The following is a 56,447-nucleotide window of genomic DNA, read 5'->3' as shown; positions in this document are numbered from 1 at the left end:
TCAGCTGCGCCCACGCCGCACTCGTCAGCGCCAGCGACGCCAGCACCGCGCCCACATAGACACCCGCGCTCGCTGCACCAGCCATAGCACCGGCCGCAGCACGCGCACCGCTGGCCGTCTTGCCCTGCCCCAACGCATGCTCACCCACCGCCACCAGCGCTCCCACGCGCTTGGAATACACCGTCTTGTAGCAACCTGCGTTCATAGAACTCCCCGTGCGCCAAACTGCCTGCGACTCAGCGATACGAGAAATTCTGGCACCGTGGTTTCCAAATGAAGATGTGCGAATGCCACACCAAAACCGTCAATTTGTGAAGAAAATCCTCATAATTTAATAAAAATGATAAAATGAACCAAGTGCATCGCGGTGAAATGCAGCAACACGTGATCGGCCAGGACCCGCAATGTCTTGCTCGCATGCCGAGGCCTGGCCCCTGCCCGTCGATCCTCAAAGCCAACAGACGAAAAAAAACCCGCCACAGGAGTGGCGGGTTTGGGTGGGCAGAGGTGCTGACTCGGCAGCTCGGCGGATTTGGGCTCAGCCGGCCAGTTCCTCAAACGCCCCTGCAGAGATGAAGACCCGCACGCTGTCGCCACCGGCGGCCTTGGCTTCGGTGCAGGCCAGGGCGGCGGCGCCCAGGACGGCGTCCACGGATTCGAGCGAGGCTTGCAGCTGCACCACGCCCAGGCAGGCCTTGACGCGGGTGCGGTGCAGGCCCCAGCGCAGGCGGTAGGCGGCGATGCCGGCGCGCATCTTCTCGGCCACGATCTCGGCATAGTGCTGGTCGCAATTGGGCAGCAGCACGGCGAAATGGTCGTCTTCCAGGCGGGCCACCAGGTCGGAGGCTCGCACCTTGGTGATCAGGAGCTGGCCCAGGCCGTAGAGGAAATGGTCGCCCACCTCGGCGCCCATGCCGGCCACGACCTCGCCGAACTTGTCGATGTCGATCCACAGCACCGAGACCGGCTCATGGCGGCGGCTGCCCACATGCTCGGTCAGGCGGCGCTCAAACTCGCGGCGATTGGCCAGCTCGGTCAGCACATCGTGCTTGGCCGTCCAGGTCGGCTGCATGCGCTGCTGACGCGCGACAGTGACGTCGTCGACGATCCAGAGCGACTCGCCGCCCGGCTGGTCCCAGTGCACCGGCGTCGCCTGCAGACGGCCCCAGAAACGGCTGCCGTCGCGGCGCACGAACTCGATCTCATCGTCCAGGGGCTTGCCACTGACGAAGGCGGCATGCGTGCGTTCCTGGAGCGACTGGTGGGAGGCATCGGACACCTGCACGCTGCGCGTGCCCTGACCGGCGAGATCGGTTTCGTCGCCATGTCCGAAGAGGTGGTTGAACTGCTCGCTGACCACCTCGAACTGACCGTTCTTGACGAAGCCCGCGGCCACGGGGGCGCGCACCATCAGGGCGCGCATGCGGGCCGCGATCACATCGCTGGCGCCCTCGGCTGCGGCTTGCGGCTGTGTTGCCATCTGCATCTCCTTTGTGTCGGCTGTCCCACCGATGTTTCAACTATCGCAGGTGTAAGGCTTTTCAGCCATCCGCAATGCGCCGAACAGGGCAGAGAAGCCGCATCATTTGATGCAGGGCCAAACCGGCGCAGGAAAAACGCCCCCGGCGCAGGCAGCGGCCGATGTGGCGCAGCGCCGACAGCGCGCGCGCTCCGCCTCCAGACGGGCGGCGAGCTCAGTGCTTGCCGGTCGAGCCGAAACCGCCCTCGCCCCGGCTGCTGGTGTCGCCAAACTCCTCGACGCGGCGGAAGGCCGCCTGCACCACGGGCACCAAGACCAGCTGGGCGATGCGCTCGAAAGGCTGGATGACAAACTCACTCTGACCCCGGTTCCAGCAGCTGACCATGAGCTGGCCCTGGTAGTCGGAATCGATCAGGCCAACCAGATTGCCGAGCACGATGCCATGTTTGTGGCCCAGACCCGAGCGCGGCAGGATGATGGCGGCGAGACCCGGGTCGCCGATGTGGATGGCCAGGCCGGTGGGGATCAGGGTGGTCTGGCCCGGCGCCAGCATGATGGGCGCATCGAGGCAGGCGCGCAAGTCCAGGCCGGCACTGCCGGGCGTGGCATAGCTGGGCACCTGCTCGGCCATGCGGGGGTCCAGGACTTTGAGATCGACGGTGGTGGTGGTCATGAGAATCGGAAAAGAAAACGAAGAAGGCGGTCAGACGCGACGGGCGATCTCGGCCACCAGCTGACGGGCCAGGCTGAGCTTGTCGGCACGGGGCAGCTCGCGCTCGCCCTCGGCATCGATCAAGAGCAAGGCGTTGTCATCACGGCCGAAGGTGGCCGGGCCGATATTGCCCACGACGAGCTCCACCTTTTTGCGCAGCAGCTTGTCGCGGCCGTGGCGGGCCAGGTCCTGGCTCTCAGCCGCAAAGCCCACACACAGGCGCGGGCGCTGCTCGGCCGGCAGGGCCGCGACCGACGCCAGGATGTCGGGGTTCTCGGTCATCTCGAAGGCCGGCGGGCGATTGCCCTGGCTCGGGTCTTTCTTGATCTTGTGCGCGCTGGCCGACAGCGGCCGCCAATCGGCCACGGCCGCGGTGGCGACGAAGAGCTCATGCTGCGCCGCCAGCGGCAGCACAGCATCGAACATCTGCTGCGCGCTTTGCACATCGATGCGGCGCACATGGCGCGGCGTGGGCAGGTGCACCGGGCCGGCCACCAGGGTGACCTCAGCGCCCGCCTCGGCGGCCGCGCGCGCGATCGCAAAACCCATCTTGCCGCTAGAGAGATTGGTGATGCCGCGCACCGGGTCCAGGGCTTCGAAGGTCGGGCCGGCGGTGATCAGGAGCTTGCGGCCCGCCAGGAGCTTGGGCTGGAAGAACGCGATCAGCTCGTCCAGCAACTCGGCCGCTTCCAGCATGCGGCCATCGCCGGTCTCGCCGCAGGCCTGCTCGCCGTTGCCCGGGCCGAGCACGATGCCGCCGTCGGCGCGCAGCTGGGCGATATTGCGCTGCGTGGCCGGGTGGGCCCACATCTCGCGGTTCATGGCCGGCGCCACCAGCAGCGGGCAGCGATCGCTGGGCCGCGCCAGGGCGGTGAGGCTCAGCAAATCATCGGCCCGGCCCTGCACCAGCTTGGCGATGCAGTCGGCGCTGGCCGGGGCGATCAGCATCAGATCGGCCTCGCGGCTCAGATTGATGTGGGCCATATTGTTGGGCTCGCGCGCGTCCCATTGGCTGGTGGCCACCGTGCGGCCCGACAGGGCCTGCATGGTGACGGCGGTGATGAAGTGCTCGGCCGCTTCGCTCATCAGCACCTGCACCGTGGCACCGGCCTTGGTCAGGAGCCGGGTCAGCTCGGCGCTCTTGTAACAGGCGATGCCGCCGGACAGGGCCAGCAAGATGTGGCGGCCGGCCAGAGATGTGGATTCAGACATGGGCGGCACTCTAGCAGCTGTGCCGCAGGCTTCGGCGTGCCAGCCCTTATGCTCGGGGCCTATGCCCGTGGACTACCTCGCTCAGCTGACCGCGCCGGAACGCAGCGCGCGCAGCAATCTGCACCTGGGCGCCGGCCTGGCCTTTGTGGCCGGTGCGCTCAATGCCGGCGGTTTTCTGGCCGTCGGCCAGTACACCTCGCACATGACCGGCCTGGTCTCGGCCAGCACCGACCACATCGCCCTGGGCCAGTTCGGCCTGGCCTTCAGTGCCCTGTTGGCGGTGGCGGCGTTTGTGGCGGGCGCGGCCAGTACGGCGCTGCTGGTCAACTACGGCCTGCGCCACCGGCCGCGCTGGGCTTACGTGCCCACGCTCTTGCTGGAGGCGGCATTGCTGCTCGTCTTCGGCCTGATCGGCAGCCAGCTGCTGCCGCACCAGATCCTGCGGGTCTCGCTGACCGCCGTGCTGCTGTGCTTTGTGATGGGCTTGCAGAACGCCCTGATCACCAAGATCTCGCATGCCGAGATCCGCACCACCCATGTCACCGGCCTGCTGACCGATCTGGGCCTGGAGCTGGGGCGTTTGCTCTACTGGAACCGGGGGCCGGCCGGGCTCATTCAAGCACGCGTGATGGCCAACCGGCAGCGCCTGCGCATCCACCTGAGCCTGGTGCTGGCCTTTTTTGTCGGTGGCTTGATCGGCGCCTTGGGCTTCAAGCATGCCGGCTTCATCGCCACCCTGCCCTTGGCCCTGGGCCTGGTGCTGCTGGCCGGGGCCAGCCTGCTCAGGCCAGCGGGCGGCGGCGGAACACCAGATCCCACACCCCGTGGCCCAGCTTGAGGCCGCGGTTCTCGAACTTGGTCAGCGGGCGATAACTGGGCTTTTCCGCGTAGCCGGCGGCCGTGTTTTCCAGGAGCGGCTCGGCGCCCAGCACCTCCAGCATCTGCTGGGCATAGGGCTCCCAGTCGGTGGCGCAGTGCAGATATCCGCCAGGGCGGATGTGCTGGACCAGCTTGGCCACGAACTCAGGCTGGATCAGGCGGCGCTTGTTGTGGCGCTTCTTGTGCCAGGGGTCGGGGAAATAGATGTGCACGCCGGCCAGCGAAGCCGGGGCGATCATCTGCTCCAGCACCTCGACGGCGTCGTGCTGGAAGATGCGGATATTGCCGAGCTGCTTTTCCTCGATGTGCTTGAGCAGCGCACCGACGCCAGGCTCATGCACCTCGCAGCCGATGAAATCATGGTCGGCCAGGGTCTGGGCGATCTTGGCGGTGGCATCACCCATGCCGAAACCGATCTCGAACACCACCGGTGCTTCTCGGCCGAACACGGCCGCGGTGTCCAGGCGCTGGCCGGCCTGGAAGGGCAGCACGAACTTGGGGCCCAGCTCGGCCAGGGCCTTGACCTGGCCCGAACCCATGCGGCCGGCGCGCACCACAAAGCTCTTGATGCCGCGGCGGGGCGAGGCGCCATCCGGGCTGTCGGGCGTGGCGGGAGCGGGCGTGGCGTCGTCGATATCAGGCATGGCAGAGGTACAGCAGTGGTCAGGTGGATGCAGGCGGATCCACGGGGCGTGAAGTCTAGCCGACACGGGCCTGAATCAGGTCTGCGGGGCCCCAAGGCGTCTCAGGCTCGCTGAAACAGCAGGCCGCCAGCACGGCAGCCGCGGCGCGCTCGGCTGCAAGATCGTCAGCTGCATGGACCATTGCGAACGGCTGGCCGGCCTCGAGCACGGCACCCACGGGCAAGACATTCGAGAGGCCCACGCGCGCATCGATGCGGTCGCCCGCCTGGCGTCGACCTCCCCCCAACTCGACCACGGCCAGGCCGATCTCGCGCGTCTGCATCGCGCTCAAGCGGCCCGCACGCGGTGCGCAGACCGGGCGCTGCACCGGCGCAGCAGCCAGGTATCGCTCGGGCCGCTCCAGCAGGTCGGCCGGCCCACCCTGGGCCGCCACCATCTGTGCAAACTTCTCGGCCGCGGCGCCGCTGTCCAGGGCCGCTTGCAGCTTGGCTTGCGCTTCATCCGCATGGGTCGCCAGGCCACCCAGCTGCAGCATCTCGCCGGCCAGGGCCAGGGTCAGGGCATGCAGGCGCGGTTCGCGCGCCTCGCCACGCAGGTACTTCATGGCCTCCAGCAACTCGAGGCTGTTGCCCACGGTCTGGCCCAGCACCTCGTTCATGTCGGTGATCAGTGCCCGCGTCGGCAGACCGGCACCGGCGGCCACGCCAACGATGCTGTGGGCCAGCTCCTGGGCCATCCAGGGCGAATCGGCAAAGGCGCCGTTGCCGCACTTCACATCCATCACCAGGCCTTGCAGGCCGGCGGCCAGCTTCTTGGACAGGATGCTGGCGGTGATCAGGGGCACGCTCTCCACCGTGGCGCTGATGTCGCGCACGGCATAGAAGCGACCATCGGCCGGGGCCAGGTCGGCCGTCTGGCCGATGATGGCGCAGCCGACCTCGCGCACGATGCGCTCGAAGCGCGCGGCCTCGGGCGTGGCGCAAAAACCAGGGATGGCCTCCAGCTTGTCCAGCGTGCCGCCCGTGTGGCCGAGGCCGCGGCCCGAGATCATGGGCACGAAGCCGCCACAGGCCGCCACCAGAGGCGCCAGCATCAGGCTGATCTTGTCACCCACGCCGCCGCTGGAATGCTTGTCCAGCACCGGGCCGGGCAGATCGCGCCAGTGCATCCGGCGGCCCGAGTCCCGCATGGCCCGAGTCAAGGCCACGCACTCAGCCCGGCTCATGCCGCGCCAGAGGATGGCCATGGCCAGGGCTGCGATCTGGCCCTCGCTCCAGCTGCCATCGACCAGGCCACGCACCATGCTCTGGATCTGCGTCTCGGACAGCGCCGCACCATCGCGCTTGGCGCGAATGATCTCCTGGGCCCGCACGGCCGCTGCGCTCAGTAGCTGGCGGTGCTGGCGGTACTGGCGGGCGAGGCCGTGCCGGACAGCACGGCTTCGATGTCGCCCAGCAGACCGCTGGCGCCGAAGCGCAGGCGGCGCGGATTCAGCGCCGCGGCGCCGAGCTTGTCGGCTGCCAGCTCCAGATAGACCTGAGCATCGGCCACAGTCCGGATGCCACCCGAGGCTTTGAAGCCGGCCGAGACCAGGCCGCTGCCGGCGATCTCGCTGAGGATGTGGCGGGCGGCCAGCGGCGTGGCCGAGACCGCGGTCTTGCCGGTGCTGGTCTTGACGAAATCGGCGCCGGCCATCAAGGCCAAGCGGGCAGCGTCCGCGATCAGCTCGGGGGTCTTCAACTCACCGCTCTCGATGATGACCTTGAGCGTCAGCGGCCGGCTGGCATGGCGCACCTCGGCCAGGAACTCGGCGCACTCGCTGCGCTGGCCGGCCATCAGGGCGCGGTACGGCAGGACCACATCGACTTCATCACCGCCGGCCGTGGCAATCGCCTGCACATCAGCCAGGGCACGGGCCAGATCGAGGGCGCCGTCCGGGAAGTTGGCCACGGCCGCCACCTTGATCTCGGCCGGCAAGGCCGCGCGCGCTTGCGCCACAAAACGCGGCCACACGCAGACGGCCGCCACCGGGCCGAAAGGCGTCTGGGCCCGCCGGCACAGGGCCGCGATGTCCTCGGCCGTGTCGGCGTCATTGAGGCTGGTCAGGTCCAGGCATTGCAGCGCGAGGCGCGCAGCATCTTTCAATTCCAAAGAGGCCATGGAAGAACGCTCAGTCTTTCAGCGAGGCCAGATCGGCCATGCCGGCCACCACGGCGCCCAGGAACTGAGCCGCGCGCTCGCCGGACTGCTGGGCCTGCTGCAGGGTCAGGGCATGGGTCAGCGCCTCAGCCGACAGGCCGGCGGCCATATTGGTCATCAGGGCCAGGCCCATGACGCGCAGGCCGGCGTGGCGGGCGAGGATGGTTTCCGGCACGGTGCTCATGCCCACGGCGTCGGCGCCCCAAGCCGCAAACATGCGGATCTCGGCCGGGGTTTCGAACTGCGGGCCCAGGGCCCAGCAATAGACGCCCTCGCCCAGTGCCAGGTTCTGGGCCACGGCCACGCCCTTGGCATGCTGACGCAGCTCCAGGTCGTAGGCGGTGCTCATGTCGACAAAGCGCTCGCTGCCGGGCTCGCCGACCAAGGGCGAGCGCTGCGGTGCGTTGATGTGGTCGCTGATCAGCATCAGGCTGCCGGCCGGCATGTGGCTGCGGATGGAACCCGAGGCATTGGTCTGCAGCAGCACCTTGACACCCCAGGCCTTGAGGCTGCGCAGCGCGCCGGCCATGCCGGTGCAATCGCCGCTCTCGTAGGTGTGGGCGCGGCCACGCAGCATCACCACGGCCTGCTCGCCGATAGTGCCGACCACGATCTCGTTGACATGCCCTTCCACCTTGGGCTGCGGGAAAGCCGGCAGCTCGGTGTAGGCCAGGTGCTTGGCGTTCTGCACCAGGCTGACCGCGCCGGCCCAGCCCGAACCCAGCACCACGGCCACGGCCGGGGCCGCGCCGAACAGGGTCTTGAGCTTTTCGGCGGTCTGGGGGATGGCGGGATTGAGGGTCTTGTGGTCGATCATGATGAGGTTCCTCCTGGGAATTGTTGCGATGGCTCAGAGCTTCAGATGCTCGGGGCCGAAACTGAAAGGCAGCAGCTGTTCCAGCGTCCACTGCTGGCGGATGCCGCCCGGGTCGGCGGCGATGATGATCAGCTGCGGGTCGGCGAACTCGCGCAGCTTCTGGCGGCAGCCGCCGCAGGGCGTGATGATGTCCGGGCCGGGGCCGGAGACCAGCACCGCGCTGACGCGGCGGCCGCCGGCCATGATCATGGCGGTCAGGGCCGAGGCCTCGGCGCACCAGCCCTGCGGGTAGGCGGCGTTTTCGATATTGCAGCCGGCATGGATGCGGCCCTGCTCATCGAGCACGGCAGCGCCCACGGCATAGCCGGAGTACGGCGAATGCGAATGCTGGCGCGCGCCCAGCGAGGCGGCCAGCAGGCGCTGCACCAGATCCGGTGTGAGAGCGTTCTTCAGAGCGTTCACGCGTGTGCTCAGCGTTCTTTGAGGTAGGGCCGGCCCAGCGCCTTGGGTGCCAGGGCCTGACCGATGAAGCCGGCCAGCAGGATGACGGTCAGCAAATAGGGCAAGGCCTGGATCAGCTGCACCGGCACTTCGCCGACACCCGGGATCACCGCGCCCTGCATGCGGATGGCCAGGGCGTCGAGGAAGCCGAAGAGCAGGCAGGCGGCCAGCGTGGGCAGCGGCTTCCACTTGCCGAAGATCATGGCGGCCAGGGCGATATAACCGCGGCCGGCCGTCATGTTCGGCGAGAAGGAGGCGTTCTGCGCCAGGGTCAGGTAGGCACCGGCCAGGCCGCAGAGCAGGCCGTTGAGCATCAGCGCGGCATAACGCAGCCGCGGCACGGACACGCCGGCTGCGTCCACCATGGCCGGGTTCTCGCCGACCGCGCGCAGGCGCAGACCCGGCTTGGTGCGCTCAAGAAAGAACCAGACCCCAGCCACCAGGAAGAAGGCCAGGTAGACCAGCAGGTTGTGGCTGAGCAGGCCGTGGCCGACGATGGCGCCGAGCCAGGGGCCCAAGGCTGCCACAGCCGCTTCGGGCTCGCTCCAGCCGGGGATCAGGCCGGTCAGGCGCACATCGGCCGTGATCGGTGGGGTCTGGCCGCCCTGGGCGAACCAGGCGATGCCCAGCACCACGGTCAGGCCCGCCGCCACCATATTGAGCGCCACACCCGACACCACCTGGTCACCGCGGTGGGTGACGCAGGCAAAGCCGTGGATCAGCGACATGGCGCAAGCCACGGCAATCGCCGCGGCCAGGCCCATGCCGGTCGAATGGCTGGCACTGGCGGCCGCCGCAGCGGCAAACGCTGCGAACAGCATCTTGCCTTCCAGGCCGATGTCGATCACGCCAGAGCGCTCGCTGATCAAGCCCGCCAGGGCGCAGAGCAGCAGCGGCGTGGTGACCCGCAGGGTCGAGGCCAGCATCGAGCCGATCAGGATCTCATCCATGAGCCAGCTCCTTCGCATCGCCCTTGTTTTTTCCAGACAGCCAGCCGTGCAGCTTGACGAACAGCGGCAGGCTCACGGTCGCCATGGCGCCGGCGAACAGCACGATCAGGCCCTGGGCCGTGACCACCATCTCGCGGCTGAAGCCCGGCAGCTCGAAAGACACTTCCACGCCGCCCTGATACAGCACGCCAAACAGCAGCGAGGCCAGGACGATGCCGACCGGATGGTTGCGGCCCATCAGCGACACGGCGATGCCGGTGAAGCCAGCACCGGCGACGAAGTCCAGGGTCAGCTTGCCCTGCACGCCGGAGATCTCATTGACGGCCACCAGGCCGGCCAGCGCGCCGGCCAGGCCCATGGCCACCAGCACCTGGTACTTGGGGCGGATGCCGGCGTAATGCGCGGCGCGCGGCGCGCTGCCGACGGCGCGCAAGGCATAGCCGGCCGCGCTCTTCCACAGAAACCACCAGACGAAGACGCAGGCCAGCAAGGCCAGCAGCAGGCTCAGGTTCAGCGGCGAAGAAGGCATCTCGACACCGAACAGCGCCGCCAGCTGATGCAGGGCCGGCATGCGTGCCGACTCGGCAAAGTCCGCGCTCTCCACCGCCATGCTGCCGGCCGGGCGCAGCCAGTTGACCAGCAGATACACGTTCAGGCTGGCGGCCAGAAAATTGAACATGATGGTGGTGATGACGATGTGGCTGCCGCGCCAGGCCTGCAACCAACCCGGGATCAAGGCCCAGACCATGCCGAACACCGCAGCCGCAATCACCAGCAGCGGCAGCAGCACCGCGGCCGGCAGATGTGCGCCCAGGGCCAGGGCCAACAGGCCCACGCCCAGGCCGCCAAACGTGGCCTGCCCTTCCCCACCGATATTGAACAGGCCGCCGTGGATGGCCACGGCCACAGCCAGGCCGGTGAAGATGAAGGTGGTCGTGTAGTAGAGGGTGTAGCCCAGGCCGCGCAGGCTGCCGAGCGAGCCCTGGAGCAGCACGCTCAGCGCATGCATCGGGCTCTGGCCAATCGCCAGCACCACCAGGCCGGCCACGCCCAGGGCCACGGCCAGGTTCCACAAGGGCAAGAGGCCCAGGTCGATCCAGCGCGGCAAGGCGCTGCTCGATGAAGATGAAGATGCACTCATGCTTGTTGCAACGCCGCAGCGTTTGTTTCTTCTTTCGCGGTGGCGGCCATCAGCAGGCCCAGGCGGGTTTCGGTGCACTCGGCGATGTCCAGCTCGCCGGTGATGCGGCCGCCGTTCATGACGATGACGCGGTCGGACAGGGCCAGGATCTCGTCCAGCTCGCTGCTCACGACCAGCACCGCACAGCCGGCATCGCGCAAGGCGCGCAGCTGCTGGTGGATGAACTCGATGGCGCCGATGTCGACGCCGCGCGTCGGCTGGCCGACCAGCAGCACCGTGGGCGCCTGGCCGATCTCGCGCGCCAGCACCAGCTTCTGCTGGTTGCCACCCGAGAACTTGCTGGAGCCGATGTTCATGTCGCGCGGGCGCACATCAAAGCGCTCGGCCATGGCCGCAGCCTCGGACTTCATGCGCTCGTGGTTCATGGCGGCACCCAGCGGGCCGCTGCGGTACAGGGGCAGGTCTTGATAGCCCAGCACCGCGGTTTCCCAGGCCGGGAAGCTCATCACCATGCCGCAGGCATGGCGGTCTTCCGGCACATGGGCCAGGCGGCATTCGCGCGCACTGCGCGGTTCCAGCCACTGACCCGACGCGGCGTCGAAGCGACGCCCGCCCAGCTCCATCTGGCCGATCTCTGGCGCGCGCATGCCGCTGAGCACTTCCAGCAACTCGGTCTGGCCATTGCCCGACACGCCGGCCACGCCGACGATCTCGCCGGCGCGCAGCTGCAGGCCGATGTCCTGCAGCAAGGGCACGGCCTGGCCTGCAGTCAGGCTCAGGCCCTGCACCCGCAGGCGCAGCGGTGCCGCGGCGTCGTGGGCGGCGGCCTGCTCGGGCCGACCCAGATGCACCTTGCGGCCTACCATGGCCTGGGCCAGGTCTTCCGGGCTGGTTTCTGAAATGGCCTTGGTCTGCACGACCTGACCCGCACGCATCACGGTGACGGCATCGCACAGCGCCATCACTTCCTTGAGTTTGTGGGTGATCAAGAGGATGGTGGTGCCACGCTCGCGCAGGCGGCGCAGGGTCTCGAAGAGCTGCAGGGTTTCCTGCGGGGTCAGCACCGCGGTGGGCTCATCCAGGATCAGGATCTTGGCGCCGCGGTACAAGGCCTTGAGGATCTCCAAGCGCTGCAGCTCGCCCACCGGCAGCTCGCCGACCAGAGCGTCCAGATGCACATGCAGGCCGGTCTCGCTCATCAAGGCCTGCAACTGGCTGCGCACCTTGCGCTTGGCGGCATTGAGGAAGAAGGCCGGCTCGGCGCCCAGCATCACGTTGTCCAGGCAGCTCAGGGTGTCGACCAGCATGAAGTGCTGGTGGACCATGCCGATGCCCAGCTCAATCGCCTGCTGCGAGTCCTTGATCTGCACCGGGCGGCCGGCGATGGCGATGCTGCCGCTGTCGGCCTGGTAATAGCCGTAGAGGATGGCCATCAGCGTGCTCTTGCCGGCGCCGTTCTCGCCGACCAGGCCGTGCACGGTGCCGGCGCGCACGCTCAGGCTGACCTCACGGTTGGCCTGCACGGCGCCGAAGCGCTTGGAGATGTCTCGCAGCTCGACGGCCGGCGGGGCACCGTCCGCGGGCACGGTGCCCTTGCTCTGGGTCGTCATGGATGGATGTCGCGGAGTGGCGCTGAATATCGCTGGGAATGGCGCAGCTCGGGCGCTCAGTACTTGCAGGCGTTGTCGGCCATGTAGTCGGCCACCTTGATCTTGCCGGACACGATGTCGGCCTTGATGGCCTCCACCTTGGTCTTGAGCGCCGGGCTGATCAGCTTGCTGTTGTGCTCGTCGAGTGCGTACTCGACGCCGCCTTCTTTCAGGCCCAACACCGAGACGCCGGCCTTCCAGCCCTTGAGCACGTTGTACACGGCCACGTCCACGTTCTTGACCATGGAGGTCAGCATGGTGCCGGGCTGCAGATGGTTCTGGTTGCTGTCCACACCGATGGCCAGTTTGCCGGCGTCCTTGGCCGCCTGGTAGACGCCCGAGCCGGTACCGCCGGCCGCGGCGAAGACGATGTCCGAGCCCTTGGCAAATTGCGACTTGGCCAGCTCACCGCCGCGCGTCGGGTCGTTCCAGGCGCTGGAGGTGGTGCCGGTCATATTGGAGAAGACCTCGGCCTTGGGGTTGGTCGCTTTCACGCCTTGCTCGAAGCCGCACTGGAACTTGCGGATCAGGGGGATGTCCATGCCGCCGACAAAGCTGACCTTGCCGGTCTTGCTGGTCAGCGCGGCCATGGCGCCGACCAAGTAGCTGCCCTCGTGTTCCTTGAACACCACCGACTGCACATTGGGCGCGTTGACCACCGAGTCGATGATGGCGAACTGGGTCTTGGGGAAGTCCTTGGCCACCTGCTGCAGGGCCGATGCCTGGGCAAAGCCGATGCTGATGATGGGGCTGGCGCCACGCTCGGCCATGCGGCGGATGGCCTGCACGCGCTGGGTGTCGTTGCTGATCTCGAACTCGAGATAAGGCTTGCCGGTTTCCTTCTTCCAGCGCTCGACACCGCGGTAGGCCGATTCATTGAAGCTCTTGTCGAACTTGCCACCCATATCAAAGATGACGGCGGGTTGCCCGGCCTGGGCCAGCGCCGACAGGGACAGAGCAGACAGCGCAAGAGTCACGGCGGCACGAACAAACAAAGGTGTGGCGATCATGGCAGCAGGAATGGGCAGGCACATCGGTGAAAGAACGCCGCCGGGGCCATCTGGGCCGGCCGGCAGCGCGGGGTGGGGCTTCGGGCAGTTTGCCCCCGTCTTTTTACGAACGCCAGACGGTAGTCGACATCGGGCGCTGATTGTAAGAAAACTCAGTGTATCGGCTGATAAAGGAAAACGCTAAACGTTTGCGCGCCCCATTTTATGCATTTGCGCAACTGCGGCGCTAGGCAGGGACACCCACTCGGGTGGGCGCTTTTCCAGCCCGGAAATGGCCGCAGGCTCGCTGGCAACTGGCGCACCCCTGTGCAAGTCCGCGGCATCTCACGGCCCACGGCGGGCTCGAGCGTCGAAACACCCCGCGCCCCCCAGCCGGCTGTGGCCCTAGCTGCAAGCCCAGCTCACCCCAGACGGAGGCAGCGCAAACCCACGCGGCATCTGACCCGACCATCGAAGCCTACAATGAGAATAATTCTCGATTGCAAACGCCAGCATGGTCTGAAGGGCACCGGGCCCGCCAGAACAGCAAGCGACGAAGCAGCCAAGCTCCGCCACCCGTGACCGACAACGCAACACGCCTCGCATGACCGATCTCAGTGCCTCCAGCGCCCTGCCCGCCGCGGCGAGTGCGCCCCTGACTCACCACGCCGCTGCCGAGGACGCCAAGCCCAGGGGCGGAAACACCTCCACCTTGGCGCAGCTCGACCTGGGTCAGGCCATGCAGGTGCTCGCCGTGCGAGCGCCTGCCCACGCGCCGGAATGGGCCGACTGGTTGGCCGAAATCGGTTTCTTGCCCGGCGAAGCGGTCAAGATCCTCAGCCGCGGCCTGCCCGGCGGCGATCCGCTGGTGGTGCGCATCGGCCAGTCCACCTTTGCCCTGCGCCGCGCCGAGGCGGCCTGCATCCAGGTGCAAGCCCCGCAAGGCCTGGAGGCGACGCATGACTGAAGCCATCATCCATGTGCACCGGGGCGGGCCGCTGCTGGCCCTGGTGGGCAACCCGAACTGCGGCAAGACCGCCCTCTTCAACCGCCTGACCGGCAGCCAGCAAAAAGTGGCCAACTACGCCGGCGTCACCGTCGAGCGCAAAGAGGGCCGCCTGCTCAGCGCCGCCGGCCGCGCCCTGCGCCTGCTCGACCTGCCCGGCACCTACAGCCTGAACCCGCGCTCGCCCGATGAGCGCGTCACCTGCGATGTGCTGGCCGGCCGTGCGCGCGGCGAGAAGCGCCCCGACCTGGTGGTCTGCGTGCTCGACGCCACCAATCTGCGCCGCACCCTGCGCCTGGTGCTGGCAGTGCAACGCCTGGGCCTGCCCTGCGTGGTGGCGCTGAATATGGCCGACCTGGCCGCCCGGCGCGGCCTGACCATCGACGCCGAGGCGCTGTCGCGCGAACTGGGCGTGCCGGTGCTGCGCACCGTGGCCACGGTGGGCGAAGGCGTGGCCGAGCTGAAAGCCCTGCTGGACGACAAAGCAGTCTGGGTGCCAGCTGCTCTGCCCGACAGCGCGGCGGACGGCGCAGCAGACGGCGACCACGAACGCATCAAACAGATCCTGCAGCGACTGCAACTGGATCAAGAGCTGCCCGAGCTGCCCAGCGATCGCCTCGACCGCGTGTTACTGCATCCGGTGGCCGGCCCGCTGATCCTGGCGGCCGTGCTCTTCCTGCTCTTCCAGGCCGTGTTTGCCTGGGCCACCGGGCCCATGGATCTGATCAAGGACGGCATGGCCGCGCTGGGCGAGTGGGTCGGCGGCGCCCTGCCCGAAGGCTGGCTGCGCAGCCTGCTGGTGGACGGGCTGATCGCCGGTGTCGGCGGCGTGCTGGTCTTTCTGCCGCAGATCCTGATCCTGTTCTTCTTCATCCTGATCCTGGAAGAAAGCGGCTACCTGCCGCGCGCGGCCTTCTTGCTGGATCGCCTGATGGGCAGCGTCGGCCTCTCCGGGCGCAGCTTCATCCCCTTGCTGTCCAGCTTTGCCTGCGCCATCCCCGGCATCATGGCCACGCGCAGCATCGCCAACCCGCGCGACCGCTGGGTCACCATCCTGATCGCGCCGCTGATGACCTGCTCGGCCCGGCTGCCGGTCTACGCCCTCTTGATCGGCGCCTTCATCCCCGCGCGGCAGCTGACCTGGGGCTTGCAGCTGCAGGGCCTGGTGTTGTTCGGGCTCTACCTGGCCGGCATCGTCGGCGCCCTGTGCGTGGCCTGGCTGCTCAAGCGCTTCACCCAAAGCGGCGGGCAGGTGCGGCCGCTGATGATGGAGCTGCCGGCTTACCACTGGCCGCATCCGCGCAATATCGCCCTGGGTCTATGGCAGCGCGCGGTGATCTTTGTGCGCCGGGTCGGCGGCATCATCATGGTGCTGACGCTGCTGCTCTGGCTGCTGGCCAGCTTTCCCGGCGCGCCCGAAGGGGCCAGCGAGCCCGCCATCGTCTACAGCCTGGCCGGCATGCTGGGCCGCGGCCTCGCGCCGCTGTTCGAGCCTCTGGGCTTCAACTGGCAGATCTGCCTGGCCCTGGTGCCGGGCATGGCCGCGCGCGAGGTGGTGATCAGCGCCCTGGGCACGGTCTACGCCCTGTCCAGCGGCGGCACCGATGCGGCCGAGGCCTTGAGTCCGCTGATCGCACAGAGCTGGAGCCTGCCCACGGCGCTGGCCCTGCTGGCCTGGTTTGTCTTTGCGCCGCAGTGCATCGCCACCCTGGCCGCCGCCCGGCGTGAGACCGGTGGCTACAAGACACCTGCGCTGATGCTGGCCTACCTCTTCGGCCTGGCTTACCTGGCGGCCTGGCTGACCTTCAAGATCAGCAGCGCCTTGCTTGCCTGAGGCCGAAGGCGATGTTCACCAATCTCTGGCCATGATCCCGTGTAAACCCTGAGGCTCAAAGCCCAATGCAGCCCCCACACTGCCGGGCCTGCGCACGCATGGCGTGAGGTCGCCACTGCGCGCTGCCAAAGCAACAACAAGCATGTCTCGAAGGAAACCCATGAAACTGAACCAGCTGATCGCCGCCCTGATCCTGCCTTGCGCCGCTGCCGCCGCATTTGCCGCCCCGGCCAAGTACGTGATCGACGACCAATCGACCGCCAATCTGATGGATCAAGCCTCGGCCGAAGCCATCTGGTTGAAGAGCATCACCCCGGCCACGGTCAAGCTGTTCCCGGCCAAGGCCTGGGGCTTCCTGAGCCAGGTGGAGGGCGGCATCGATGTGGCGCAAAAAACCTGCGTGATCACCGCCCGTGCCGTCGTCGTGCCGCGCAAGGGCAAGGAGTTGCTGTTCAAGCCGGCCAAGAGCGCCACCACCTTCGGCGCCGCTCCCAATGCCACACCTGAACAGTGCAAGGCCCTGGGCAAGGCCAAGCTGGAAGAGGCTGTGCAAGCCCTGGCCGGCGCCATGGGCACCAGCAACTGATCCTTCCCCGGACATTCCCCGGCGCAGCGCCTTGAACGCTGCCAAACTCAGCCCGCCGTCTCCCGACGCGCGGGCTTTTTCTTTGGCTTTTCTACCCACACGGTCGGCGGGTCGGCCGCTAGACTCGGCCGATGGAGTTCCTGCCCGAACACATCCACAGCGAGGCCAGCCTGGCCAAGGTGGTGGCCATGTTGCGGGCCAGCCCGGTGTTCGGTGCGCTCTCGCACGCCATCATCGACGAGCTGGCCGAGGCCATGCAGGAATGCCTGGTGCGCGGCGGCGAGACCCTGCTGCGCGAAGGCGAGGACTCCGACTCCATCATCTTCGTCATCAGCGGCGGCCTGCGCGTGACCCGGCGCGGCCCGAACGGGCAGCTGCTGCTCTACAACCAGATTCAGCCCGGCCAGAGCATTGGCGAGCTGGGCCTGATCCTGCAGCAGCCGCGCGCCCAGGACGTGACCGCCGTGCGCGACTCGCGCCTGGCCGTGCTCAGCCGCAGCGCCTACGAGGCTTTGTTGCTGCGCCACCCCGGCGAGCTGTGTCAGGTCTTTGTGCAGGCCGTCTACGAACGCCTGCGCCCGCAGCATGACGCCCCCAGCCACCAGCGCATGGCCCAGACCTTTGCCCTGCTGCCCCTGCAGCCGGCGCTGGAATCGGACGGCTGCGCCACCGCCCTGGCCGAAGACCTGTGCCGCTGCCTGAGCCTGCAAGGCCGCGCCGCCCATGTGCGCCAGCAGGCGGCACACCCCGGCGAGCCCGCCCAGCTGCTGCTCAACGGCCAGCCGATGGCGCGCGAGGCCCTGGCGCATCTCGAGGACGAGCACGATTTCATCGTCTACCAGGCGGCCTGCGTCCCGGGCGAGCTCACACCGGATGCCGGCGCCGCCAGCGCCCTGCCCTGGACCCGCTTTGCCCTGCGCCAGGCCGATCAGCTGATCCTGCTCAGTGGCGCCCATGCCCCAGCCGCCCCCAGCGCTGCCGAACGACAACTGTTGGCCGAGGACGGCAGCGCCGCCTTGAAACGCCAGCATCTGGTGCTGCTGCACGACGCCCACGAGGCCCAGCCCGTGCTGCCAGCACCCTGGCTGCAAGGCCGCGAGCTGGAGCGCATCTACCCCCTGCGCCGCGCCCGACTGGGCGACACCCAGCGCCTGGCCCGCTTTCTCACCGGCAGTGCCCTGGGGCTGGTGCTGGGCGGCGGCGGCGCGCGCGGCTTTGCCCATCTGGGTGTGCTGCGCGCCCTGCAGGAGCATGCCCTGCCGGTGGACCTGATCGCCGGCAACAGCATGGGCGCCCTGATCGGCGCGCAGTACGCTTGCGGTCACAGCCTGGATCAGATCCTGGCGCAGACGCGGCGCTTCGCCGCCGGCGGCGAGCGCCTGACCCTGCCCCTGGTGTCCCTGGTGGCCGGCCGAAGGGTCGAGCGCGACCTGCGCCGCCTGTTCGGCGAGCGCCTGATCGAACAGCTCTGGCTGCCCTTCTTCGCTGCCGCCTGCAACCTCAGCGAGGGCAACACCAGCACCCTGGACCAAGGCCCGATCTGGCGCGCCGTGCTGGCCAGCAATTCGCCGGCCGGCCTGTTCCCACCGGTGCTGCAGGGCGGCGCCCTGCTGGTGGACGGCGCCATCCTCGACAACGTGCCGGTGCAGGCCATGCGCATGCGCCTGGGCACGCCGCTCGAGCGGCGCCGCGGCAACGGCAGCATCATTGCCGTCGATGTCGATGTGCGCGAGAACCTGCGCGCCGACCAGGGCCTGCAGCGACTGGACAACTGGCAGGTGCTGAAGCGCTGGCTGCGCCCCGGGGCTCCAGCCGCTCCCGGAATTGCCGACATCCTCTACAGCGCCGGCCACATTGGCAGCCTGGGCCAGCGTCAGCGCGCCCGGGCTCAGGCCGACCATTACCTCGAGCCACCGGTGGCGAAGTACCCGCTCATGGCCTACAGCCAGGGCGCCGAGATCGCCGAGCTGGGCTACCGCCACGCGATGGAACACATCGAACAATGGGATCGCACACAGCTGCTCAATTTGAAGCCCAGGGACTGAGCGCCGGCGACCAGGCCCTCCCTGCGGCGCCCGATGCGGCACCGCGCGCCAGCGGCCGCCTGCCGCCCCCCGCAGACCTGAGCCAATCACCGCGCCTGAGCCGCCTGCTGCCACTCTCGCTGAGCCAGCGCGAAGTCTGGCTCGATCAGCGGGCCTGGCCGGGCAGCAGCCATCTCAATATCGGCGGCGGCGCCGTGCTGCGCGGCCCTCTGAACATCGCCCGCCTGCAGGCCTCGCTGCAGCTGCTGGTGGACCGGCACGAAGCCTTGCGCCTGGTGCCTCGCAGCGACGGCCAACAGCTGCTGCTGGCCACGCACCCGGCCCGGCTGGAGGTGATCGAGCTCCAGGAATCCAGTGACGCCGAAGCCGAAGCCGCCATGGCCCGGCACTGGCATGCCCGCATGGCCGAGCCGTTTGAGCTCAGTGAACAGCCGCCCTGGCGCTTCATCCTGATGCGCGCCCATGCCACCCTGCACGGCCTGAGCATCCAATTCCACCACCTGGTGATGGATGGCTGGGGCACCACCCAGCTCATGCAGGCCTGGAGCACGATCTACCAAGACCTGGGCTCGAGGGATGACGAGAGCACCGCCTGCACGGGCAGCAATGACGATTGCAGCGTCGGCGCCAGCTACATCGCCTTCATCGAGGACTCGCAGCGCTATCGGCAATCGGCCTTGTTCGAGCGCGATGCTGGCTATTGGCAACGCGAACTGGCACCGCTGGCTGCGCCCGGCCGCAAGCCCCTGGTCGAACGCCGGCGCATCGCTCACGCGCCGCCAGGACCTGCCCAGTTGCCGGCGGCTCATCTGATCCAGCTGAGCCTGGAGCAGGCGCCCTATGCCGCGCTGGAGCAGCGCGCTCGCGCCGAGGGCTTGAGCAGCTTCAATGTCTTGCTGGCGGCCCTGGCGCTGTACTTCGGCCGGCTCAGCGGCCAAAGCCAGGTGCTGGTCGGTGTACCCACCTTGAACCGCAGCGGCCAGCGCTTCCGCCACACGCCCGGCATGTTCACCGGCCTGCAATGCCTGCGCCTGGACCTCGAACGCGCCGGCACTGCCGGCGGCCTGATGCAGCAAGCGAGCGCCCAGATGCAAGCCGCATTGCGCCATGCGCGCTACCCGCTGAGCGAACTCGCCCATGCCTTGCCAGGATTGCACCTGCCGGGCCAGGGCGAGATGCTGGAGTTGCTGCTGTCTTTCGAACGTCAAGACTACCGACTGCCCTTTGGCGAAGCGCGGCTGGAGAACTCCCGCCAACTCTTCAGTGGCCGCGCGCGCTTCCCCCTGGCGCTGACCCTGTGCGAGTTCGATGGAGGCGCCGCACCCGCCCTGGTGTTGGAGGCCAGCGGCGACTGCTTCGAGGCTGCAGAGGCCGCTCTGATGGCGCGCCGAATCTGGCATGTGGCGCGGCACCTGAGCGAACATCCCGAGTGCCCGCTGGACGCTGTGAGCCTGCTGCCCGAAGAAGAGCACTGGGCCCTGATTCACGGCCTCCACAAAGACCTGGCGTCACAGGAGGCCCCGCAGCCCTGGGTGCACCAGTTCTGCCATCAGGCAGGCTTGCAGCCCCAGGCCTGCGCCTTGGTCTGGGATGGCGCGGCTGGCACGGAGACCATGAGTTATGGCGAGCTGCTGCTGCGCGGCGAAGCGCTGGCGCGACAGCTCCGCGCCCTGAGCGTCGCGCGTGAGCAGGTGGTGGCATTGGCCATGGAGCGTTCACCCGAGCTGGTGGTGGCATTGCTGGGCATCGGCCTGGCCGGCGCCGCCTTTCTACCCCTGGACCCGCAAGCCCCGGTCGCCCGCCTGAGCGGCGTGCTGATGGACAGCGGCGCACAGGCCCTGCTGCTGGACTCCGTCAGCCCATCAGGCGTCGAAGCCCTGGCCGAACTGCCGGGGCTGGGCTCGCGCTGCCTTCGTCTGCCCCTGCCTTTGCCCGAGGCGAGGGACAACGAAGCCGACGAGCTCGCTGGCGACGCCCCGAGCCACGATGTGGCCCGCCCCGAGGACCTGGCCTATGTGCTCTTCACCTCGGGCTCCACCGGGCGGCCCAAGGGCGTGATGGTTGAACACGCGGCCTTGAGCCGGCGCCTGGCCTGGCTGGCTCGTCGCTGGCAGATCACGCCGCAGGATCGTTCGATCCAGGGCACGCACCACGGCTTTGACCCGGCCCTGATCGAGCTGCTGCTGCCGCTGAGCCTGGGGGCCAGCATCGCCCTCCCCCCACCTGGGCGCTTGCATCCACGCCGACTGGCCGAGCAAATGGCCCGACATGGCGCCACCTTCGGCGCTTTTGTGCCCAGCACGCTCGCGGGCCTGGTCGAGGCCTGGGCACAGGCCCAGCGTCAAGGCCTGCCCGCACCCAGCCTGCGTGTAGCCTGCTGCGGCGGTGAGTTGCTTTCCCCCGAATTGCTGCGGCGATTCCAGTCGCTCTGCAGTGCCCAGCTCTACAACCTCTACGGCCCCACCGAGGCCTGCATCTTCAGCACTGCCTGGCCCTGCGAACCCTCGGACCCGCCGCCCGATGGGGATGAAGCATCCTCAGGTACTCAAGCGACTGACGTGCCCCTGGGTCGCCCAGTCGATGACACGCGCATCCATGTGCTGGACACCCTACTCCAGCCCATGCCCTTCGGCGTCAGCGGTGAAATCTACATCGGCGGGTCCGCGCTGGCTCGCGGTTATCTGGGGCGCCCCGAGCTGGACGCCCAACACTTCGTGCCCGACCCCTTCCTACCCGAACAGACCGGCGCCCGCCTGTATCGAAGCGGCGACCGAGGCTGGCTCGACCCCCAGGGTCTGCTCCACTTTGGCGGCCGACTGGACCGCCAGGTCAAGCTGCGCGGGCAGCGCATCGAGCTCGGAGACGTGGAAGCCGCCTGCCTGCACTTGCCCCTGGTACAGCAAGCCGTGGTGCAACTGCTGCAAGAGCCCGGCCCTGCCCATCTGCATGCCTGGCTGGCCGGGCCCGAGCTCCGAGATGAGCACCTGCCCGCACTGTGGGCCGGCCTGCGCCTGAGGCTGCCCGAGGCCATGCGGCCCAGTGGCATCACGCTGCTACCGGAATTGCCGGTCAATGCCCAGGGCAAGTTGCTCACCAGCGCCTTGCCTCAGCCGCAGGCCAGTGATCGAAGCCCCGCATGCCCAAGCACGGGCCAACTCCGGCCACCGCAACCCGGCATGGAGCAACGTCTGCTGAGCCTCTGGAGCGAAGCCCTGCCGGCCGCCGCCCAGGCAGCTGCCGCCCTAGGCCAGCATCTCGATCTGGACGCGGACTTCTTCGCGCTGGGTGGGGACTCACTGGCCGCACTCGGCATTCTGGCCAGCCTGGAGGACGAGCTGGGCCGCCGCCTGCCGCTGCAGCTGATGCAGGAGCATCCCAGCATCGCCAGCTTGGCCCGCGCCCTTCGCCGACCGCCGCGCCAACCAGGCTTGCTGCGTGCGCTGCCGGCCCGCGGACCGGGCCGCTCGGCGAGCGAACCGGTGCGGGGCCAGCTCTTTGTGGCCGCATCCGGCCACGGCGATGTGCTGCGCCTGCAGCAGCTGGCCGATGCGCTGCCAGTCGGGCTGCAACTCTTCATGCTGCAACCGCCCCTGGACCACCGCAAGCGCAGCCTCGAAGAACTGGCCCAGCTCTATGCCGAAGCGATGGCAGCAGTGCGTGAGACGCCCCTGCCTTGCTGGCTGGCTGGCTTTTCCGTGGGCGGCGTCACGGCCCTGGCCACGGCCGCGCTGCTTCAGAAGCAAGAGCTGCCGCCGGACGGACTGATCCTGCTGGACAGCATCCACCCCGAGGCCGTGCTGGGCGGCACCGCCTCCTGGCGCACCCTGGGCTGGCTGGTGCGCAAGCTGCACGTGCAAGACCTCAGCCTCAACGGCCGGCGCCTGGGCGCGATGTTCAGCGACCCCGGTCTGGTCAGCCAGGTACAGGCGCTGCGTGGCCATCGCTGTCAGGCGTTCGACGGGCCCGTGCTGCTGCTGCAGTCAGCCGGATTGGCACGCTGGCAGCGCATGCTGTTCCAGGGCTGGCAGCGGCTGATGCCGCATCAGCTGCAACGCCGCCAGATCGCAGGCACCCACGGCTCGATCTTCGAGCCCGCCCATGTCGATGATCTGGCCCGCGCCTTGTCACAGTTCATGGGGCACACTGAGGACGCATGACGCCTCATTCCCCTGCACCGCCGGGCCACGACACGACACCGGGTGGTTCCAACCACCGCACGGACCGATCTCGCCTGCGTCGGCGCCTGCGCCTGCTCTGGCTCCTGCTGGCGCTGTTGCTCGGCCTGAGCCTGATCTGGGCCCATGGCGATGGGCGAGAAGCCTTGCAAGCGCAAACCCTGCTGCCGCGCCTGCAAGCCCTGGGCCAGGCCCTGGGGCCGTTGGGGGTGATCGGCGTGATGACAATGGCTCTGGTGTTGGCCGTGCCCCTGATGCTGATGACCGTGCTGGCACTGGCGGCCCTGGGCCCGGCCCTGGGCATGACCTGTACCTTGACAGCGGGCGTTCTGGCGTCGGGGCTGAGCCACAGCATCGGCCATGGCCTGGGTCACGCCGCCTTGCGAGAACTGGCCGGCCCGCGGCTGCAGGCGATCAGCCAGGCTCTGGCCGCGCGCGGCCTGATGGCCGTGATCCTGATTCGGTGGCTGCCGATTGCCCCTTTCGCCTTGGTCAATATGGTGGCCGGAGCCAGCCACATCCGACTTCGCGACATGCTGCTCGGCACCCTGCTCGGCATGCTGCCGGCCACGCTGGTCCTGGCCTTTTTCATGGATGCACTGATTCAAGCCTGGCACGAGGCCAATGCCGCCGACGGGGCACGGCTGCTGGGCGCCTTGCTAGTGCTCGCCGTGGCTGCGGGCCTGCTCAGACGCTGGATGCGCCGGCGCAGACCTGAACGCTGAAACGGCCGCGCATGCTCGGGTTGAGGCCCCGGGTTGAGGCAAGAGACGGACCAACCCGTGTCGGCAAGCCCAGAAACGAAAAAACCCTCAAGCTTTCGCCTGAGGGTTTTCATGTTTTGGGGTGGCTGATGGGACTCGAACCCACGACAACAGGAATCACAATCCTGGACTCTACCAACTGAGCTACAACCACCGTCGAGACAAAGATTATAGACCGGATTTTGTGATCAGCGCAAGTCTTGATGAAAAATCTGCTGAGCCACGAAAGAACCCAATGTCCATATCAACCTGAAGCGCTGCGAGGGCAAGCGCCTCAATGAAACGGGTGTCCAATCCAGCCGCCCACGATCGTGGGGTGGGAGGACTGGATCGGATTGCCTTACTGGGCTGCCGAGGCCGCGGCTGCAGGCGCCTTGACCACGGCTTTGTAGCGGGTCTTCAGTGCATTGGAATAGGCTTGCGCTTCCACAGCCGACCAGGCTTGGGCGTACTGCGTGGCGGCGCGCTTGGCATCCACCACCGCCGGATCGCGGGCCACCACCTTGTTGATGCGGGCCAGCACATAGCTGCCATCACCGCCGTCGATGCCGACCACGGCGGGCAACTTGCTGGCATCGGCCGACAGAATGCCTTCCAGCACCTTGCGCGACAGATCACGCGGCAACGCACGAGACACCAGCACCGGCGCCTCCAGCCCGGCAGCATCCGCGGCACCAGCCTTTTGCAGCTCAGCCACGCGGGCCGTGCCCGCCTTGACGGCTTGTGCCGTGGCCAGCTGACGAACCAGCTGGGTCTTGACCGTGTCCTTCACCTGCGCCAGCGGCAGCAGGTGTGCCGGGTTGTGCTGCACCACGCGGGCAGCGACCAGCTGATTCGGGGCGGCCTCAACAGCTTCGGTATTGCGCTTGTTGCGCAGCGAGTCGTCGCTGAACACGGCTTCCAGCAGCTTCACCGAAGCCAAAGGCCCGGTCGCGCCAGGCGCGGGCTTGCGCTGCACGGTGGCGTTCAGCACATTGAGCTTGAGCTTGTCGGCCACGGGCTGCAGGCTGTCGGCCTGCTCGTAGACGCTGTTGCTGAACTGCTCAGCCACTTCGGTGAATCGCTTTTGCGCCAGCTGCTTGCGTACCTCGGCCTCGATCTCTGCGCGCAGCGACTCGAAGCTCTTCTTTTCACCGCCTCGCACGCCGGTCAGCTGAATGATGTGGTAGCCGAACTCGGACTCGACCAGAGGGCTGATCTCTCCCTGCTTGAGTGCGTATGCGGCGTCTTCGAACGGCTTGACCATGGCGCCGCGACCGAAGAAATCGAGATCGCCGCCATTGGCAGCCGAGCCCTCGTCCTGCGAATTCTTGCGCGCCAGATCGGCGAACTGAGCCGGGTTCTTGCGCGCTTGCGCCAGCAGGTCTTCCGCCTTGGCCTTGGCCTTGGCGCGCTCGTCCGGCTTGCCGTCCTTGTCGGTCTTGATCAGGATGTGGCTGGCGCGACGTTCCTCGGCCACGGTGTAACGCGACGCATTCTCGCTGTAGTACTTGCGCAGGTCTTCTTCAGTGAAGCTGACATCGGACTTGAGTGCCTCCAGATCCAGCACCAGGTACTGGATCTGAGCGTTCTCCGCCACCTGGAACTGCTGGGCGTTCTTCGGATCCTTGTAGAAGGCTTCCAACTCGGCGTCGCTGGGCGAGATGGCCGCAGCGTAGTCCTGGGCCTTGAATCGCTGCAACTGCACTTCACGCTGCTGCAGCAAGGCATCAAATGCCACGCCCGCATTGGCGCTGCTGGCCAGGCTCGAGTTGGCCAGGCCTGCAGACACCTGGCGGAGGGTCAGGTCTTGACGCAGACGTTCGACGAACATCTGCGAGCTCATGCCCTGGGCAGCCAGCAGCGACTTGTTGAGGCTGCCGTCCGGGTTACGCAGGAAAGCGAACTGAGGATCGTTCATGAACATGGCCTGCAGGCGCTCGTCACTGACGAAGAGATGCTGGTCCTTGGCAGCCGCTTGCAGCACACGCTCGCGCACCAGGCCATCCAGGGCCTCGCGGCGGGCTTCCGGTGAGTCCAGCAGCTTGGGGTCCAAATTGGGCATCTGGCGGCGCAGGCGATCGGCTTGCTCGCGCTGGGCGGCATCCCATTCGGCCTGGGTGATCTTTTGACCGGCGACTGTGGCCACGCTCTTGTTGGCACCATCCATGAAGCTGGTATAGCCCTCAATCCCGACCAGGGCGAATGACGGGAGGATGAGGATCAGCAAGAGCAGCTGAAACAGGCGGTTGTGCTTACGGACGAAATCAAACATCGAAACCTCAGACATGCAGACACGACAAAGGCGAACCGGAGTTCGCCTTTGCGTGGGATGGCCTTCTTCTAGCCAAGGCCCACGTCCAGACAGAGTGTCGGACTGGGGCAATACTGGTGGGTGCTGACGGGCTCGAACCGCCGACCTGCGCCGTGTAAAGGCGACGCTCTACCAACTGAGCTAAGCACCCGGGAAACCGGATCAACCAACAACTACAACTTACTCAAAACTTCCAAACGGGGCTGACGCCGAACTTCAGTTGACCGCGTCTTTGAGCGCCTTGCCGGGCCGGAACTTCGGCACTTTGGCAGACTTGATCTTGATCGCATCGCCGGTGCGGGGGTTGCGCCCTGCACGCGCAGCGCGCTTGGTCACGCTGAAGGTGCCGAAGCCTACCAGAGAAACGGAACCGTTCTTCTTCAGCGTCGCCTTGACACCACCGATGACCGCTTCCAGCGCACGGCCGGCAGCAGCTTTGGAGATGTCGGCCTGCACGGCGATGTGCTCGATCAGATCAGACTTGTTCAATTGGATCCCCTCAAAAGGAAATGCGTCCGCACAGCGAATCTGGCCCTGGCTTCTGGCGCCTCAGGCCGGCGTTCTGACCGGACCCAAGGGACGCTAAAACTCGCGGGGAAGCGGATTCTAAGCGCATTCAGCGAGCCCGCCCGACCGGGAAAAGCCCCGATACAACTGCATCAACTGCTGACAGCCTGGGCACCTGGCGTGCACTGCGGCGCGCACCCCAGCGCACAAGACGGCGCTGGCACTTCCGCCGAATTCAGCGCGCCTTGGCGCGAATCTCGGGCAAGGCTTTTTGCAGGTAGTACACCATCGACCAGATGGTCAGCACCACGGCAGCCAGCAGCAGCCAGGTGCCCCAGGGACGGGTCGGCAGCACGCCGAACAGCACACCATCAAAAAGCAGAAAGGGAATCGCAATCATCTGCGCCATGGTCTTGAGCTTGCCCACCATGTGCACGGCCACGCTGCCGGAGGCGCCGATCTGCGCCATCCATTCGCGCAGGGCGGAGATGGCGATCTCGCGGCCGATGATGACCAGGGCCACCAGGGCGTTGACGCGGCCGAGCTCCAGCAGGATCAGCAGCGCCGCACAGACCAGCATCTTGTCCGCCACCGGGTCGAGAAAGGCGCCGAAAGCCGAGGTCTGGTTGAGCTTGCGGGCCAGGTAGCCATCCAGCCAGTCGGTCAAGGCCACCAGGATGAACAAGGCGGTTGCGAAGAAATTTTGACTGTCTTTGCTCAGGTCCAGATAGAAAACACCGACCACCAGCGGAATGGCGACGATGCGGGCCCAAGTGAACAGCGTTGGCAGGGTGAAGAACATGCCGGCATTGTGCCCAAACAAAGGCCAAGGCCGCCGCGCAATTCAGGGCTTTTGCACCAAGAGCGGGCAAAGCAGCCTACATCGGGCTCAGATGGCCGCTCGGCGCCCGCCGACTGTGGCTTTATTGCCTCGGCGGACTGGGCTCAAGCGGGGCCTTCAGTCCAAGGTGCGGGGCTTGAAATGGCGGTCGTCGTTGAACAGAAAGGTCTCGCTGAACTTCCAGGGTTCGGGCATGCGCGAGACATTGCCAAAGGGTGCCGCGCGGTGCACTGCATCGATGGCCAATTGCACCGTATCAAGCGCCTGACCTGGGCGGCGCAGCACATTGATGCGCTTGATGTGGCCGTCATGCTTGAGCTCGACCTCCAGCACGGGGATGGCCAGCAGCACCGCTGGCACCTGACCCATATAGGTCATGTGCGGATTGGCGGCGACCAGGCGCTGCGCGGCCTGTTTGCGCAGCTCGTCGTGGCTGCGCACCGGTGCGGGCGGCGGCAGGCCGTGCTTGGCGCTCTCGGTCGGCTTGGCGGGCTCAGCGGGCTTGCTCGGCGAGGCCGGCTGAGCCGGCGTTGCCGCGGAGGTGCTGTGCTGGCTGCTGGAAGGCGCCGGCGCACGCGGGCCACTGCTGCAGCCCGCCATCAGGCCCGCCAGCACGGCGATCGCACCCAGGCCGCTGCGGCCGGTCCAGACGCTGGCGGCCGGCGGCAACGACGGCGCGGCGCCTCGGTTCTGTTCAATGCAAGACACGATAAATCTCCTCTGCCAGTTCCTTGGAAATGCCTTTGACACTGGCAATCTCATCCACACTCGCCGCCGCCACGCCGCGCACGCCACCGAAGCGTTGCAGCAGCTGGGCACGTTTTTTCGGGCCGATGCCGGCCACATCCTCCAATTTGGAGCCGCCTGTGCGCACCGCCGCACGCTTGGCGCGCATGCCGGTGATGGCAAAGCGGTGGGCCTCGTCGCGGATCTGCGCCACCAGCATCAGGGCGGCGGAATCTCGGCCCAGGTAGACCTTGGGGCGGCCATCGGCAAACACCAGTTCTTCCAGGCCGACCTTGCGGCCCTCGCCCTTTTCAACGCCGACGATCAGGCTCAGATCCAGGCCCAGCTCTTCAAACACCTCGCGCGCCATGGACACCTGGCCGCGGCCACCGTCCACCAGCACCAGGTCCGGCAGGCGGCCGGTGCCCAACTGCGCCGCCTCGGCCAACTTGCTGTAGCGCCGCGTCAGCACCTGGCGCATGGCGGCGTAATCGTCGCCGCCGGTGATGCCGTCGATGTTGTAGCGGCGGTACTGGCTGCTCTGCATCTGATGCGCATCGAAGACCACGCAGGAGGCCATGGTCGCCTCGCCCGCCGTGTGGCTGATGTCGAAACACTCGATGCGGAAGCTGTCCAGCTCCTGCACCTGCAGGTCGAGCGCCTCGACCAGGGCGCGGGTGCGCGCCTGCTGCGAGCCCTCTTCGGCCAGCAAGCGCGCCAGCGCCAGCTCAGCGCCCTTGACGCACATCTCTTGCCAGATACGGCGCTGACCGCGCGGCTGGGCTTGGGTCGTGACCTTGTAGCCGGCCTGCTCGCTCAAGGCCTCGGACAAGTACTCGTCCACCGCCTCGCTGAGCACGATCAGCGAGGGCACATGGGCATCGAGGTAATGCTGGGCCATGAAGGCCTCCAACACCTGGCGCTCGGGCGAGTAGGCGCTGAGCTGCTCGTCGTCGCCGAGCGACACGGCGGTGGCCTCCTCGACATGGCGCGGGAAGAAGGCGCGGTCCCCCAGATGGCGGCCACCGCGCACCATGGCCAGGTTGACGCAGGCGCGGCCGCCTTGCACCTTGGCCGCCAGGATGTCGACATCGCGGTCGCGCCCGGTGGCGCTGTTCTCGTCCACCGACTGCTGCTGCAGCACGCGCGCCAGGGCCTGGATCTGGTTGCGCACTTCGGCCGCCAACTCGAACTGCAAGGCATCCGAGTGGGCCATCATCTGCGCCTGCAGGCCGTCCATCACCTCCTGCGTCTCGCCCAGCAGAAAGCGCTCGGCATGGCTGACATTGCGAGCGTAGTCGGCGCCCTGCCCTTCGGGCACACAGGGGCCGGAACAGCGGCGGATCTGGTACAGCAGGCACGGCCGCGAGCGGTTGTTGAAGACCGTGTCCTCACAGGTGCGCAGCTTGAAGACCTTCTGGATCAGCTGGATCGATTCCTTGACCGCCCAGCCGCTCGGGAAGGGCCCGAAGTAGCGGTGGCGCCGGTCCACCGCGCCGCGGTAGTAGCTGATGCGCGGGAATTGATGGCCGCTGAGCTTGAGGTAGGGGTAGCTCTTGTCGTCGCGGAACAGGATGTTGAACTTGGGATTCAGCGCCTTGATCAGGTTGTTTTCCAGCAGCAGCGCCTCGGACTCGGTGCGCACCACCGTGGTCTCCAGCCGCGCGATGCGCGCCACCATCAGGCCGATGCGGGTGCCGCCATGGTCCTTCTGGAAATAGCTGGAGACGCGCTTCTTGAGATGCTTGGCCTTGCCGACGTAGAGCACCTGGTCCTGAGCGTCGAAGTAACGGTAGACCCCGGGCAGGCCGGGCAAGGCCGCCACCTCCTGCAGGATGCGCTCGCGCTGCTCGCGCGCGGCCTGCTCGACCTGCTGCACCCGCAAGGCCTCGGCCTCCTCGACGATGCGGCGCTCGCTCGCCCACTGCGCCTGGGCTTGTTCGCCGAGGGCGCGCACCTCTTCCGCGGAAGCAGGGGCGGCGGGGTCGACGGGGGTTTCAGCGGGCTTTTGGGCGTCAGGCGTTGGCATGGGGCCGCATTGTGCCCGGCTCGATAATCCCGCCATGAGTCAGTGTTCGAATCGGGTCTGGGATCTGTTCTGCCGTGTGATCGACAACTTCGGCGATGTCGGCGTCAGCTGGCGCTTGGCCCGCGACCTGGCCGCGCGCGGCCAGCAAGTGCGTTTGTGGATCGACGATGCGGCGCCGCTGCGCTGGATGGCGCCGGGCGGCTGGCCGGCTGGCATCTCGGTGCATGACTGGCGCGAAGCCGAGGTCGAGGGCATGGAGCTTGAAGCCGGCGATGTGGTGATCGAAACCTTTGGCTGCGAGCTGCCGCCCGCTTTTGTCACCCGCATGGCTGTACGCCCGACCGCGCCGCTCTGGCTGAACCTGGAATACCTCAGCGCCGAGGCCTATGTCGAGCGCAGCCATGGCCTGAGCTCACCGCAGTTCAGCGGCCCGGGCCGTGGCCTGGACAAGCGTTTTTTCTACCCCGGCTTCAGCCTGCGCACCGGCGGCCTGCTGCGCGAACCAAGCTTGCTGGAGGCGCAGGCCGGCTTCGATGCGAAGGCTTGGCTGGCGGCGCGAGGCCAGCAGCGCCAGCCAGGCGAGCGCATCGTCAGCCTGTTCGCCTACCCCAACCCACGGCTGGGCGATCTGCTGGACGCCCTGTCCGAGCAGCCCACCCTGCTGCTGGTCTGCCCCGGCGCAGTGCAGGCCGAGCTGCTGCAGCGCGAGCGGCCGGCCACGCTACGCCTGCATGCCCTGCCCTTCCTCAGCCAGCCGGAGTTTGACGCCCTGCTCTGGGCGGCCGACCTGAACCTGGTGCGTGGCGAGGATTCCTTTGTGCGGGCCCAGTGGGCCGGCAAGCCCATGGTCTGGCAGATCTACCGCCAGGACGACGGCGCGCATGGCCCCAAGCTCGACGCCTTTCTCGATCTCTACCTGCAAGGCGCCCCCGTCGAACTGGCGGGCCCGACCCGCCAGCTCTGGCGCCGCTGGAACGAGCTGGAGGCCGGTCCGCTGCAGCTGCCAGCGGCTGCGCCGGCCGCTGCCCAAGCCCTGGAATGGCGTGCGCAATTGCTGCTGCAGCCCGACTTGTGCAGCCAGCTGCTCGGCTTGGCCACCAAATCGGGCTAAAATTGAGGGCTTTGTCGCGCCGCAAGTGTTGGGCGCAGCACCCTGGTCGGGCATTTGAGGTCGTGTTGGGCCTTGAAAACCCGGCTCTCAAGACAGCAGGCACTTGTTCTTTGACCGAAGTTCGAACAATGGCCTGGGCCCCGAATCGATCGTGCATACATGCAGCATGCATGATCCACCGGGCCATCCCGCAGAACTTCTCTCCAAATCGGAACACTCATGAAGATTGCTCAAGAAATCCGCGCCGGCAACGTGATCATGCACGGTAAAGACCCGATGGTCGTGCTGAAGACCGAATACAGCCGCGGCGGCCGCAATGCAGCCACCGTGCGCATGAAGCTCAAGAGCCTGCTGAACAACTCCGGCACCGAAGTCGTGTTCAAGGCCGACGACAAGATGGACCAGGTCATCCTGGAAAAGCGCGAGTGCACCTACACCTACTTCGCTGACCCGATGTATGTGTTCATGGACACCGAGTACAACCAGTTCGAAGTCGAAGCCGAGAACATGGGCGACGCCCTGTCCTACCTGGAAGACTCCATGCCCGTGGAAGTGGTGTTCTACGACGGCAAGGCCATCTCGGTCGAACTGCCCACCTCGCTGGTGCGCGAAGTGACCTGGACCGAGCCGGCCGTCAAGGGCGACACCTCGGGCAAGGTCCTGAAGCCCGCCAAGATCTCCACCGGTTTCGAAATCCCCGTGCCCATCTTCGTGGCCCAAGGCGACAAGATCGAAATCGACACCCGCACGCACGAGTACCGCAAGCGCGTCTGAGGACGAGATGCCTGGGCCCTCACGGCCCAGACGCTTGCCAGACACATAGCCAGTCCGCTCACGCCGACTGGCTTTTTTTCGCCCGGACGAAACCCGGCGCACGCAGCGGGCAGCCGCCCACCCCGCCTGGTGTCGAGCCGATCTGGCTGACTTTTGTGTTTCCAGCGACCTGCTGGTACAAGGCCCCCGGTGCCAGATCAATCCTGCAGGAGGGAGCATGGGGGACACATCAGCAGCAAGCGCGCGCAGGCGACCTTTCGGGCCCTCCGGGCGATTCATCCTGCTGGGTCTGTGTTGGGCATCCCTGATGAGCGCCACCGCCTGGGCCCAAGCACCTTCGGCGGGCAAGCCCTCCGTGCGCGCTGTGGCCGCAGAAGAAGAGACTCAACTTCCCGAGATGGCAGCCATGCGTGCGTGGGCACAAAGGGTGCTGACCGAAAGCCCGAATCCTGAAGCCAGCACCACTCCATCACCCCAAGGTCCGGGCAATGCCGCCCGCGGGGTCGATTGGCTGAACCGCATGCGGCTGCAGCTCGTCGCCGAGGACGCGACCGGCGCTCTCGACAGTTTGCGCCGCCTGCGCGAAGACCAGATGCGCCAAGGCCAGGCGGAGCCCCAGCTCAGCTATCTGAACTACGAGATCTACGCCCGCGCCCTGCGCCTGAGCCAGGCCGAAGGCAGTGCGGGCTTTGCTGCAGCCTTCAACTCGACCTACACGCAGGTCCTGCATGCACTCAGCGACTTGCAAGCCATGCGCGTGGAACGCAGCTTTGCCTACAACCTGGAGCGCGGCGAGCAGGACTGGCGGACTCAACTGAAGGCAGCGCCGCTGGATGCTTCGGTCCACCTCACGCAGGAACAGATCAAGGCACGGGTTCGCGCCTACCAACCCTGGCTGGTGTTCCGCAGCGTGTTGCCGCTGATACCACCTTTGCTGCAGGCCGAGGAAGAACGCCGCTACCTGCGAGAACAGGCTCAGGTGCGCGGCTCCGACGGCGCGACGCTCTCCGCCTTTGTGATGCGCCCCAGGAACGCGCCGGCTCGTCTGCCGGCCACTCTGGTCTTCAGCATCTACGCCGATGAACAGGATCTGTGGCGCCAAGCCCGCAACGCGGCCCAGCGCGGCTATGTGGGCGTGGCGGCGTACTCGCGCGGCAAGGCGGGCAGCCCGGATGCGATCGCGCCCTACGAGTTTGAACACCGTGACGTCAATGCCGTGATCGATTGGATGGCCCGGCAACCCTGGAGCGATGGCCGGGTGGGCATGTTCGGCGGCAGCTACGACGGCTTTGCCCAATGGGCAGCCCTCAAGCGCCCACACCCGGCCCTGAAAACCATCGTGCCCTATGTCGCGGCCATGCCTGGGCAGGGCCTGCCCATGGAAAACAATGTTGGCTTGAATGCCAACTACGGCTGGGCGTTTTACGTGGGCAACCACGCCTACCTCGACAAGACCAGCTATTTCGATTCGCAGCGCTGGAACCGCCTGGCGGATCGTTGGTATGAGAGCGGCCGCCCCCACCGAGACATCGACCAGATCGACGGACAAGCCAACCCCTGGCTGCAACGCTGGCTGCAACACCCGAGCTACGACGGGTATTGGCAGTCCATGGTGCCGCAAGGCCGCGACTATGCGCGCATTGACATCCCTGTGCTCAGCATCACCGGCTATTACGACGACGGGCAGATCTCCGCCCTCGAATACCTACGGCAGCATGAAACCCACCACCCGCGGCCGAACCATGTGCTGCTGATCGGCCCCTACGACCACGGCGGCGCGCAATCGTCCTTCAAGGCACCGGTGCTGCGCGGCTACGCGATCGACCCGGTTGCGCAGTTCGACACCCAGGAGCTGACCTTCCAGTGGCTGGACCACCAGCTGAAAGGTGGTCCACGCCCAGCCCTCCTCAAAGACCGCATCAACTACCAAGTGATGGGCACCAACCGCTGGCTCCATGCGCCGTCATTGAAAGCGCTTCACCGCCAGAACCAGCGCCTGTACCTGAGCCCATCGGCCGATGGACGGAGCACGGAGCTGACCCCAGACCGCCGCCAGCGAGCTCACGGCTTTGAACAAACGCTGGACCTCGCCGATCGCCAGCACAGCAGCAACACCGACTACTACCCTGCCCCGATCCTGCGCCGCGAGCTGGACACAAGCAGCGGCTACACCTTTGTCAGCGCCCCCTTGAAGCAGGCGATGAATCTGGCCGGCCGCTTCTCCGGCGAGTTGCACCTGGTGATCAACAAGCGGGACGTCGATCTGGGCCTTGTGCTCTACGAGCTGACGGCGCAAGGCGACTACCTTCACCTGTCCTACTTCCTCGGCCGCGCCAGCCATGCCCGCGACATGAGCCAGCGCCGGCTGCTGACGCCCGGACGGGTCCAGCGCATCCCCTTCGAGCGCACGCGCATGGTGGCCCGCCACTTGCATGCGGGCAGTCGCCTGGTGCTGCAAGTCAACGTCAACAAAAACAGTGGCGCTCAGGTCAATCACGGCACCGGCAAGCCGGTCAGCGAGGAGAGCGCCGCGTATGCGGGCGAGCCTCTGCACATCCGCTGGTTGAGCAGCAGCTTCATCCAGCTGCCCATGTCCAAGCCCCTTCAGCCGGAGGATGAGGGCAGCTCGGCTTCTTCGAGATAAGCCCGCTCCTTGCCCAACCAGATCTCCTGGTGCCCAGCGCCGGCCGGGATCATGGGGAAGCAGTTTTCCTCGGCCCGCACCTGCACATCGAGGAAAAAGGGCCCGGCGCTGGCCAGGCATTGCTGCAGCGCCGCGTCCAGGTCCTCGCGCCGCTCGACCCGCAAGCCTTGCCAGCCGAAGGCCTGGGCCAGGGCCACGAAATCGGGCAGCGCCTCGGTGTAACTGTGGCTGTAGCGGCCGCCGTGGATCAGCTCCTGCCACTGCCTCACCATGCCCATGCGGCCGTTGTTGGACAGCACCAGCTTGACCGGCAGGCGGTGCTGCACGGCGGTGGACAGCTCCTGGATGTTCATCAGCACCGAGGCGTCGCCGCTGACGCAGACCACCAGCTCCTCCGGATGCGCAATCTGTGCCCCCAATGCTGCGGGCAGGCCATAACCCATGGTTCCAGCGCCACCTGACGTCAGCCAGCGGCCGGGCGCCTGGAACTGCAGATGCTGGGCCGCCCACATCTGATGCTGGCCAACATCGGTCGAGACGATGGCGCCTTGCGCCGGGCGCTGCCGCTCGATGGCCCGCTGCAACTGGCGCATCAAGGCCTGCGGCACGATCTGCCCGCTGCCGCTGTCCTCGAAGCCAAAGCTGTCGGCCGCCCGCCAGCGGGCGATGCGCGACCACCAGGCTTGCAAGTCGAGGTGCAGGCCGCGCATCTGCCAGGCCTGCTCCAACGCCGCCAGCGAAGCGGCACAGTCGCTGCGCAGGGCGACATCGGCGCGCACGACCTTGCCGATGGAACGCGCATCAATGTCCAGGTGGATGATCTTGGCGCCCGGGCAAAAGCTGTCGAGCCGACCGGTGACCCGGTCGTCAAAGCGCGCGCCGACACAGACGATCACATCGGCATGGTGCATGGCCAGATTGGCCTCCAGGCTGCCGTGCATGCCCAGCATGCCCAGCCACTGCGGGCTGGCAGCCGGAAAAGCACCCAAGCCCATCAAGGTCAGGGTGCATGGCGCGCCGGTCGCTTGGACCAGGCGCTGAAAACTGGCGCAGGCCGCTGCGCCCGAATTGATCAGGCCACCGCCGCCGTAGAACACCGGGCGCTGTGCAGCCTGCAGCAGATCGAGGGCGGCGTCCACCGCGCAGGCATCGGGCCGGCCGGGCTCAGGCCGGCGGGGCACGGGCGCCTGCCAGCTGTCTTCGGCCAGGGCTTGCAGCTGGATGTCCTTGGGGAAATCGATCAACACCGGCCCCGGTCGGCCTTTGCGCGTGCGTCGGTAGCCCTCTTCCACCGTGGCCGCCACCTGGTCGACGGTGCGGATCTGCACATTCCACCGGGTCACTGGCCGAGAGATGCCAAGCGCATCGCATTCCTGAAAGGCATCGGTGCCGATCGCCGTGGTCGCCACCTGGCCGCTGATGCACAGCACCGGGATGCTGTCGCACAAGGCATCCAGCAGACCGGTGGTGGTGTTGCTCATACCCGGGCCCGAGGTCACGAAGACCACCCCCACCTTGCCCGTGCTGCGCGCATAGCCCTCGGCCGCATGCACGGCCGCCTGCTCGTGGCGCACCAGCACATGGCGCAGGCGCGGCTCGGCATGCAAGGCGTCGTAGAGTGGCAGCACGGCACCACCGGGGTAGCCGAACACGGTGTCCACGCCCAGAGCCAGCAGGCTGGCAATCAAGGCCTGCGCGCCGTTGCGCGGGATGGTGGGCTGAAGACACACCGGAGCCAGATCCGGCGCCGCGTCGAACAAGGTTTCGGGCAATGCACTCATGCCAGCACTGTGCCCAAGAACACGCAGCAAAGGCTTCTGAATTTTTCCTCAAAATCAAACCGAAGAAGCAAATCTTGCTGCAAAGCTAAACTCCAACAGCATGAAGCTCGACAAATTTGATTTCGCCATCCTGGCCTGCCTGCAGCAGGACGCCCGCATCAGCCTGCAGGAATTGAGCAGCCAGGTCGGCCTGACCAGCTCGCCCTGCTGGGCGCGCATCAAGCGCATGGAAGAAGCCGGCGTGATCGAAGGCTATGCCGTGCGCCTCAATGCCGCCAAGATCGGCCTGGCCGACACGGTGATCGTGCAGGTCACGCTGGACAACCACTCCGACGAGGCCTTGTTCGAGTTCGGCCGCGCGCTGGAGCAGATCCCCGAAGTGCTGGAGGCCTTTCTGGTCTCGGGCGACTACGACTACTACGTGCGCATCGCCGTCTCGGACACGCGCGACTACGAGCGCCTGCTGCGCGAGCGGCTCTACAAGATCCCGGGCATACGCCACAGCAAGTCCAGCTTTGTGCTGCGACAGCTGAAGCAAAGCCAGTTGCCACTGCGCGGCTGAACCCTGCAAACGTCGAGCTGGCTAGCGCGCCTCCCGGCGCCGCCAATCATCCCGCGCGCAGGCCTGGGTTCAATGCGCCTTGCGCTTGCCGCTGGCCTGCTGGGCTTTTTTGCCGCTCTTGCTGCTCTTGCCGACGCCCTCGGCAGCAGCCTTTTTGCCTGATTTGCTGGCCTTGCTGGCAGGCTTGGCGGACTTGCTCGCCTTGGCCTTCTTGGCCGGGGCTGCCTTGGCGGCGGCCTTGTTGATCTTTTTGTTGGCAGCCTTGTTCGCGGCCCTGCCCGATGCTTTGCCAGCTTTGACCACGGCTTCCGCCGGCGCCGCCTTGGCCGCGTCTTCCAGCTGGTGCAGGCCCACCACGGCCGGCGCCACCGGCTGCGGGGTCTGGATGACGGTGCCTTGGCTGCTGATCTGGCCCCAGGCGGGCGCCATCATGCCCAGCGTGGCCGACAGACCCAAGCACACAGCCACCATTCGAGACACGGTCGCTTGCTTCTTGTTCTTGCTCATGGTTTTCATTTCCTACGCGAATTGCTGAACTGGCAGCGCCTCAGACAAACACGCCCTGGCGCAACCATTTGGTGGCCACCCATTTCTCGCCTTCCCGCACGGGCGCGCCGCCGTGCAGGGTCAGGGTTTGAGGCTGCGGCCGGTCGTAACTGAAGAACACCGCGTTGCCCTTGACCGGCAGCACGTCGAGGCCGATGTCCGGGAAGATGGTGGCGCCGCCCGCCCCCGGCGTGTTGAGGTACATCACCAGCGTGCCGACGCGCTGACCGCCGCGCTTGAGGATGGCCGGCGTACTGCTCATGCCGGGGTCGAAATAGTCGTAATGCGGCAAATACTCGGCACCGGGGCGGTAACGCAGCACCTGCAGGCCTTCGCCGTGATCGACCGGCCAGTTGATCAGGGCCGCCAGGCGCGCCTCGATGCGGCGGATCAGCTCGTTCTCACCGCGCTCGAAGAACATGCCCTCGCTGGTGCGAGCCGCGTTGACCTCGCTGCCGCTGTCCTTGGCCGCCACGGTTTCCGATCGCGCCAGGCGCGCCTCGGACTGGGCGACCATGGCATCGCACTCTTCGTCCGACAGCAGGCCGCCGAACACCACCACGCGCGGATGCCGCAGGCTCAGCAGCACCCGCACCTCGCGATCCCCAAGCCGGATCACCGGGCACCCCCCGCTGAGATCGGGCTCGGGCACCGCGCTGCCAGCGGCCGCATCGCGCACCGCCTGACTGATGGCGGCATTGGCGGCCATGGGCTGCACCAGGGAGGGGTCCAGCGTCTGCGCCAAGGCCGCAGCCGCCACCGAGGCATCCCAGCCACTGCTTTGCATGGCAGCCAGCAATTGCTCCTGGCTGCAGCCCTGGGCCAGCTGGGCGCCGATCCATTGGCGCAGCTCGGCGGTGATCAGTTGTTGTGCACTCATGGTGAAGCGAGGGACAAGAGGAAGAGAAACGAAAAACGATCAGTCGGCCAGGCGACGGCGAAACACCAGACGCTCGGCCGTGGACACCTCGGCATGGTAGCGGTAGCCGTCGAGATTGAAGTCCAGCAGGCCGGCCGGCGTGTCCACGCCTTCGGTAATGGCGAATCGCGCCATCAGGCCGCGCGCGCGCTTGGCGAAGAAGCTGATGATCTTGTACTGGCCGCTCTTCCAGTCCTCGAACACGCACTCCAGCACCCGCGGCTGCAAGGCCTTGCGATCGGCGGCCTTGAAGTACTCCTGCGAGGCCAGGTTGACGATCACCGGCACCTGGCTGGAGGCCGCGCGCGCGTTGAGGTGCTCGGCCAGTCGGTCGCCCCAGAACTGGTAAAGATTGCTGCCGCGCGGATTGGCCAGGCGCGTGCCCATCTCCAGCCGGTAGGGCTGCATCAAATCCATGGGGCGCAGCACGCCGTACAGGCCCGAGAGGATGGCCACATGGGCTTGCGCCCATTGCAGTTGCTCGGCATTCAAGGTCTTGGCCTGCAGGCCATCGTAGACATCGCCGTCAAAGGCCAGCACAGCCGGCTTGCTGTTCTTCTCGGTGAAGCGGGGGCGCCAGGCCTGGTAACGGGCCACATTGAGCTCGGACAAAGCCTCGGACAGGTCCATCAGGCGGGCGATGTCCGCCGGCGTCTGGGTCTTGAGCACCTGGATCAATTCACTCGACTGGGCAGTGAACTGGGGCTGACTGATCAGCGGCTTGAGGGCGTCGGGAACCGGGGTTTCGTAGTCCAGCGACTTGGCGGGAGAGAGCAGGTAAAGCATGACCGGTATTCTCGCCCAGCCATCGTGACAGGCCAGGCAGCCGGGCATGAAAAAGCCCGCCGAGGCCTCTCGCCTGGGCGGGCTGCGCAAGCCTTGCCTTGGCCTGCAGCGCTTGGCTTACTTGGCCAGCAGCTGGTTCACCGCCGACACATCCTCCGGCTTGAGCTGGCCCGAGGCCTGGCGCAGCTTGAGGCTGGTCATGACCACGTCGTAGCGCGCCTTGGCCAGGTTTTGCTGGGTGTTGAAGAGCTGGGTCTGGGCGTTGAGCACGTCCAGATTGACCCGCACGCCGACCTTGTAGCCCAGCTGCGTGGCTTCCAGCGCCAGCTTGGACGAGGACTCGGCCGCTTCCAGCGCCTTGACCTGGGCGGTCAGCGACTGCACGCCGAAGAAGGCGCGCTTGGTGCCTTCGGACACGGCGCGGCGCGCGTAGTCGAGGTCGTTGCGCGACTTCTGTTCCAAGGCCAGGGTTTCCTTGATGCGGTTTTGCGTGGCACCGCCGGTGTAGAGCGGCAGGCTCAGGGTCACACCCAGGCTGGCATTGTGGGTCGTGCCCTTGAGCTGCGCACCCGCGCCGCGTGCATTGACGGTGCCCAGGCTGCCGTTGAGATCGAGCGTCACGCCTTCGGCGGCGCGGGCCTTGTCGATTTCGATCTTGGCCGAATCCAGGCCCAGGCGGGCCTTGCGCACCAGGGGGTGCTGCTCTTCGGCCTGCGCCACCCAGGGGTCCACGGTCAGCGGCGTCACGGCCGGCAGGGCCACGGGCACGGCCAGGGGCTTGGGCGTCACGCCGTTGCGGCCGACCAGCTGGTCCAGGGTCACGCTCTTGATGCGCAGGTCGTTCTCGGCCGCGATCTCGGTGGCCAGGGCCAGGTCGTAGCGGGCCTGCGCTTCGCGGGTGTCGGTGATGGTCTGGGTGCCGACTTCGAAATTGCGCTTGGCCGAGGCCAGTTGCTCGGAAATCATGGCCTTGCTGGCGCGGGCGGTGCCCAGCGCATCTTGCGCGCCCAGCACATCAAAGTAGGCCTGTGCCACGCGCACGATCAGGTCCTGCTCGGCGGTTTCCAGATCGGCCTGGGCCACGGTCAGGCCCAGCTGGGCCTGCGAGATGGTCAGCTGGTTGCTGCGGTTGTAAAGCGCGTACTTGCCCTGCAGGCCGGCGCTCAGCGAGGTGGCGCCGACACGGCTGAAGTTCGGCGGATCGGTCTCATCACGCTTGGCCGTGACGCCCAAGCCCAGGCTGGGGCGGGCCAGGGCGTCGGCCTGGGCGGCCTTGTACTGGGCGGAATCGGCCAGGGCGCGGGCGGACAGGTACTGGGCATCGAATGCGCGGGCCGCGTCGTAGAGCTCCTGCAGGCTTTGCGCCTGGGCGCCGCCGGCCATCAACAAGGCCAGGGCCATGCCGATGCGGCTCAGGGCACGGCCCGGGTTGGAGGAGGAGTGGCGCGAATTCATTGCACGGGGGTCACGCATGAGCTTCCTTGTCAGCGATTAGCTTTTTGATTCCTGAGCCGCGATCCTAGCGGGATGCGCACTTGTTGGGTTTGGTCATCAGTAGCGGGGCACACCAGGGTCGACCTGCAAGGACCACGCATCAATGCCACCGGCGAGGTTATAGACGGAATCGAAGCCCTGGCGCTGCAGAAATGCGACGACTTGCAGACTTCTCATGCCGTGATGGCAATAACAGACGATGGACTGCAAGCGGTCCAATTCGTCCAGGCGCTCGGGCAACTGGCCCATCGGGATCAGGCAGCTGGCCACCCCTTCGATGTCGATCCGGGCCAGGGCCGCTTCCCAGGGCTCACGCACATCGAGCAACAAGGGCGCCGACAGCGCTGAAGCTGGCGCCGCTCCGGGTGCGCTGCGCGCACAGAGCTCGCGCAGATCGGTGACGCTCAGAGAAGGCAGCATCGCAGGGCAGCCACTCAGAACTGGAAGCTGCTGCGCTCGGCGAAGCCCTGCAGGCGCGGTGCCACGGTGTCGAAAAGCTCGGTCGTGCGGTAGTTCTTGTCGTCCACGCGGGTGATCAGCTGGGCGCGCATCACCGGCTCCTCGCCGACGATGGCGGCCAGGCGGCCGCCGACCTTGAGCTGAGCCAGCAGTGCCGACGGCACCTCGGCCACCGAACCCGAGAGCAGGATCACATCAAACGGGGCTTCCTTGGCCAGGCCTTGCGAGCCGTCTTGCTCCAGGACCGTAACATTCAGCACGCCAGCGCGCTTGAGGTTGAGCGTGGCCTGGGCGGCCAGCTCGGGGTTGATTTCCAGGCTCAGCACGCGCTGGGCGCGGTGGCCCAGCAGCGCGGCCATGAAGCCGCTGCCGGTGCCGACTTCCAGCACCTTCTCATGGCGCGCCACCTTCAGCTCTTGCAGCAGGCGGGCCTCGACGCGCGGGGCCAGCATGCGCTGTCCGCCGGCCAGGGCCACTTCGGTGTCCATGAAGGCCAGGCCCTTGCTGGCCGGCGGCACGAAGTCTTCGCGCTTGACCACGGCCAGCAGCTGCAGCACGCCAGCGTCCAGCACGTCCCAGGGGCGGATCTGCTGTTCGATCATGTTGAAGCGGGCTTGTTCGATGTTCATCTCAGTCAGTCTTTCCGTGTTGTGCTGTCAATCCGCGGCGGCGGCGTCGGCCGTGCCCGGTACAGCGGGAATTCTATTTCCTGTCCAGCGCCGTTTCGCCCAGGCGGCCAGATCGTCCAGATAGCAATAGATCACCGGCACCACCACCAGGGTCAGCAGCGAGGAGGTGATCACCCCGCCGATCACCGCCTGGCCCATGGGCGCGCGCTGCTCGGAGCCTTCGGTCAGCGCAAAAGCCAGGGGCACCATGCCGAAGACCATGGCCAGGGTGGTCATCAGAATCGGCCGCAGGCGCACATGGGCCGCATGCAGCAAGGCCGCCTCGCGCTCCATGGGCTCCTGATCCACCCCGTTGCCATGCTGGCCGGCCCGCGAGCGGATGGCGAAGTCGATCAGCAGAATCGCGTTCTTGGTCACCAGCCCCATCAGCATGACGATGCCGATGACGCTGAACATATTGAGCGTGGAGCGGAAGAGCAGCAAAGCCAGGAACACGCCCACCAGGGTCAGTGGCAGCGAGCTCATCAGCGCCAGCGGCTGCAAGAAGCTCTTGAACTGGCTGGCCAGAATCATGTAGATGAAAACCACGGCCAGGCCCAGGGCGCCGACGGCGTACTGGAAGGACTCGTTCATGTTCTTGGTGGAGCCACCAAAGCTGTAGCGGTAACCGGGCGGGAAAGCGACCTCGTCCAGCACCTTTTTGATGTCGGCCGACACCTCGCCCGAGCTGCGCCCCAGGGCGTTGGCGTCGATGGTGATCTCACGCGCCATATCGCGGCGGTTGATCTGGTTGGGCCCGGTCGAGGGTCGCACCTCGGCCAGCTGGCAGAGCGCCATCACCCGCGGCGCGCCGTCGGCGGCCGCCGGCAGGTTGATGGGCATGCGCTGCAAGTCGGCCAGGGAGTCGCGGCTTTGCGGCCCCAAGCGCACCAAAACATCGTAGTTCTCGCCGTCCGAGGCGCGCCAGTTGCCCACCGTGGTGCCGGCCAGCAAGGTGCGCAGCGTGCCCGCCAGGGCATTGACGTTGAGGCCGGCGTCGGCCGCCACATCGCGCTTCACCTCGACCGCAACGGTCGGCTTGTTGGGCTTGAGCGTGGTGTCCAGGTCCACCAGGCCGGGAATCTTCTGCAGCCGCGCCACCACCTGCTTGGAGATGCGCTCCAGCTCGCCCAAGTCACTGCCCTGGATGGAGAACTGCAGGCTCTTGCCGCCACCCAGATCGGTCTGGCCGATGTTGGTGACGGTGATGCCGGGCACGGTGGCCAGGCGCTGGCGCATCGGTTCGGCCAGATCGGCCACGCTGCGCTGGCGGTCCTTGCGGTCGACCAGGCGCACATAGATGGCGCCGTAGATCTTGCCGGCGGCAAAGCCGCTGTTGATGGTGGCCACGGTGTAGCGCACCTCGGGCAGCTCGCGCAGCAAGGCGTCGATCTGCTTGGCGCGCGCCTCGGTCACCTCCAGGGCCGAGCCCACGGGCGTGTAGAAATTGATCTGCGTCTCGGACAGGTCGGCCTTGGGCACGAACTCCTTGCCCACGCCGGCCAGCAGCACAAAGCTGGACAAAAAGGTCGCCAGCGCGATCAGCAGGGTTGAGCCCTTGTGGCGCAGCGACCAGGCCAGGATGCGCTGGTAGCCGGCCGACAGCCAATTGGTGAAGCGATCGACCGCGCCGGTCAGCCGGCCCAGGGTCTTGTCGTACAGCGTCACCGGCGGCCCGCGGTGCACGCCATGCGCATGCGGGTCATGCCAAACGCTGGACAGCATGGGGTCCAGGGTGAAGCTCACAAACATGGAGATCAGCACCGCCGCGACGATGGTGATGCCGAACTCATGGAAGAACTTGCCGACGATGCCGCCCATGAAGCCGATGGGCAGGAACACCGCGACGATGGACAAGGTGGTGGCCAGCACCGCCAGGCCGATCTCGGCCGTGCCGTCCAGCGCCGCCTGGCGCGGCGTGGCGCCCATCTGCACATGGCGCACGATGTTCTCGCGCACGACGATGGCGTCGTCAATCAACAAGCCCACGCACAGGCTGAGCGCCATCATGGTGATGTTGTTGATGGTGAAACCGAAGGCATACATGAACAGAAAGGTGCCGATCAGGGCGATCGGCAGGGTCAGGCCGGTGATGACGGTCGAGCGCCAGCTGTTCAGGAACAGGAACACGATCAGGATGGTCAGCGCAGCGCCCTCGAACAGCGTGCGCTTGACATTGGCCACCGAAACGCGGATCGCGCGCGAATTGTCGCGGTTGACCTCGATCTTGACGCCCGGCGGGGTCAGGTCTTGCGCTTCTTTGAGCGCGCGCTGCAGGCCATCGACCACCTCGATGGTGTTCTCGCCCTGGCTCTTCTGCACACTCAGCAGCACCGTGCGCTGGCCGTTGTAGAGCGCCAGGCTTTCCACCTCCTGCGGGCCGTCCACCACATCGGCGACCTGCCAGAGCTTGACCGAGGCGCCGCCCTTGCGCGCCACCACGATGTCGCGGAAATCCTCCGGCCGCTTGAGCCGGGCATTGATCTGCACCACCCGCTCCTGCTCCAGCGAGCGCAGATTGCCCATGGGCAGTTCCTGGTTCTCGCTCTTCACGGCGGCCAGCACCTGATCCACCGTGATGCCCAGCGCCTCCATGGCCTGCGGACGCAGCTGCAGCTGGATCTGGCGCTGCAAGCCGCCCACCACGCTGACCGAGCCCACGCCGCGCACGTTCTCCAGGCGCTTTTGCAGCACCTGAGTGGCCCAGGTGGTCAGCTCCTGGGTGTTCTTCTTGCCGTCTTCCGAGAGGATGGCCACATTGAAGATGGGCGTGCTCTGCGGGTCGAAGCGCGAGATGCGCGGGTCCTTGACCTCATCGCGCAGATTCGGCCGCATCAGCGCCACTTTCTCGCGCACATCCTCGGCCGCCTTGCGGCCGTCGACGTCGAGGTTGAACTCGATGATGACCACCGAACTGCCCTCGTAGGAGCGCGAAGTCAGGGCATTGATGCCGGCCACCGTGTTGACGGCCTCCTCCACCTTCTTGGTGACTTCGCTCTCGACGATCTCGGGCGAAGCGCCCGGATAGTCCATCTGCACCACCACGGTGGGGAAGTCGATATTGGGAAACTGATCGACCGACAGGCGCTGGTAGCTGAACAGGCCCAGCACGACAAAGGCCAGCATGACCATGACGGCCATGACGGGGTTCTGGATGGAAACGCGGGTGAACCACATGGCGGAGGCCCAATCAGCGTGAGGCCGCTGAAGACGCTACAGCCGGTACAGCTGCCATGCTCACCGGCGTGCCCTCCGGCACCTGGCCGGCCGACAAGGACAGCAGCAGCGCGCCGTCCGCCACGCCCGAGCGCAGCTCCTGCACCGCCACGCTGCGGCCCTGGATCAGCGCCTCGCCGCTGGCGCCCAGCTCCACCGTCTGGGCCTTGACCCGGCCATCCGCGATCTGCAGCACATAGGGCTTGGCCTTGTCCAGACGCAGGCTGGAGGCCGGGGCAACCAGGGCCTCACGCTCGTCCAGCAGGATGCGGCCGCGGGCAAACATGCCCTGGCGCAAGCCCGGCCGGCCCTCCAGGCGCAGGTAGACCATGACCGAGCGCGAGCCGCTCTGCGTGGCCGGGTTGATGCGTGCCACCGTGGCCGGCACGGGCTCGGCCAGGCCCTCCACCTGCAGCTGGGCCGCTGCACCGGGCTTGAGGCCGACACTGAGCTCGGGTGCCACGGCCGCTTCCAGCTCCAGCTGGCTCAGGTTGACGATTTCCAGCACCCGCGCGTCCAGGGGCAGGCGCTCGCCCGGCTGGGCCAGGCGCTGCGCCACCTGGCCGGCAATGGGCGAGACCAGCTGGGCATCCGCCCGGGCCTTGCGGGCCAGGCCCACGGCGGCCTCGGCCGCTTGCAGGGTGGCACGGGCACCGGCCGCACTGGCGCTGGCGGTCTCCATGGCGGTGGAGGAAATAAAGCCCTGGGCCACCAGGGCGCGGTTGTTGTCAAGGTTGCGCTGCGCGATGTCCAGCTGCGATTTGGCCGCGGCGGCGTTCTCCTGAGCCTGGCGCAGGCGCAGGTCCACCTCGACCGGGTCGATCTGGCCCAGGGCCTGGCCGGCGCGCACGCTGTCGCCCTCGCGCACATCCAGGCGCTGCAGCTCACCGGCGACTTTGGCCTTGATCACCACCGACTCCCGGGCCTTCAAGCTGCCGCTGAGTTCCAGGGTTTGCGCAAAACGCAGGCGCTGCACCCGCGCCACGTCGATCTCGGCCAGGGCCAGGGCGACCGGCGCCTTGCTGGCCGCAGCCGGGGCAGACGCTGAAGCGGCGGCCCCAGCGGACCCACGCCCCTTCATCCAGGAGCCCGCCAGGCCCAGCAACACCAAGACACCCAGCACGGGAACGGCGATCTTCAACCAAGGCTTCATGCGATGAACACTCTTCTTTTCAGGCCTGATGCGGCCAGGACGCGCCAGGGGATGAACACAACAAGCGCCGCGCGCAAAGACAGCGGGCCCGAAGCGCCCTGCCCGCACACGCACTCATGTCGGACAAGCCACAGCCGGCGCCAGGAGCCCGCGCAGCATCAGATCAAGCTGCACTTCCAGGACCGCGGCGGGCTCGATTGTGGGCCCGCCACAGGCACAGGCCGCGAAGGAATGTTGGTAAAGAATCATGTGCAGGATGGGCCCGATCAGCACATGCACCGTCGCTTCCACCGGCACCGGGCGGAACTCACCGCGCGCCACGCCGCGCTCGATCAGCCCCACCAGCAGGGCCCGGATGGGCAGGATCACCTCCTCGGTGTAGAAGGCCGCCAGCTCCGGGAAGTTGCGCGCCTCGGCCACCATGATCTTGGCGATGCCGCCGGCCGTGCTCTGCCCCACCCGCTGCCACCAGGCCTGCAACACCTGACCCAAAAGCTCGGCCACGGGGCCCTGGTGCTGGGCGCTGAGCGCGGCGGCCTCGTGAATCTGGGCCACCAGGCACTCGCGCACCACGGCCTTGAACAAATCCTGCTTGCTCGAGTAGTAAAGATAGAGCGTGCCTTTGGAGACGCCCGCGCGGGCCGCCACTTCTTCGGTGCGGGTCGCGGCAAAGCCTTTTTCCACGAACAGCTCGAGCGCCGCGGCCAGCAGTTCCTGCGGACGCGATTGCTTGCGGCGCTGGCGCGCAGCCGGGCTCACCACGGCTGGCTCGGAACGCGAAACAGGAGGCGAAGATGGCGCAGCCATGGGGTGTAAACAGAGCGTTACTGACCAATGGGTCAGCAATATAGGCGGCGGCATCGAGCCAGGTCAATCGGGGCCGGCGAGCGGCAAGCTCAGCGGGCCGTCATGACCCACCAGCTATCATCCGGCCCGTTTTTCCGACATTTTTGAGACTTTTTAGCGACAGAGGGAGTGCCCTGCGTGGACATCGTTTTGCTGATCAAGGCCGCCATCATGGGCATCGTCGAGGGGCTGACCGAGTTCCTGCCCATCTCGTCCACCGGACACCTGATCCTGACCGGCGCCCTGCTCGGCTTCGATGACGCCAAGAGCAAGGTCTTCGACATCGCCATCCAGACCGGCGCGATCTTCGCCGTCATCCTGGTCTACTGGCAGCGCCTGCGCGAAGTGGCCACGGGCCTGGGCTCGGATGCCCGCGCACGCCGCTTCACCCTCAATGTGGCCATCGGCTTTCTGCCGGCGGTGATCCTGGGACTGCTGTTCGGCAAGGCCATCAAGGCCCATCTGTTCACCCCCACCGTGGTGGCCAGCACCTTCATCATCGGCGGCTTCATCATCCTCTGGGCCGAGCGCCGCCAACAGGCCGCCGTGCGCATCGCCCATGTGGACGATATGACGCCGCTGGACGCCCTCAAGGTCGGCCTGATCCAGTGTCTGGCCATGGTGCCGGGCACCAGCCGCTCGGGCTCCACCATCATCGGCGGCATGCTGATGGGTCTGTCGCGCAAGGCCGCGACCGATTTCTCCTTCTTCCTGGCCATCCCGACCCTGATCGGCGCCGGCGCCTACAGCCTGCTCAAGGAGCGCGCCCTGCTCAGCATGGACGATGTGCCCATGTTCGCGGTCGGCCTGCTGTTCTCCTTCATCAGCGCCTGGATCTGCGTGCGCTGGCTGCTGCGCTACATCTCCAGCCACAGCTTTGTGCCCTTCGCCTACTACCGCATCGTCTTCGGCGTGCTGGTCCTGGTCACTTCTTACTTCGGCATCATCGTCTGGAAGGACTGAGCCCGACTCCGCTTCCAGCGGCTCCAGGCCCGGCACAACACCCACATCAGGCCCAGCACGCCCAGCCAGGCGCCGTAACACACCCACAGCGAGGGCGCATAGCCGGCCGGCATGTGCGCCTCGTCGCTGGGCAAGGCGCCGTAGCGCAGCCAGTACCAGGCGCCCGCCAGCCCATGGATCAGGGCGATGTGCAGCAGGTAGAAAAACTGCGCGTGGCGGCCGAACAGCATCAGCGGCGCGGGCGCTTGCAAGCCCCCGCCTTCCATCGCGCGCTCCAGCACCGCCAGCGCAGCCAAGGTGAAGGCCCCGGTGATGGCCAGGTAGAGCAGCGAGGGCGGGTATTTGTGCACGTCGATGAAGGCCAGGGCCTCATACCAGAGCGGCCGGCCCTGGGCCACCCAGGGATGCGGGTCGCCGTAAAGACCCGTGGCACGCAGCAGTACAAAACCCAGCAACAAGCCCAGGGCCGCCCGCAGCAGAAAGCGTTGACGCTGCGCTGCCGGCCCGCGCAGCAGCGGCCCGAGCGCATAGCCGGCCGCCATCCAGCCGATCCAGGGCATCAGCGGATACACCACCATCACCCCCGGCCCGGCGGCGGCCGGCTTGAAGAAGCCGCCCTGGTGCCAGAGCATGAAGGCCCAGCTGGCGCCCTTGCCATGCCAGGCATCGAGCAGGTTGTGCGGCAGGATCAGGCCGGCGACCACGGCGATCACGGCCCAGCGCGGCAGCCAGATCAGCAGGCCCAGCGCCATCATGGCCACACCGATGGCCCAGATCACCTGCAAGATCAGGGTCTCAAAACCAAACTGCCAGCTGAAGCTGACCCAGCTCAGCTCCAGCAGCACCAGCAAAGCGCCACGGCTCAGCAGGTAGCGGCTCATGTCCGCGCGGCTGTGGCGCTGGCCGCGCAGCCAGGCCGACAGCCCCGCCAGCAACACAAAGGTCGGCGCGCACAGATGTGTGATCCAGCGCGTCAAAAACCAGGCCGGGCTGCTCTGGCTCAGATCCAGCGGGTTGAAATTCATGGGCGCGAAGAAGTCGCGCGTGTGGTCCAGCGCCATTAGCGCCACCACCAGGCCGCGCAAGAGATCGATGGCGCCGAGCCGGTGGGCCGAGGGGCGGGCACTCCGTTCCAGGGGGTCTGATCCCGCGCCGCCCGAGCCCACTTCGCTTGCCTGTGTCATCCCTGCTGCCCCTCCCGCCCGTCGCCGCAGGCCCAACCCAGAACCGAGAGCCCGGACCCAAGAGCCCAGAACCAAGAAGCCGCGATGGTAGGCAGGGCAAGCCGGCGGCGCAGCACGTAAAATCCCGCCCCATGACGATCACGATCAAATCCGGCGCCGACATCCCGGCCTTGCGCATTGCCGGGCGCCTGGCCTCCGAGGTGCTGGACATGCTGACCCCGCATGTCAAACCGGGCATCACCACTGAACAACTCGACAAGCTGGCGCATGACTACATCGTCAATGTCCAGCAGGCGATCCCCGCGCCGCTGAACTACACGCCGGCCGGCTACATCCCCTACCCCAAGTCCATCTGCACCTCGGTCAACCACCAGGTCTGCCACGGCATCCCCAATGACCGGGCGCTGAAGAACGGCGACATCGTCAATATCGACGTCACCGTCATCAAAGATGGCTGGCATGGCGACACCAGCCGCATGTTTGTGGTTGGCGAGGGCTCCATCGCCGCCAAGCGCCTGTGCGCCTTCACCTACGAGGCCATGTGGAAGGGCATTGCCAAGGTCAAGCCGGGCGCACGCCTGGGCGACATCGGCCATGCCATCCAGAGCTTTGCCGAGAGCAATGGCTTTTCCATCGTGCGCGAGTTCTGCGGCCACGGCATCGGCCAGGTCTTCCACGAAGAGCCGCAAGTGCTGCACTACGGCCGCCCCGGCACGCTGGAAGAGCTGGTGCCCGGCATGGTCTTCACCATCGAACCCATGATCAACGCCGGCCGACGCGAGATCAAGGAAACCGGCGATGGCTGGACCATCGTCACCAAGGACCGCTCCCTGTCCGCCCAGTGGGAACACACGCTGATGGTGACCGAGACCGGCTACGAGGTCTTCACCCTGTCCGAGGGCAGCCCCGCCCTGCCCGCCTTCATCAGCAGCACCTGCACCTGAGGGCGCCGCCATGGCCAGCAGCAGCAGCGCCAACCCTGTGGTCGAGCTGCGCCAGCAGCTCAAGAGTGGCAAGCAGGCGCTGATTGACACCTTCCGCGCCGGCCTGCCCACGCAGCGCGCCGCCGAGCGCCTGCTGCGCCAGCTGGCGCGCCATGTCGACGGCATCCTGCAGCAGCTCTGGGCCCAGGCGGCCATGCCGCCGGGCTTCTGCCTGGTGGCCGTGGGCGGATATGGCCGTGGCGAGCTCTTCCCCTTCTCCGATGTCGATGTGCTGCTGCTGCTGCCCGACGGCGTCGAGGCGCACCAGCCGGGCGCCGTCAAGCAAAGCATCGAGGCCTTCATCACCGCCTGTTGGGACATCGGCCTGGAGCTGGGCTCCTCGGTGCGCACCCTGGGCGAATGCCTGCAAGAGGCCGCCGGCGATGTGACGGTGCAAACCGCCCTGCTGGAAGCACGCCCCCTGGCCGGCGCGCGGCCGCTGTTCAAGCAGCTGGTGCAGCGCCAGCACGAGCATCTGGATGTCAGCGCCTTCTTGCGCGCCAAGACGCTGGAAGCGCAACAGCGCCACACCAAGTTCGACGACACGCCCTATTCGCTGGAGCCCAACTGCAAGGAAAGCCCGGGCGGCCTGCGCGATCTGCAGGTGCTGATCTGGATCGCCCGCGCCGCCGGCCTGGGCCACACCTGGAAGGCCCTGGCCACGCGCGGCCTGATCACGGCCTTTGAGAGCCGCCAGCTGCAGCGCAACGAAGGCCTGCTCAAGCTGATCCGCGCGCGCCTGCATGCGGTGGCGGGCCGGCGCGAAGACCGCCTGGTCTTCGACCTGCAAACCGCCGTGGCCGAGAGCTTTGGCTATCAATCCACCAAGGAGCAGCGTGCCTCCGAGGTGCTGATGCGGCGCTTCTACTGGGCGGCCAAAGCCGTGACCCAGCTGAACCAGATCCTGCTGCTCAATCTGGAGGAGCAGATCAACGGCTCGCAACAAGGGCTGATGCGCCCCATCCCAGGCCACGAGGCGCAGTTCCTGGACCGGGCCGGCATGCTCGAAGTGGCCAGCGACGAGCTCTACCAGCGCGAGCCCCATGCCATCCTGCGCACCTTTCTGATCTACCAGCAGACGCCCGGCATCAAGGGCCTGTCGGCCCGCACCCTGCGCGCGCTCTACAACGCCCGCGAGCAGATGGACGCGGCCTTCCGCCGCGACCCGGTGAACCGCGCCACCTTCATGCAGATCCTGCGTCAGCCCGAGGGGCAGACGCATGCCTTCCGGCTGATGAACCAGACCTCGGTGCTGGGCCGCTACCTCTGGGTGTTCCGCGGCATCGTCGGCCAGATGCAGCACGACCTGTTCCACGTCTACACCGTGGACCAGCACATCCTGATGGTGCTGCGCAATGTGCGCCGCTTCTTCATCCCCGAGCATGCACACGAGTACGCCTTCTGCTCGCAGCTGGCCTCGCAGTGGGACAAGCCCGAGCTGCTCTACATCGCCGCACTCTTCCACGATGTGGCCAAGGGCCGCGGCGGCGACCACTCCGACCTCGGCGCCGACGACGCGCGGCGCTTCTGCCGCGACCACGGCCTGAGCAAGGAAGACAGCGAGCTGGTGGTCTTCCTGGTGCGCCACCACCTGACCCACTCGCGCGTGGCGCAAAAAGAAGACCTCTCCGACCCCGAGGTGATCCAGAGTTATGTGGCCAAGGTCGGCGACGCCCGCCACCTGACCGCCCTCTACCTGCTGACCGTGGCCGACATCCGCGGCACCAGCCCCAAGGTCTGGAATGCCTGGAAGGGCAAGCTGCTGGAAGACCTCTACCGCTTGGCCCTGCGCGCCCTGGGCGGCGCCCAGCCCAATCTGGCTGCCGAGATCGAGGCGCGCAAGAACGAGGCCCGCCACAGCCTGGCCCTGCACTCCATGCTGCCTGGCACCGAGACCGCGCTCTGGGAGACCCTGGCCATCAGCTATTTCGCGCGCCACGAGGCGGGCGAGCTGGCCTGGCATGCGCGCTCGCTCTGGCGCCATGTTCAAACGGCCACGCCGGTGGTCCAGGCCCGGCCCTCGCCAATTGGCGAAGGTCTGCAGGTGCTGGTCTACGCGCCCGACCGCCAGGACCTGTTCGCCCGCATCTGCGGTTATTTCGACGGCGCCGGCTTCAACATCCTGGACGCCAAGGTGCACACCACCAAGCGCGGTTTCGCCCTGGACACCTTCCAGGTCATCAGCCCCGACTTGGAGCTCAACCACCGCGACCTCGTGCCCCTGGTCGAAAACAAGCTGGGCCAGGCCCTGCAGGCCGAAGGCCCGCTGCCCGAGCCACGCCGTGGCCGGCTCTCGCGCCGCGTCAAGAGCTTCCCCTACACCCCGCGCATTGCCCTGCGGCCCGACGAACGCGGCCAGGCCTGGCTGCTTTCCATCAGCACCAGCGACCGCGCCGGCCTGCTCTACGCCATCGCCCGCGTGCTGGCCCGTCACGGCATCAATCTGCAGCTGGCCAAGATCTCCACTCTGGGCGAGCGGGTGGAAGACACCTTCCTCGTCGACGGCCCGGCCCTGCAGCACAACCGGGCGCAGCTGCAGATCGAAAGTGAATTGCTCGACGCGGTGAGCCTGCCGGCTTGATACCCGGCGCATGCTGCTGCGCCGCGCGCTTGCAGTCTTGCACCCGTGTTTGTCTTGATGGGCATCAAGGACCGCGACATGCGAGCATGTCATCATCTTCCCTGAGCTCGCCCCGCACCCCATGCCCTTTCTGGACACCGAAAAAGCCCTGGCGCAGTCACGCAAATTTGGCGTGAAGCCCATCCCCGCCCTGCGCCCCCTGGGCTGGCTGGCCCGTGGCTGGCGCGATATGTGGCGCTGCCCGGGTGCCTCGCTGGCCCATGGCCTCGCCATGGCCATCGCCGGCGCGGTGATCGTGCTGCTGGCGCGCCATCATTTCTGGCTGCTGGTCGGTGCCTTCAGCGGCTTCTTGCTGGTAGCCCCCATCCTGGCCACAGGTCTCTACGTGATCAGCCGTGATCTGGAGCTGGGCCGCTCGCCCAATCTGCACACCGTGCTGCACACCTGGTGGCCGCGCGATGGGCGGCTGGTGGTGTTCGGCGTGCTGCTGGCCTTTGCCGGCACCGGCTGGGTGATGACCTCCGCCTCGCTGATCACCGGCTTCAGCGGCCACGCCATTCGCGAGCCGATTGATTTCATCCGCCATGTGGTGCTGAACGAAGAGACACCGTTGTTCGAAGCCTGGCTGGCCCTGGGCGCCCTGCTGGCTGCGCCGGTGTTTGCCTCCACCCTGGTCGCCGTGCCCCTGCTGCTGGACCGCGACATCGGCGTGCTCGGTGCTGTCTTCACCAGCTGGCGCGTGGTCATGGAGTACCCGGCACCGGTGGCCTTGTGGGCCGCCATCATCATGCTGCTGACCCTGCTGGGCATGGCCAGCTTCATGGTCGGCCTGGTGCTGGTCGTGCCCTTGCTGGGCCATGCCAGCTGGCATGCCTACCGCGATCTGGTCAGCGTGCACGACTGAACGAACGCCAAACCACAGACGCCAAGACCGGACCGGACCGAAAGACACCAGGATGTTTGGATACAGCGAACAGGAACTCGCCCAGTTTTGCCTCACCTGGGGCGTGGGCGGTTTCATGGCCTATATGGTGTTCATCATCCTGCAGCTGGCCCGCGAGTCCAAGGCCGGCCGCTTTGGCACCTTCATCCTGCTGCTGGGCCTGGGCTTCGGCCTGGTCGGTTTTCTGGCCAAAGGCGTGATCAAGTACTTCATGTCGGGCATCACCGGATGAGCTTGCGCGAGACCCTGAGCCGCAGCTTCCGCCACTCGCCGCTGGAGGATGTGCAGGCCATCGTCACCGGCACCTTGTTCGTGGCCCTGGGCGTGGCGCTGTTCAAGCAGGCCGGCATGCTGACCGGCGGCACGGTGGGCATCGCCTTCTTGCTGCACTACGCCTCGGGCCTGCCCTTCGGTACCCTGTTCTTCTGCATCAATCTGCCGTTTTACTGGCTGGCCTACCGGCGCATGGGCCTGCCCTTCACCCTGCGCACCATCGCCGCGGTCAGCCTGATGGCCGTGCTGGCCGAGGTGCTGCCGCGCTGGCTGAAGTTCGCCGAGCTCAACATCTGGTTCGCCGCCATCACCGGCGGCCTCTTGATCGGCGCCGGCATGCTGATCCTGTTCCGCCACCGCGCCTCGCTGGGCGGGCTCAATGTGCTGGTGCTCTACCTGCAGGAAAAGCGCGGCTGGCGCGCCGGCTATGTGCAGGCCGGCCTCGATGGCCTGATCCTGCTCAGCGCCCTGGCCTTTGTCGCCCCCGAGCGCGTGGGCCTGTCCTTGGTCGGCATGGTGGCCATCAATGCGGCCCTGGCCATCAACCACCGCCCCGGGCGCTACGTCGGCATGTCCTGAGCCTCGCCCGGGCTCAGTTGCTGAAATCGCCCAGCAGGCTGCTCAAGGTGGCCGCAGGGATCTCGACATCGACCGGATAGGCCGGATGCTCACAGCCCACGGTGACCGAGGCGCCGGTGCGCAAGGCGTCGCGCTGCTCGGGGCTGAAATCGAATCGCAGAAAATGAATCGAGCTCACCGCCGAGGGCGCGGCCGGCGCGGCGCCATCAGGCGAGCCAGCTTTGGGCTCCGGCGGCATGTCCTCATTGGCCACGGCGTAGACCCGACCCAGGCCTTGAATCTCCACGAAAAAGCGCTGCTCGACGCCGGCCAGCTGGGGCAGCTCCTGCTCGCGCTGGCGGGCGTCGGCAAACTCGATCATCAGCGTGGCCCGCCAGTCGCTGCCGCGCGGTGCCAAGGCCGCGTAGAGCACGCGCTCGCGTTCCACATCCTCAGGGTCGACCAGGCGCTCGGCCAGCAAGACCTCCTGCAGCTGGTAGCGCAGGGTCTGCTCGCTCTCGAACTGCAGACGCATGTGCTCGCCCAGCAGCACCGAACGGCGCTGCCGGTGCTCCAGGATGTCCTCGTGGTGGGCTCGCCGGTAGTCGCTGTAAGCCTCGAGGCTCAACACGCTGTCTGCGCTGATGCTCATGAATCTCCTTCGCGCTCCACCATCTCTGGGCGCGACTGCATGGTAGCGCGCCAATACAACGGCACGGCGGAGCTTGACCTCAGAGCAAGGCGCTGTACCAGCGCAGATCGAGCAGCTTGCGCGCCAGCTGGTGGCTGCGGCCTTGCGGGTCGGCCAGGTCGTGCAGGATGTCGAAGTGGTTGCAGCCGGCAATCTCTTCGCAGATGGGCACGGCGCGCCGGCCCCAGGCCTGGCGGATCAGGCGGTTCTGGCGCCGGAATTCCTCGCTCTCCTCGCTGCCACAGACCGCATACAGCGGCGTGTCCGGTGCTGGGAAATGCACCGGACTGAGGCGCCGCACGCTGTCGGCATCGAGCTTCAGATCACCCTGCAGAAACGGCGTCTGTCGGATCGGGGTCAGGTCATGCAGGCCCGAGATCGACAGCACCCCCTTGACCAGATGGCGCGGCAAATCGGGCGCCACCGATTTCCAGTCGCAGCAGCTCAGCATGGCGGCCAGATGCGCCCCGGCCGAATGCCCGACCAGCACGATGCGGTTGGCATCGCCCCCATGCTGGGCGGCATGACGCCAGACCCAGGCCAGGCTGTGCACCAGCTGCAGCGGAATGCGCTCCATGCTGACCGAGGGGCAGAGCGCGTAATTGGGCACCACCACCATCGCGCCCTCGTCGGTGAAGGCGCTGGCGACAAAGGAATGGTCCGATTTGTCGAGGGCACGCCAGTAACCGCCGTGCAGAAACACCAGCACGGGCGCCTGTGCCGCTTCGGTCGGAAACACATCGAGCCGCTCGCTGGGAGCGGCGCCGTAGACAATGTCGAGCACGCAAGGCGCCTGATCCCGTACCAGCTGCGAGGCGCGCGTCCAACGATCGAGCAGCACCGCACTGTCGGGCACACGCGCCCGGTTGTTGTACTGGGCATCGAACCATTCGGCGCTGCGTCGAAGCATGGAGGAATCCTCAAAGAGCTGGGGCCTTGGCAGCATGCCAAGCCACTCCGGCGCTGTCCACTGCGACAGGCTTGCCCAGCCCCGCTTGACGGGCCTGAGTGCCTAACTGTCGGCATGGGCGCAACAGCGGGTGCAGGCCCGGGCGCACGCGGGCAAGAAAAAAGCCCAGCGAACTTTCGTTCACTGGGCTTGATCTGGTGGGCGGTGCAGGGTTCGAACCTGCGACCCCTGCCGTGTGAAGGCAGTGCTCTACCGCTGAGCTAACCGCCCGGTAATCTGAGGCGGGCGACGACGATCAGGATTCTTGGGTGGGCTCGATACGATTGCCGAGCTCCGTTCAAAAAAACTGGTGGGCGGTGCAGGGTTCGAACCTGCGACCCCTGCCGTGTGAAGGCAGTGCTCTACCGCTGAGCTAACCGCCCG

At 67.0% G+C, this 56,447-nt stretch carries 48 protein-coding genes and 4 tRNA genes (1 of these 52 cut by a window edge); 17 read left to right on the top strand and 35 right to left on the bottom strand.

Annotation, left to right across the window (positions count from 1 at the left end):
• The 4 genes from AC1Q6P_RS14155 to coaBC form a co-directional block, all read right to left on the bottom strand.
• The coding region annotated (locus AC1Q6P_RS14155) for a two-partner secretion domain-containing protein (protein WP_492664600.1) crosses the window boundary (this coding region is incomplete at its 3' end): on the bottom strand, positions 1–205 show 205 of its 8,196 nt. Its footprint begins 7,991 nt before the window's first position.
• 333 nt (positions 206–538) lie between these two features.
• Positions 539–1,480, bottom strand: coding sequence for a sensor domain-containing diguanylate cyclase (locus AC1Q6P_RS14150; RefSeq protein ID WP_171828017.1), 942 nt, complete (start codon positions 1,478–1,480; stop codon positions 539–541).
• 214 nt (positions 1,481–1,694) lie between these two features.
• Positions 1,695–2,153: a dUTP diphosphatase gene (gene dut / locus AC1Q6P_RS14145; protein ID WP_492664601.1), complete on the bottom strand. Its 459-nt coding sequence runs from the start codon at positions 2,151–2,153 to the stop codon at positions 1,695–1,697.
• A gap of 30 nt (positions 2,154–2,183) precedes the next feature.
• A complete protein-coding gene (gene coaBC, locus AC1Q6P_RS14140) occupies positions 2,184–3,404 on the bottom strand; it encodes a bifunctional phosphopantothenoylcysteine decarboxylase/phosphopantothenate--cysteine ligase CoaBC (RefSeq protein ID WP_492664602.1) in 1,221 nt (406 codons plus the stop codon).
• Positions 3,405–3,465: 61 nt separating this feature from the next.
• On the opposite strand from coaBC, the gene AC1Q6P_RS14135 reads away from it, so the two are divergent.
• The gene (locus tag AC1Q6P_RS14135; protein ID WP_492664603.1) at positions 3,466–4,242 is read left to right on the top strand and encodes a YoaK family protein; all 777 of its coding nucleotides are present in this window, start codon (positions 3,466–3,468) and stop codon (positions 4,240–4,242) included.
• Here AC1Q6P_RS14135 and trmB read toward each other — a convergent pair.
• From trmB to AC1Q6P_RS14090, 9 genes are read right to left on the bottom strand one after another with little or no spacing between them, the layout of a single operon-like run.
• A complete protein-coding gene (gene trmB / locus AC1Q6P_RS14130; RefSeq protein ID WP_492664604.1) occupies positions 4,187–4,927 on the bottom strand; it encodes a tRNA (guanosine(46)-N7)-methyltransferase TrmB in 741 nt (246 codons plus the stop codon). The genes AC1Q6P_RS14135 and trmB overlap by 56 nt on opposite strands.
• 55 nt (positions 4,928–4,982) lie before the next feature.
• On the bottom strand, positions 4,983–6,299 hold the full coding sequence (gene deoA / locus AC1Q6P_RS14125; RefSeq protein ID WP_492664605.1) for a thymidine phosphorylase: 1,317 nt from the start codon (positions 6,297–6,299) through the stop codon (positions 4,983–4,985).
• A gap of 11 nt (positions 6,300–6,310) precedes the next feature.
• Positions 6,311–7,087 (bottom strand): deoxyribose-phosphate aldolase, encoded by a 777-nt coding sequence (deoC, locus tag AC1Q6P_RS14120; RefSeq protein WP_492664606.1) that lies wholly within the window; start codon positions 7,085–7,087, stop codon positions 6,311–6,313.
• A gap of 10 nt (positions 7,088–7,097) precedes the next feature.
• Positions 7,098–7,943, bottom strand: a complete 846-nt coding sequence (locus AC1Q6P_RS14115) for a purine-nucleoside phosphorylase (protein WP_492664607.1) — start codon at positions 7,941–7,943, stop codon at positions 7,098–7,100.
• Between the two features lie 33 nt (positions 7,944–7,976).
• A complete protein-coding gene (gene cdd, locus AC1Q6P_RS14110) occupies positions 7,977–8,405 on the bottom strand; it encodes a cytidine deaminase (RefSeq protein WP_492664608.1) in 429 nt (142 codons plus the stop codon).
• An 8-nt stretch (positions 8,406–8,413) separates the two neighbouring features.
• Positions 8,414–9,394 (bottom strand): ABC transporter permease, encoded by a 981-nt coding sequence (locus AC1Q6P_RS14105; RefSeq protein ID WP_102767054.1) that lies wholly within the window; start codon positions 9,392–9,394, stop codon positions 8,414–8,416.
• Positions 9,387–10,535 (bottom strand): ABC transporter permease, encoded by a 1,149-nt coding sequence (locus AC1Q6P_RS14100; RefSeq protein ID WP_171828025.1) that lies wholly within the window; start codon positions 10,533–10,535, stop codon positions 9,387–9,389. Before AC1Q6P_RS14100 ends, AC1Q6P_RS14105 begins: the two co-directional genes overlap by 8 nt.
• Positions 10,532–12,145, bottom strand: coding sequence for an ABC transporter ATP-binding protein (locus AC1Q6P_RS14095; RefSeq protein ID WP_492664609.1), 1,614 nt, complete (start codon positions 12,143–12,145; stop codon positions 10,532–10,534). Before AC1Q6P_RS14095 ends, AC1Q6P_RS14100 begins: the two co-directional genes overlap by 4 nt.
• 56 nt (positions 12,146–12,201) lie before the next feature.
• Positions 12,202–13,194: a BMP family lipoprotein gene (locus AC1Q6P_RS14090; RefSeq protein ID WP_492664610.1), complete on the bottom strand. Its 993-nt coding sequence runs from the start codon at positions 13,192–13,194 to the stop codon at positions 12,202–12,204.
• Positions 13,195–13,777: 583 nt separating this feature from the next.
• On the opposite strand from AC1Q6P_RS14090, the gene AC1Q6P_RS14085 reads away from it, so the two are divergent.
• The 6 genes from AC1Q6P_RS14085 to AC1Q6P_RS14060 all read left to right on the top strand — a co-directional run bounded on the left by AC1Q6P_RS14085 (position 13,778) and on the right by AC1Q6P_RS14060 (position 23,544).
• Positions 13,778–14,140, top strand: coding sequence for a FeoA family protein (locus AC1Q6P_RS14085; RefSeq protein ID WP_492664611.1), 363 nt, complete (start codon positions 13,778–13,780; stop codon positions 14,138–14,140).
• The gene (gene feoB, locus AC1Q6P_RS14080; protein WP_492664612.1) at positions 14,133–16,013 is read left to right on the top strand and encodes a ferrous iron transporter B; all 1,881 of its coding nucleotides are present in this window, start codon (positions 14,133–14,135) and stop codon (positions 16,011–16,013) included. Before AC1Q6P_RS14085 ends, feoB begins: the two co-directional genes overlap by 8 nt.
• 160 nt (positions 16,014–16,173) lie before the next feature.
• Positions 16,174–16,599 (top strand): hypothetical protein, encoded by a 426-nt coding sequence (locus tag AC1Q6P_RS14075; RefSeq protein WP_171828030.1) that lies wholly within the window; start codon positions 16,174–16,176, stop codon positions 16,597–16,599.
• Between the two features lie 131 nt (positions 16,600–16,730).
• A complete protein-coding gene (locus tag AC1Q6P_RS14070; protein ID WP_492664613.1) occupies positions 16,731–18,644 on the top strand; it encodes a patatin-like phospholipase family protein in 1,914 nt (637 codons plus the stop codon).
• A complete protein-coding gene (locus AC1Q6P_RS14065) occupies positions 18,602–22,801 on the top strand; it encodes a non-ribosomal peptide synthetase (RefSeq protein ID WP_492664614.1) in 4,200 nt (1,399 codons plus the stop codon). The genes AC1Q6P_RS14070 and AC1Q6P_RS14065 overlap by 43 nt, the downstream gene beginning before the upstream one ends.
• A complete protein-coding gene (locus AC1Q6P_RS14060; protein WP_492664615.1) occupies positions 22,798–23,544 on the top strand; it encodes a TVP38/TMEM64 family protein in 747 nt (248 codons plus the stop codon). Before AC1Q6P_RS14065 ends, AC1Q6P_RS14060 begins: the two co-directional genes overlap by 4 nt.
• Before the next feature lie 117 nt (positions 23,545–23,661).
• Here the strand turns inward: AC1Q6P_RS14060 and AC1Q6P_RS14055 are convergent.
• The 7 genes from AC1Q6P_RS14055 to uvrC form a co-directional block, all read right to left on the bottom strand.
• A tRNA-His gene (locus tag AC1Q6P_RS14055) sits at positions 23,662–23,737 on the bottom strand.
• 186 nt (positions 23,738–23,923) lie between these two features.
• Entirely contained in the window at positions 23,924–25,837 is a 1,914-nt protein-coding gene (locus AC1Q6P_RS14050; RefSeq protein ID WP_492664616.1) for a peptidylprolyl isomerase, read from the bottom strand.
• A gap of 114 nt (positions 25,838–25,951) precedes the next feature.
• Positions 25,952–26,027 (bottom strand) — tRNA-Val (locus AC1Q6P_RS14045).
• A 65-nt stretch (positions 26,028–26,092) separates the two neighbouring features.
• Positions 26,093–26,365 (bottom strand): HU family DNA-binding protein, encoded by a 273-nt coding sequence (locus AC1Q6P_RS14040; RefSeq protein ID WP_102767062.1) that lies wholly within the window; start codon positions 26,363–26,365, stop codon positions 26,093–26,095.
• 253 nt (positions 26,366–26,618) lie between these two features.
• The gene (gene pgsA, locus AC1Q6P_RS14035) at positions 26,619–27,185 is read right to left on the bottom strand and encodes a CDP-diacylglycerol--glycerol-3-phosphate 3-phosphatidyltransferase (RefSeq protein WP_102767063.1); all 567 of its coding nucleotides are present in this window, start codon (positions 27,183–27,185) and stop codon (positions 26,619–26,621) included.
• Positions 27,186–27,341: 156 nt separating this feature from the next.
• A complete protein-coding gene (locus tag AC1Q6P_RS14030; RefSeq protein ID WP_492664617.1) occupies positions 27,342–27,932 on the bottom strand; it encodes a hypothetical protein in 591 nt (196 codons plus the stop codon).
• Positions 27,919–29,979: an excinuclease ABC subunit UvrC gene (gene uvrC, locus AC1Q6P_RS14025; protein WP_492664618.1), complete on the bottom strand. Its 2,061-nt coding sequence runs from the start codon at positions 29,977–29,979 to the stop codon at positions 27,919–27,921. Before uvrC ends, AC1Q6P_RS14030 begins: the two co-directional genes overlap by 14 nt.
• Positions 29,980–30,013: 34 nt before the next feature.
• On the opposite strand from uvrC, the gene earP reads away from it, so the two are divergent.
• From earP to AC1Q6P_RS14010, 3 genes are all read left to right on the top strand, one after another.
• A complete protein-coding gene (earP, locus tag AC1Q6P_RS14020; protein ID WP_492664619.1) occupies positions 30,014–31,090 on the top strand; it encodes an elongation factor P maturation arginine rhamnosyltransferase EarP in 1,077 nt (358 codons plus the stop codon).
• Between the two features lie 219 nt (positions 31,091–31,309).
• On the top strand, positions 31,310–31,864 hold the full coding sequence (gene efp / locus AC1Q6P_RS14015; protein WP_102767065.1) for an elongation factor P: 555 nt from the start codon (positions 31,310–31,312) through the stop codon (positions 31,862–31,864).
• A gap of 406 nt (positions 31,865–32,270) precedes the next feature.
• Positions 32,271–34,508: a CocE/NonD family hydrolase gene (locus tag AC1Q6P_RS14010; RefSeq protein ID WP_492664620.1), complete on the top strand. Its 2,238-nt coding sequence runs from the start codon at positions 32,271–32,273 to the stop codon at positions 34,506–34,508.
• Here the strand turns inward: AC1Q6P_RS14010 and ilvB are convergent.
• Positions 34,469–36,289 carry a biosynthetic-type acetolactate synthase large subunit gene (ilvB, locus tag AC1Q6P_RS14005; protein ID WP_492664621.1) on the bottom strand — a complete coding sequence of 607 codons (1,821 nt, stop codon included), beginning with the start codon at positions 36,287–36,289 and terminating at the stop codon, positions 34,469–34,471. The genes AC1Q6P_RS14010 and ilvB overlap by 40 nt on opposite strands.
• A gap of 100 nt (positions 36,290–36,389) precedes the next feature.
• Between ilvB and AC1Q6P_RS14000 the strand changes: the two genes are divergently transcribed.
• Positions 36,390–36,851, top strand: a complete 462-nt coding sequence (locus AC1Q6P_RS14000) for an Lrp/AsnC family transcriptional regulator (protein ID WP_102767068.1) — start codon at positions 36,390–36,392, stop codon at positions 36,849–36,851.
• A gap of 69 nt (positions 36,852–36,920) precedes the next feature.
• Here the strand turns inward: AC1Q6P_RS14000 and AC1Q6P_RS13995 are convergent, their stop codons facing one another.
• The 9 genes from AC1Q6P_RS13995 to AC1Q6P_RS13955 form a co-directional block, all read right to left on the bottom strand.
• A complete protein-coding gene (locus AC1Q6P_RS13995) occupies positions 36,921–37,358 on the bottom strand; it encodes a hypothetical protein (protein ID WP_492664622.1) in 438 nt (145 codons plus the stop codon).
• Between the two features lie 40 nt (positions 37,359–37,398).
• Positions 37,399–38,277, bottom strand: coding sequence for a 2OG-Fe(II) oxygenase (locus AC1Q6P_RS13990; RefSeq protein WP_492664623.1), 879 nt, complete (start codon positions 38,275–38,277; stop codon positions 37,399–37,401).
• 39 nt (positions 38,278–38,316) lie between these two features.
• On the bottom strand, positions 38,317–39,102 hold the full coding sequence (yaaA, locus tag AC1Q6P_RS13985; protein WP_492664624.1) for a peroxide stress protein YaaA: 786 nt from the start codon (positions 39,100–39,102) through the stop codon (positions 38,317–38,319).
• Positions 39,103–39,219: 117 nt separating this feature from the next.
• Positions 39,220–40,575, bottom strand: coding sequence for a TolC family outer membrane protein (locus AC1Q6P_RS13980; RefSeq protein WP_243392720.1), 1,356 nt, complete (start codon positions 40,573–40,575; stop codon positions 39,220–39,222).
• Positions 40,576–40,653: 78 nt separating this feature from the next.
• Positions 40,654–41,016, bottom strand: a complete 363-nt coding sequence (locus tag AC1Q6P_RS13975) for a rhodanese-like domain-containing protein (RefSeq protein ID WP_492664625.1) — start codon at positions 41,014–41,016, stop codon at positions 40,654–40,656.
• 14 nt (positions 41,017–41,030) lie between these two features.
• Positions 41,031–41,684, bottom strand: coding sequence for a protein-L-isoaspartate O-methyltransferase family protein (locus AC1Q6P_RS13970; protein WP_271009752.1), 654 nt, complete (start codon positions 41,682–41,684; stop codon positions 41,031–41,033).
• A 27-nt stretch (positions 41,685–41,711) separates the two neighbouring features.
• The gene (locus AC1Q6P_RS13965) at positions 41,712–44,900 is read right to left on the bottom strand and encodes an efflux RND transporter permease subunit (protein ID WP_492664626.1); all 3,189 of its coding nucleotides are present in this window, start codon (positions 44,898–44,900) and stop codon (positions 41,712–41,714) included.
• A gap of 13 nt (positions 44,901–44,913) precedes the next feature.
• Entirely contained in the window at positions 44,914–46,092 is a 1,179-nt protein-coding gene (locus AC1Q6P_RS13960) for an efflux RND transporter periplasmic adaptor subunit (RefSeq protein WP_492664627.1), read from the bottom strand.
• 114 nt (positions 46,093–46,206) lie between these two features.
• A complete protein-coding gene (locus AC1Q6P_RS13955) occupies positions 46,207–46,851 on the bottom strand; it encodes a TetR/AcrR family transcriptional regulator (RefSeq protein ID WP_492664628.1) in 645 nt (214 codons plus the stop codon).
• Positions 46,852–47,076: 225 nt separating this feature from the next.
• Here AC1Q6P_RS13955 and AC1Q6P_RS13950 point away from each other — a divergent pair, with 225 nt between their 5' ends.
• A complete protein-coding gene (locus tag AC1Q6P_RS13950; protein ID WP_492664629.1) occupies positions 47,077–47,901 on the top strand; it encodes an undecaprenyl-diphosphate phosphatase in 825 nt (274 codons plus the stop codon).
• Here AC1Q6P_RS13950 and AC1Q6P_RS13945 read toward each other — a convergent pair.
• A complete protein-coding gene (locus tag AC1Q6P_RS13945; protein WP_492664630.1) occupies positions 47,871–49,085 on the bottom strand; it encodes an acetyltransferase domain-containing protein in 1,215 nt (404 codons plus the stop codon). The genes AC1Q6P_RS13950 and AC1Q6P_RS13945 overlap by 31 nt on opposite strands.
• Before the next feature lie 131 nt (positions 49,086–49,216).
• On the opposite strand from AC1Q6P_RS13945, the gene map reads away from it, so the two are divergent.
• From map to AC1Q6P_RS13920, 5 genes are all read left to right on the top strand, one after another.
• On the top strand, positions 49,217–50,029 hold the full coding sequence (gene map / locus AC1Q6P_RS13940; protein ID WP_171828048.1) for a type I methionyl aminopeptidase: 813 nt from the start codon (positions 49,217–49,219) through the stop codon (positions 50,027–50,029).
• Between the two features lie 10 nt (positions 50,030–50,039).
• Entirely contained in the window at positions 50,040–52,649 is a 2,610-nt protein-coding gene (locus tag AC1Q6P_RS13935; protein WP_492664631.1) for a [protein-PII] uridylyltransferase, read from the top strand.
• Positions 52,650–52,770: 121 nt separating this feature from the next.
• The gene (locus AC1Q6P_RS13930; RefSeq protein ID WP_492664632.1) at positions 52,771–53,553 is read left to right on the top strand and encodes a DUF2189 domain-containing protein; all 783 of its coding nucleotides are present in this window, start codon (positions 52,771–52,773) and stop codon (positions 53,551–53,553) included.
• 52 nt (positions 53,554–53,605) lie between these two features.
• Positions 53,606–53,824 (top strand): DUF2788 domain-containing protein, encoded by a 219-nt coding sequence (locus AC1Q6P_RS13925; RefSeq protein WP_102767082.1) that lies wholly within the window; start codon positions 53,606–53,608, stop codon positions 53,822–53,824.
• Positions 53,821–54,444 (top strand): YitT family protein, encoded by a 624-nt coding sequence (locus AC1Q6P_RS13920; RefSeq protein ID WP_492664633.1) that lies wholly within the window; start codon positions 53,821–53,823, stop codon positions 54,442–54,444. The genes AC1Q6P_RS13925 and AC1Q6P_RS13920 overlap by 4 nt, the downstream gene beginning before the upstream one ends.
• A gap of 13 nt (positions 54,445–54,457) precedes the next feature.
• On the opposite strand, the gene AC1Q6P_RS13915 is transcribed toward AC1Q6P_RS13920, so the two are convergent.
• The 4 genes from AC1Q6P_RS13915 to AC1Q6P_RS13900 form a co-directional block, all read right to left on the bottom strand.
• Complete coding sequence (locus AC1Q6P_RS13915) at positions 54,458–55,075, bottom strand: DUF3501 family protein (protein WP_165794501.1); 618 nt, start codon at positions 55,073–55,075, stop codon at positions 54,458–54,460.
• A gap of 79 nt (positions 55,076–55,154) precedes the next feature.
• On the bottom strand, positions 55,155–56,024 hold the full coding sequence (locus AC1Q6P_RS13910; protein ID WP_492664634.1) for an alpha/beta hydrolase: 870 nt from the start codon (positions 56,022–56,024) through the stop codon (positions 55,155–55,157).
• Positions 56,025–56,219: 195 nt separating this feature from the next.
• Positions 56,220–56,294: transfer RNA gene (locus AC1Q6P_RS13905), tRNA-Val, on the bottom strand.
• Positions 56,295–56,371: 77 nt separating this feature from the next.
• Positions 56,372–56,446 (bottom strand) — tRNA-Val (locus tag AC1Q6P_RS13900).
• Position 56,447 lies beyond the last annotated feature (1 nt).

It is taken from the genome of Roseateles sp. GW835-FHT13E02 (genome assembly GCF_058794035.1).
The sequence above is the reverse complement of the archived record's forward strand: the minus strand, read 5'-3'. Positions and strand labels throughout refer to the sequence as shown.

Bases quoted from the DNA above. Each gene is read 5' to 3' on its own strand.
- AC1Q6P_RS14000 (WP_102767068.1), top strand. From the start codon at position 36,390: ATGAAGCTCGACAAATTTGATTTCGCCATCCTGGCCTGCCTGCAGCAG.
- AC1Q6P_RS13970 (WP_271009752.1), bottom strand. From the start codon at position 41,684: ATGAACATCGAACAAGCCCGCTTCAACATGATCGAACAGCAGATCCGC.
- AC1Q6P_RS14115 (WP_492664607.1), bottom strand. From the start codon at position 7,943: ATGATCGACCACAAGACCCTCAATCCCGCCATCCCCCAGACCGCCGAA.
- AC1Q6P_RS14085 (WP_492664611.1), top strand. From the start codon at position 13,778: ATGACCGATCTCAGTGCCTCCAGCGCCCTGCCCGCCGCGGCGAGTGCG.
- AC1Q6P_RS13945 (WP_492664630.1), bottom strand. From the start codon at position 49,085: ATGACACAGGCAAGCGAAGTGGGCTCGGGCGGCGCGGGATCAGACCCC.
- AC1Q6P_RS13975 (WP_492664625.1), bottom strand. From the start codon at position 41,016: ATGCTGCCTTCTCTGAGCGTCACCGATCTGCGCGAGCTCTGTGCGCGC.
- AC1Q6P_RS14060 (WP_492664615.1), top strand. From the start codon at position 22,798: ATGACGCCTCATTCCCCTGCACCGCCGGGCCACGACACGACACCGGGT.
- AC1Q6P_RS14135 (WP_492664603.1), top strand. From the start codon at position 3,466: ATGCCCGTGGACTACCTCGCTCAGCTGACCGCGCCGGAACGCAGCGCG.
- AC1Q6P_RS13995 (WP_492664622.1), bottom strand. From the start codon at position 37,358: ATGAGCAAGAACAAGAAGCAAGCGACCGTGTCTCGAATGGTGGCTGTG.
- pgsA (WP_102767063.1), bottom strand. From the start codon at position 27,185: ATGTTCTTCACCCTGCCAACGCTGTTCACTTGGGCCCGCATCGTCGCC.
- AC1Q6P_RS14070 (WP_492664613.1), top strand. From the start codon at position 16,731: ATGGAGTTCCTGCCCGAACACATCCACAGCGAGGCCAGCCTGGCCAAG.
- AC1Q6P_RS13930 (WP_492664632.1), top strand. From the start codon at position 52,771: ATGCCCTTTCTGGACACCGAAAAAGCCCTGGCGCAGTCACGCAAATTT.
- AC1Q6P_RS13910 (WP_492664634.1), bottom strand. From the start codon at position 56,024: ATGCTTCGACGCAGCGCCGAATGGTTCGATGCCCAGTACAACAACCGG.
- uvrC (WP_492664618.1), bottom strand. From the start codon at position 29,979: ATGCCAACGCCTGACGCCCAAAAGCCCGCTGAAACCCCCGTCGACCCC.
- dut (WP_492664601.1), bottom strand. From the start codon at position 2,153: ATGACCACCACCACCGTCGATCTCAAAGTCCTGGACCCCCGCATGGCC.
- AC1Q6P_RS14065 (WP_492664614.1), top strand. From the start codon at position 18,602: ATGGGATCGCACACAGCTGCTCAATTTGAAGCCCAGGGACTGAGCGCC.
- AC1Q6P_RS13960 (WP_492664627.1), bottom strand. From the start codon at position 46,092: ATGAAGCCTTGGTTGAAGATCGCCGTTCCCGTGCTGGGTGTCTTGGTG.
- AC1Q6P_RS14090 (WP_492664610.1), bottom strand. From the start codon at position 13,194: ATGATCGCCACACCTTTGTTTGTTCGTGCCGCCGTGACTCTTGCGCTG.
- AC1Q6P_RS14010 (WP_492664620.1), top strand. From the start codon at position 32,271: ATGCGTGCGTGGGCACAAAGGGTGCTGACCGAAAGCCCGAATCCTGAA.
- AC1Q6P_RS13965 (WP_492664626.1), bottom strand. From the start codon at position 44,900: ATGTGGTTCACCCGCGTTTCCATCCAGAACCCCGTCATGGCCGTCATG.
- AC1Q6P_RS13915 (WP_165794501.1), bottom strand. From the start codon at position 55,075: ATGAGCATCAGCGCAGACAGCGTGTTGAGCCTCGAGGCTTACAGCGAC.
- AC1Q6P_RS14150 (WP_171828017.1), bottom strand. From the start codon at position 1,480: ATGGCAACACAGCCGCAAGCCGCAGCCGAGGGCGCCAGCGATGTGATC.
- deoC (WP_492664606.1), bottom strand. From the start codon at position 7,087: ATGGCCTCTTTGGAATTGAAAGATGCTGCGCGCCTCGCGCTGCAATGC.
- feoB (WP_492664612.1), top strand. From the start codon at position 14,133: ATGACTGAAGCCATCATCCATGTGCACCGGGGCGGGCCGCTGCTGGCC.
- AC1Q6P_RS13980 (WP_243392720.1), bottom strand. From the start codon at position 40,575: ATGCGTGACCCCCGTGCAATGAATTCGCGCCACTCCTCCTCCAACCCG.
- AC1Q6P_RS13990 (WP_492664623.1), bottom strand. From the start codon at position 38,277: ATGAGTGCACAACAACTGATCACCGCCGAGCTGCGCCAATGGATCGGC.
- AC1Q6P_RS14050 (WP_492664616.1), bottom strand. From the start codon at position 25,837: ATGTTTGATTTCGTCCGTAAGCACAACCGCCTGTTTCAGCTGCTCTTG.
- AC1Q6P_RS14100 (WP_171828025.1), bottom strand. From the start codon at position 10,535: ATGAGTGCATCTTCATCTTCATCGAGCAGCGCCTTGCCGCGCTGGATC.
- AC1Q6P_RS13920 (WP_492664633.1), top strand. From the start codon at position 53,821: ATGAGCTTGCGCGAGACCCTGAGCCGCAGCTTCCGCCACTCGCCGCTG.
- AC1Q6P_RS13925 (WP_102767082.1), top strand. From the start codon at position 53,606: ATGTTTGGATACAGCGAACAGGAACTCGCCCAGTTTTGCCTCACCTGG.
- trmB (WP_492664604.1), bottom strand. From the start codon at position 4,927: ATGCCTGATATCGACGACGCCACGCCCGCTCCCGCCACGCCCGACAGC.
- AC1Q6P_RS14075 (WP_171828030.1), top strand. From the start codon at position 16,174: ATGAAACTGAACCAGCTGATCGCCGCCCTGATCCTGCCTTGCGCCGCT.
- ilvB (WP_492664621.1), bottom strand. From the start codon at position 36,289: ATGAGTGCATTGCCCGAAACCTTGTTCGACGCGGCGCCGGATCTGGCT.
- efp (WP_102767065.1), top strand. From the start codon at position 31,310: ATGAAGATTGCTCAAGAAATCCGCGCCGGCAACGTGATCATGCACGGT.
- yaaA (WP_492664624.1), bottom strand. From the start codon at position 39,102: ATGCTTTACCTGCTCTCTCCCGCCAAGTCGCTGGACTACGAAACCCCG.
- earP (WP_492664619.1), top strand. From the start codon at position 30,014: ATGAGTCAGTGTTCGAATCGGGTCTGGGATCTGTTCTGCCGTGTGATC.
- coaBC (WP_492664602.1), bottom strand. From the start codon at position 3,404: ATGTCTGAATCCACATCTCTGGCCGGCCGCCACATCTTGCTGGCCCTG.
- AC1Q6P_RS13935 (WP_492664631.1), top strand. From the start codon at position 50,040: ATGGCCAGCAGCAGCAGCGCCAACCCTGTGGTCGAGCTGCGCCAGCAG.
- AC1Q6P_RS14095 (WP_492664609.1), bottom strand. From the start codon at position 12,145: ATGACGACCCAGAGCAAGGGCACCGTGCCCGCGGACGGTGCCCCGCCG.
- map (WP_171828048.1), top strand. From the start codon at position 49,217: ATGACGATCACGATCAAATCCGGCGCCGACATCCCGGCCTTGCGCATT.
- AC1Q6P_RS14105 (WP_102767054.1), bottom strand. From the start codon at position 9,394: ATGGATGAGATCCTGATCGGCTCGATGCTGGCCTCGACCCTGCGGGTC.